The organism is Rhodococcus aetherivorans (assembly GCF_011058165.1).
Classification (GTDB): Bacteria; Actinomycetota; Actinomycetes; order Mycobacteriales; family Mycobacteriaceae; genus Rhodococcus; species Rhodococcus aetherivorans.
Map to the genome: position 1 here is coordinate 1 of NZ_JAALEG010000027.1, position 57166 is coordinate 57166.

The 57166-nt window shown below is 69.7% G+C and carries 50 protein-coding genes (1 of these 50 cut by a window edge); 27 read left to right on the forward strand and 23 right to left on the reverse strand.

Going from position 1 to position 57166, the window contains the following annotated elements; all coding sequences use genetic code 11:
• Positions 1 to 211 precede the first annotated feature (211 nt).
• The 8 genes from G6039_RS13025 to G6039_RS13060 all read left to right on the forward strand — a co-directional run bounded on the left by G6039_RS13025 (position 212) and on the right by G6039_RS13060 (position 7765).
• Positions 212 to 1255: a 2Fe-2S iron-sulfur cluster-binding protein gene (locus G6039_RS13025; RefSeq protein ID WP_043801009.1), complete on the forward strand. Its 1044-nt coding sequence runs from the start codon at positions 212 to 214 to the stop codon at positions 1253 to 1255.
• A gap of 50 nt (positions 1256 to 1305) precedes the next feature.
• The gene (locus G6039_RS13030; protein WP_029546746.1) at positions 1306 to 2412 is read left to right on the forward strand and encodes an aromatic/alkene monooxygenase hydroxylase subunit beta; all 1107 of its coding nucleotides are present in this window, start codon (positions 1306 to 1308) and stop codon (positions 2410 to 2412) included.
• Positions 2409 to 2750, forward strand: a complete 342-nt coding sequence (gene mimD / locus G6039_RS13035; RefSeq protein ID WP_029546745.1) for a propane 2-monooxygenase effector subunit MimD — start codon at positions 2409 to 2411, stop codon at positions 2748 to 2750. Before G6039_RS13030 ends, mimD begins: the two co-directional genes overlap by 4 nt.
• Positions 2751 to 2828: 78 nt before the next feature.
• Complete coding sequence (locus G6039_RS13040) at positions 2829 to 3872, forward strand: amidohydrolase family protein (RefSeq protein ID WP_029546744.1); 1044 nt, start codon at positions 2829 to 2831, stop codon at positions 3870 to 3872.
• A complete protein-coding gene (locus G6039_RS13045; RefSeq protein ID WP_006932129.1) occupies positions 3869 to 4627 on the forward strand; it encodes an iron-sulfur cluster assembly protein in 759 nt (252 codons plus the stop codon). The genes G6039_RS13040 and G6039_RS13045 overlap by 4 nt, the downstream gene beginning before the upstream one ends.
• Complete coding sequence (locus G6039_RS13050) at positions 4624 to 5649, forward strand: NAD(P)-dependent alcohol dehydrogenase (RefSeq protein ID WP_029546743.1); 1026 nt, start codon at positions 4624 to 4626, stop codon at positions 5647 to 5649. Before G6039_RS13045 ends, G6039_RS13050 begins: the two co-directional genes overlap by 4 nt.
• 39 nt (positions 5650 to 5688) lie before the next feature.
• On the forward strand, positions 5689 to 7338 hold the full coding sequence (gene groL, locus G6039_RS13055; RefSeq protein ID WP_006932131.1) for a chaperonin GroEL: 1650 nt from the start codon (positions 5689 to 5691) through the stop codon (positions 7336 to 7338).
• Positions 7339 to 7444: 106 nt separating this feature from the next.
• On the forward strand, positions 7445 to 7765 hold the full coding sequence (locus tag G6039_RS13060; RefSeq protein ID WP_029546742.1) for a putative quinol monooxygenase: 321 nt from the start codon (positions 7445 to 7447) through the stop codon (positions 7763 to 7765).
• A gap of 129 nt (positions 7766 to 7894) precedes the next feature.
• Here the strand turns inward: G6039_RS13060 and G6039_RS13065 are convergent, their stop codons facing one another.
• Entirely contained in the window at positions 7895 to 11041 is a 3147-nt protein-coding gene (locus G6039_RS13065; RefSeq protein ID WP_043801005.1) for an NAD-glutamate dehydrogenase domain-containing protein, read from the reverse strand.
• Between the two features lie 177 nt (positions 11042 to 11218).
• Here G6039_RS13065 and gabT point away from each other — a divergent pair, with 177 nt between their 5' ends.
• Genes gabT through G6039_RS13085 form a run of 4 tightly spaced genes read left to right on the forward strand, consistent with a single transcriptional unit; the run spans position 11219 to position 16416 of the window.
• A complete protein-coding gene (gene gabT / locus G6039_RS13070) occupies positions 11219 to 12577 on the forward strand; it encodes a 4-aminobutyrate--2-oxoglutarate transaminase (protein ID WP_029546739.1) in 1359 nt (452 codons plus the stop codon).
• A 34-nt stretch (positions 12578 to 12611) separates the two neighbouring features.
• Entirely contained in the window at positions 12612 to 13805 is a 1194-nt protein-coding gene (locus tag G6039_RS13075) for an acyl-CoA dehydrogenase family protein (protein ID WP_006932150.1), read from the forward strand.
• Positions 13806 to 13837: 32 nt separating this feature from the next.
• Positions 13838 to 15304 (forward strand): aldehyde dehydrogenase family protein, encoded by a 1467-nt coding sequence (locus tag G6039_RS13080; RefSeq protein ID WP_043801001.1) that lies wholly within the window; start codon positions 13838 to 13840, stop codon positions 15302 to 15304.
• On the forward strand, positions 15301 to 16416 hold the full coding sequence (locus G6039_RS13085; protein WP_006932154.1) for a CaiB/BaiF CoA transferase family protein: 1116 nt from the start codon (positions 15301 to 15303) through the stop codon (positions 16414 to 16416). The genes G6039_RS13080 and G6039_RS13085 overlap by 4 nt, the downstream gene beginning before the upstream one ends.
• Before the next feature lie 112 nt (positions 16417 to 16528).
• Here G6039_RS13085 and G6039_RS13090 read toward each other — a convergent pair whose 3' ends face one another.
• Complete coding sequence (locus G6039_RS13090; RefSeq protein ID WP_043800998.1) at positions 16529 to 17683, reverse strand: hypothetical protein; 1155 nt, start codon at positions 17681 to 17683, stop codon at positions 16529 to 16531.
• 403 nt (positions 17684 to 18086) lie between these two features.
• Between G6039_RS13090 and G6039_RS13095 the strand changes: the two genes are divergently transcribed.
• Positions 18087 to 18377: a type II toxin-antitoxin system Phd/YefM family antitoxin gene (locus G6039_RS13095; protein WP_006932157.1), complete on the forward strand. Its 291-nt coding sequence runs from the start codon at positions 18087 to 18089 to the stop codon at positions 18375 to 18377.
• Positions 18374 to 18655 carry a type II toxin-antitoxin system RelE family toxin gene (locus G6039_RS13100; RefSeq protein ID WP_006932158.1) on the forward strand — a complete coding sequence of 94 codons (282 nt, stop codon included), beginning with the start codon at positions 18374 to 18376 and terminating at the stop codon, positions 18653 to 18655. The genes G6039_RS13095 and G6039_RS13100 overlap by 4 nt, the downstream gene beginning before the upstream one ends.
• A 61-nt stretch (positions 18656 to 18716) precedes the next feature.
• Here the strand turns inward: G6039_RS13100 and G6039_RS13105 are convergent, their stop codons facing one another.
• Together G6039_RS13105 and G6039_RS13110 are read right to left on the reverse strand one after the other, a co-directional pair.
• A complete protein-coding gene (locus G6039_RS13105) occupies positions 18717 to 20267 on the reverse strand; it encodes a PucR family transcriptional regulator (protein WP_043800995.1) in 1551 nt (516 codons plus the stop codon).
• 28 nt (positions 20268 to 20295) lie between these two features.
• On the reverse strand, positions 20296 to 21855 hold the full coding sequence (locus tag G6039_RS13110) for a PucR family transcriptional regulator (protein ID WP_006932166.1): 1560 nt from the start codon (positions 21853 to 21855) through the stop codon (positions 20296 to 20298).
• 111 nt (positions 21856 to 21966) lie between these two features.
• Here G6039_RS13110 and G6039_RS13115 point away from each other — a divergent pair, with 111 nt between their 5' ends.
• The 9 genes from G6039_RS13115 (at position 21967) to G6039_RS13155 (ending at position 36144) form a co-directional block, all read left to right on the forward strand.
• Positions 21967 to 24030 carry a hydantoinase/oxoprolinase family protein gene (locus G6039_RS13115; protein WP_029546737.1) on the forward strand — a complete coding sequence of 688 codons (2064 nt, stop codon included), beginning with the start codon at positions 21967 to 21969 and terminating at the stop codon, positions 24028 to 24030.
• Positions 24027 to 25988, forward strand: coding sequence for a hydantoinase B/oxoprolinase family protein (locus G6039_RS13120; RefSeq protein WP_043800993.1), 1962 nt, complete (start codon positions 24027 to 24029; stop codon positions 25986 to 25988). Before G6039_RS13115 ends, G6039_RS13120 begins: the two co-directional genes overlap by 4 nt.
• 157 nt (positions 25989 to 26145) lie before the next feature.
• Complete coding sequence (locus G6039_RS13125) at positions 26146 to 27489, forward strand: purine-cytosine permease family protein (protein WP_043800990.1); 1344 nt, start codon at positions 26146 to 26148, stop codon at positions 27487 to 27489.
• Positions 27490 to 27660: 171 nt separating this feature from the next.
• Positions 27661 to 29145: an amino acid permease gene (locus G6039_RS13130; protein ID WP_043800986.1), complete on the forward strand. Its 1485-nt coding sequence runs from the start codon at positions 27661 to 27663 to the stop codon at positions 29143 to 29145.
• Between the two features lie 158 nt (positions 29146 to 29303).
• Positions 29304 to 30764, forward strand: a complete 1461-nt coding sequence (locus G6039_RS13135; protein ID WP_043800984.1) for a class I adenylate-forming enzyme family protein — start codon at positions 29304 to 29306, stop codon at positions 30762 to 30764.
• An 87-nt stretch (positions 30765 to 30851) separates the two neighbouring features.
• A complete protein-coding gene (locus G6039_RS13140; protein ID WP_043800981.1) occupies positions 30852 to 32651 on the forward strand; it encodes a DUF3556 domain-containing protein in 1800 nt (599 codons plus the stop codon).
• Positions 32648 to 34075 carry a phytoene desaturase family protein gene (locus tag G6039_RS13145; protein ID WP_043800979.1) on the forward strand — a complete coding sequence of 476 codons (1428 nt, stop codon included), beginning with the start codon at positions 32648 to 32650 and terminating at the stop codon, positions 34073 to 34075. The genes G6039_RS13140 and G6039_RS13145 overlap by 4 nt, the downstream gene beginning before the upstream one ends.
• Positions 34068 to 35363 carry a PucR family transcriptional regulator gene (locus G6039_RS13150; RefSeq protein ID WP_006932182.1) on the forward strand — a complete coding sequence of 432 codons (1296 nt, stop codon included), beginning with the start codon at positions 34068 to 34070 and terminating at the stop codon, positions 35361 to 35363. The genes G6039_RS13145 and G6039_RS13150 overlap by 8 nt, the downstream gene beginning before the upstream one ends.
• A 61-nt stretch (positions 35364 to 35424) precedes the next feature.
• Positions 35425 to 36144 (forward strand): haloacid dehalogenase type II, encoded by a 720-nt coding sequence (locus tag G6039_RS13155; RefSeq protein WP_006932183.1) that lies wholly within the window; start codon positions 35425 to 35427, stop codon positions 36142 to 36144.
• Between the two features lie 52 nt (positions 36145 to 36196).
• On the opposite strand, the gene G6039_RS13160 is transcribed toward G6039_RS13155, so the two are convergent.
• The 4 genes from G6039_RS13160 to G6039_RS13175 form a co-directional block, all read right to left on the reverse strand.
• Positions 36197 to 38272: a PhoX family protein gene (locus tag G6039_RS13160; RefSeq protein WP_043800976.1), complete on the reverse strand. Its 2076-nt coding sequence runs from the start codon at positions 38270 to 38272 to the stop codon at positions 36197 to 36199.
• A gap of 193 nt (positions 38273 to 38465) precedes the next feature.
• Positions 38466 to 39473 carry a VOC family protein gene (locus G6039_RS13165; protein ID WP_043800973.1) on the reverse strand — a complete coding sequence of 336 codons (1008 nt, stop codon included), beginning with the start codon at positions 39471 to 39473 and terminating at the stop codon, positions 38466 to 38468.
• Entirely contained in the window at positions 39470 to 40333 is an 864-nt protein-coding gene (locus tag G6039_RS13170; RefSeq protein WP_006932188.1) for an alpha/beta fold hydrolase, read from the reverse strand. Before G6039_RS13170 ends, G6039_RS13165 begins: the two co-directional genes overlap by 4 nt.
• The gene (locus tag G6039_RS13175; RefSeq protein ID WP_029546734.1) at positions 40330 to 41928 is read right to left on the reverse strand and encodes a bifunctional 3-(3-hydroxy-phenyl)propionate/3-hydroxycinnamic acid hydroxylase; all 1599 of its coding nucleotides are present in this window, start codon (positions 41926 to 41928) and stop codon (positions 40330 to 40332) included. Before G6039_RS13175 ends, G6039_RS13170 begins: the two co-directional genes overlap by 4 nt.
• A gap of 149 nt (positions 41929 to 42077) precedes the next feature.
• Between G6039_RS13175 and G6039_RS13180 the strand changes: the two genes are divergently transcribed.
• Positions 42078 to 42704 (forward strand): TetR/AcrR family transcriptional regulator, encoded by a 627-nt coding sequence (locus tag G6039_RS13180; RefSeq protein WP_029546733.1) that lies wholly within the window; start codon positions 42078 to 42080, stop codon positions 42702 to 42704.
• A gap of 72 nt (positions 42705 to 42776) precedes the next feature.
• On the opposite strand, the gene G6039_RS13185 is transcribed toward G6039_RS13180, so the two are convergent.
• From G6039_RS13185 to G6039_RS13210, 6 genes are all read right to left on the reverse strand, one after another.
• A complete protein-coding gene (locus G6039_RS13185; RefSeq protein WP_006932194.1) occupies positions 42777 to 43520 on the reverse strand; it encodes an amino acid ABC transporter ATP-binding protein in 744 nt (247 codons plus the stop codon).
• Between the two features lie 3 nt (positions 43521 to 43523).
• A complete protein-coding gene (locus G6039_RS13190) occupies positions 43524 to 45326 on the reverse strand; it encodes an ABC transporter substrate-binding protein/permease (protein WP_043800970.1) in 1803 nt (600 codons plus the stop codon).
• Positions 45327 to 45376: 50 nt separating this feature from the next.
• Entirely contained in the window at positions 45377 to 46318 is a 942-nt protein-coding gene (locus G6039_RS13195; protein WP_029546731.1) for a winged helix-turn-helix transcriptional regulator, read from the reverse strand.
• 10 nt (positions 46319 to 46328) lie between these two features.
• On the reverse strand, positions 46329 to 47846 hold the full coding sequence (locus G6039_RS13200; protein WP_029546730.1) for a carotenoid oxygenase family protein: 1518 nt from the start codon (positions 47844 to 47846) through the stop codon (positions 46329 to 46331).
• 10 nt (positions 47847 to 47856) lie between these two features.
• On the reverse strand, positions 47857 to 49083 hold the full coding sequence (locus G6039_RS13205) for an acetyl-CoA acetyltransferase (RefSeq protein WP_043800967.1): 1227 nt from the start codon (positions 49081 to 49083) through the stop codon (positions 47857 to 47859).
• Between the two features lie 136 nt (positions 49084 to 49219).
• Positions 49220 to 50014: an LLM class F420-dependent oxidoreductase gene (locus G6039_RS13210; protein ID WP_043800963.1), complete on the reverse strand. Its 795-nt coding sequence runs from the start codon at positions 50012 to 50014 to the stop codon at positions 49220 to 49222.
• A 92-nt stretch (positions 50015 to 50106) separates the two neighbouring features.
• Here G6039_RS13210 and G6039_RS13215 point away from each other — a divergent pair, with 92 nt between their 5' ends.
• Positions 50107 to 50610, forward strand: a complete 504-nt coding sequence (locus G6039_RS13215; RefSeq protein WP_043800961.1) for a nitroreductase family deazaflavin-dependent oxidoreductase — start codon at positions 50107 to 50109, stop codon at positions 50608 to 50610.
• On the opposite strand, the gene G6039_RS13220 is transcribed toward G6039_RS13215, so the two are convergent.
• The gene (locus tag G6039_RS13220) at positions 50591 to 51229 is read right to left on the reverse strand and encodes a TetR/AcrR family transcriptional regulator (RefSeq protein ID WP_006932215.1); all 639 of its coding nucleotides are present in this window, start codon (positions 51227 to 51229) and stop codon (positions 50591 to 50593) included. The two genes, G6039_RS13215 and G6039_RS13220, sit on opposite strands and share 20 nt — an antisense overlap.
• 203 nt (positions 51230 to 51432) lie before the next feature.
• Here G6039_RS13220 and G6039_RS13225 point away from each other — a divergent pair, with 203 nt between their 5' ends.
• Complete coding sequence (locus G6039_RS13225) at positions 51433 to 52605, forward strand: acyl-CoA dehydrogenase family protein (RefSeq protein WP_029546726.1); 1173 nt, start codon at positions 51433 to 51435, stop codon at positions 52603 to 52605.
• 9 nt (positions 52606 to 52614) lie between these two features.
• On the forward strand, positions 52615 to 53751 hold the full coding sequence (locus tag G6039_RS13230; RefSeq protein WP_043800958.1) for an acyl-CoA dehydrogenase family protein: 1137 nt from the start codon (positions 52615 to 52617) through the stop codon (positions 53749 to 53751).
• A gap of 11 nt (positions 53752 to 53762) precedes the next feature.
• Here G6039_RS13230 and G6039_RS13235 read toward each other — a convergent pair whose 3' ends face one another.
• The 8 genes in view from G6039_RS13235 to gvpJ (G6039_RS13270) are tightly spaced (at most 3 nt apart) and all read right to left on the reverse strand, a layout consistent with a single transcriptional unit that may run on beyond the window.
• Positions 53763 to 54056 (reverse strand): gas vesicle protein K, encoded by a 294-nt coding sequence (locus G6039_RS13235; protein ID WP_043800954.1) that lies wholly within the window; start codon positions 54054 to 54056, stop codon positions 53763 to 53765.
• The gene (locus G6039_RS13240; RefSeq protein ID WP_043800949.1) at positions 54049 to 54282 is read right to left on the reverse strand and encodes a gas vesicle protein; all 234 of its coding nucleotides are present in this window, start codon (positions 54280 to 54282) and stop codon (positions 54049 to 54051) included. The genes G6039_RS13235 and G6039_RS13240 overlap by 8 nt, the downstream gene beginning before the upstream one ends.
• Positions 54279 to 55067, reverse strand: a complete 789-nt coding sequence (locus tag G6039_RS13245; protein WP_043800946.1) for a GvpL/GvpF family gas vesicle protein — start codon at positions 55065 to 55067, stop codon at positions 54279 to 54281. Before G6039_RS13245 ends, G6039_RS13240 begins: the two co-directional genes overlap by 4 nt.
• A complete protein-coding gene (gvpJ, locus tag G6039_RS13250; protein ID WP_043800943.1) occupies positions 55060 to 55449 on the reverse strand; it encodes a gas vesicle protein GvpJ in 390 nt (129 codons plus the stop codon). Before gvpJ (G6039_RS13250) ends, G6039_RS13245 begins: the two co-directional genes overlap by 8 nt.
• Positions 55446 to 55781 carry a gas vesicle protein GvpO gene (locus G6039_RS13255; protein WP_006932231.1) on the reverse strand — a complete coding sequence of 112 codons (336 nt, stop codon included), beginning with the start codon at positions 55779 to 55781 and terminating at the stop codon, positions 55446 to 55448. Before G6039_RS13255 ends, gvpJ (G6039_RS13250) begins: the two co-directional genes overlap by 4 nt.
• Positions 55778 to 56041 (reverse strand): gas vesicle protein GvpG, encoded by a 264-nt coding sequence (locus G6039_RS13260; RefSeq protein ID WP_043800940.1) that lies wholly within the window; start codon positions 56039 to 56041, stop codon positions 55778 to 55780. The genes G6039_RS13255 and G6039_RS13260 overlap by 4 nt, the downstream gene beginning before the upstream one ends.
• 3 nt (positions 56042 to 56044) lie before the next feature.
• Positions 56045 to 56842, reverse strand: a complete 798-nt coding sequence (locus G6039_RS13265; RefSeq protein WP_043800938.1) for a GvpL/GvpF family gas vesicle protein — start codon at positions 56840 to 56842, stop codon at positions 56045 to 56047.
• Positions 56842 to 57166, reverse strand: the 3' portion of a protein-coding gene (gvpJ, locus tag G6039_RS13270; RefSeq protein WP_051446121.1) for a gas vesicle protein GvpJ. Its footprint extends 89 nt past the window's final position; the window shows 325 of its 414 coding nt (coding positions 90-414); the start codon falls outside the window, past its right edge — the gene reads right to left on this strand; it ends in the stop codon at positions 56842 to 56844. The genes G6039_RS13265 and gvpJ (G6039_RS13270) overlap by 1 nt, the downstream gene beginning before the upstream one ends.

A 57166-nucleotide genomic window follows, 5' to 3' on the forward strand; every position in this document is an offset into this window, starting at 1 on the left:
GAACGGGTCACGACCGAGGACACCAGTGGAAACGCCGGGCAGACCGGCGAGACACTCATGCCCGAAACCGGAACAACGTCCGAAAACGATCGGAGATCAGACACAGATCAACGACGGTGGATCAGGGTTCAGGCTCGGTGGGTGGCGCCGCGGCCACTCCGGCGCCACCCACCGCCTCACCATTCATTCCACGAGCCCAGGAGACACCCCCGTGGCCGACAAGCACCGCATCAATTTCGAGCCCGTCGACATCGAGATGGAAGTCGGCGAGGACGAGTACATCCTCGACGCCGCCTTCCGGCAGGGCATCCATCTGATGCACGGCTGCCGCGAGGGGCGTTGCTCGGCCTGCAAATCCTTTGTCCTCGACGGCGACATCCAAATGGAGGACTATTCGACGTTCGCCTGCAACGACGCCGAGACCGACGAGGGGCACGTACTGCTCTGCCGCTCGACTGCATACAGCGACTGCACCATCGAACTGCTCAATTTCGACGAGGACGAACTCCTGGGTGGTATCCCCATCCAAGAAGTGCGCACCCGGATCACCGCGATCGAGCCGATGACCAAGGACATTGTGTCGCTGCAACTGCAGCCCGTCGAACCCACGGAGTACGAGTTCAAACCTGGTCAGTACTCCGACCTGCAGATACCGGGAACCGAGGAACATCGGTCCTTCTCCATGGCGACGACCCGATCGACGCCGGGACATGTCGAGTTCCTCATCAAGAAGTACCCCGGTGGCAAGTTCGCCGGCTTGCTCGAGGACGGCATCTCGGTGGGCGACGAGATCACCCTGACCGGACCGTACGGATCCTTCACCCTCAAGGACGGTCACGTCCTGCCGGTGGTCTTCATCGGCGGCGGCGCCGGCATGGCCCCGATCCTCTCGCTCCTGCGGCACATGAGCGAGACCGGCAGCACCCGGCCCGTCCGGTTCTACTACGGTGCCCGCACGCCGGCGGATCTGTTCTACCTCGAAGAGATCCTCGAACTGGGAAAGACCCTGACGGACTTCGTGTTCGTGCCCTGCCTCTCGGAGTCGGCGGAGCCGGTGCCGTCCGGACTCCCGGAGGTCGAGGAAGGCAACGTCACCGACATCGTGGACCGTCGCGAGCCGGACATCCATCGGAGCGAGGTCTACCTGTGCGGGCCACCCCCCATGGTCGATGCAGCCCTGGAATTGCTCGAGGTGCACAACACCCCGAAAGACCAGATCTTCTACGACAAGTTCACCAGCCCCGCCTTCGAGTAGGCGCCGTAGGAAACCACCCTGCTCCTTCACCGACAGAAGTGAGAAACGAGATGACCGCATCTACCGACTCCAAGCACCGTAGCTTCCCGAAGATCGAGTTCACCGACTCCGAAGCCGGCGCGCTGGACTTTCCCAGCTCCCGCAGCCGCACCTTCACCTACTACACGCCGGCCAAGAAGCGGTCGACGATGTACGAGGACGTCACCGTCGACGTGCAGCCCGATCCCGAGCGGCACCTGTCGCAGGGCTGGATCTACGGCTTCGGCGACGGACCGGGCGGATACCCGAAGGAATGGACGGCCGCGAAGTCGTCGAACTGGCACGCCTTCCTCGACCCGAACGAGGAGTGGGACCAGACGATCTACCGCAACAACGCGGCGGTCGTGCGCCAGGTCGATCTGTGCCTGCAGAACGCCAAGCGCGCCCGCGCCTACGACGGCTGGAACACGCCGTGGCTGAAGTTCATCGAGCGCAACCTCGGCGCCTGGATGCACGCCGAGAACGGCCTGGCGCTGCACGTGTTCACCTCCATCCAGCGGTCCGGGCCCACGAACATGATCAACACCGCGGTGGCGGTCAACGCGGCACACAAGATGCGGTTCGCGCAGGACCTCGCGCTGTTCAACCTCGACTTGTCCGAGGCCGGGATACCGTTCGACGGGGCCGCCCACAAGGAGGTCTGGCAGTCGGCGCCCGAATGGCAGCCCACCCGCGAGGTCGTCGAACGGCTCACCGCGGTGCCGGACTGGTGCGAGCTGCTCTTCGCCACCAACATCGTCTTCGAGCAGCTTGTCGGCTCGCTGTTCCGCAGCGAACTGGTCATGCAGATCGCCGCCCGCAACGGCGACTACATCACGCCGACGATCGTCGGCACCGGTGAGCACGACTACGACCGGGATCTCGCGTACACGCGCAACCTCTTCCGGCTGCTCACCCGCGACGAGCAGTTCGGCGAATCGAACAGGGAGCTGTTCGGGACCTGGCTGGCGACCTGGGTGCCGCGCTGCCTCGACGCCGCGCGCGCCCTGCAGCCGATCTGGTCGCAGCCGGCCGACAAGGCGGTCACCTTCGCCTCCAGCCTCGAGGCGGCCGAGGCGAAGTTCCGTTCCCTGCTCGAGGACATCGGGCTCGACATCGCGAAGGAGCTGGACAAGTGAGCATGCAATTCGGATCGGCCACCGAGTTCTCCAACATGTGTGGCGTCACCCTGATGAACACCCCGATCGGCCGCGTGGTCGCCGAGGTCATGGGCGCCAAGGACGGCGTGCAGCTGACGGAGTACCCGTCGATGATCCGCGTCGACGGCGTCAACCGCCTCGAGTTCGACTACGAGGAACTCACCGACGCTCTCGGCTCCGACTTCGACGGCTCCGTCTTCGAGGAGATCAGCTCCACCCACTACGGGCGCATGGTGCACCTCGATGACAAGACCATGCTCTTCGCCAGTCCCGAGGACGCCGCCGAGTACATCGGATTCGATCTCACGGCGCACTGACCGCGGCCGTCCGGGCCCGCAGACCGGGCCCGGACGGCTCCCGATCCACCACCGGCACACGACAGAACGAGGGAAGCGATGTACGAGAAGGACGGGCAGCAGTACTTCATCGTGGACGGGCACGTGCACATCTGGGACGGCCGCGAGTCGAACCAGAAGAACGTGCACGGGCGGCAGTTCATCGACTGCTTCTACGACTACCACAAGAACCTCAGCCCCGAGGAGGAGGTGTGGGACTACGACACCTACACCTACTACGGCGGCGAACGCCTCATGAAGGACCTGTTCGTGGACGGTCACGTGGACCACGCGATCTTCCAGGCCACCCTGTTGAGCGACTTCTACCGCAACGGGTTCGGGCAGACCGAGGAGGCGTTCGGGCTCACCCGCAAGCACCCCGACAAGCTCACGTACAACCATGCCTACGATCCCCGTTACGGGGAGGCCGGCCTCGAACAGCTGCGCCGGGACGCCGAACGGATGAACCTCCAGGGCGTCAAGCTCTACACCGCCGAATGGCACGGCGACTCCCGCGGATACAAGCTCGACGACCCGTGGTCGAGGCGCTACCTCGAGGAGTGCATCGAGCTGGGGATCAAGAACATCCACGTGCACAAGGGCCCCACCATCCGGCCGCTGGACCGTGACGCCTTCGACGTCGCCGACGTGGACAAGGTCGCCACCGACTACCTCGATCTGCGCTTCGTCGTCGAACACGTGGGCCTGCCCCGGCTCGAGGACTTCTGCTGGATCGCCACCCAGGAGTCCAACGTGTACGGCGGTCTGGCCGTGGCGATGCCGTTCATCCACACCCGTCCCCGGTACTTCGCCCAGATCATCGGCGAATTGCTCTACTGGATCGGCGAGGACAAGATCCTGTTCGCCAGCGACTACGCGCTGTGGACCCCGAAGTGGCTGATCGAGAAGTTCGTGGACTTCCAGATCCCGGAGGACATGACCGAATACGCGCCGATCACCGTCGAACAGAAGAAGAAGATCCTCGGCCTCAACGCCGCGGCGCTCTACGACATCGACGTCCCGGAACACCTGCGGCTGCCCGAGCCGGCCGGACAGGAGGGGGTCGAGGTCGCCGCGGGAGCCCAGCAGGCGGTGTCGTCGTGACCGCGGCTCCGGTGTCGGGCAGCGACGTGCTCGCCGCGCTCGGCACCGTGGTCGATCCCGAACTGGACGAACCGATCACCGATCTCGGCTTCGTGCGGTCGGTGGTCCTCGACGACGACGGGGTGACCGTGCACCTGCGGCTGCCCACCGCGTTCTGTTCGCCGAACTTCGCCTACCTCATGGCATCCGACGCGCAGGACGCCCTGCGGGCGATCGAGGACATCGGGCACGTGCGGATCCTCCTCGACGACCACCACGACAGCGGCAAGATCAACCGCGGTCTCGCCGCCGACGCCGGCTACCGGGGCACCTTCGGCTCCGAGGCGGAGGAGAACCTCGACGAGTTGCGCCGCACGTTCCGGCGCAAGGCGCACCTCGCCGCCCTGGAACGCTGCCTCGAGAACCTGCTGAAGCACTCGGAGCTCACCGTCGACGACATCCCGTCGCTGACGCTGAGCGACATCCCGCCCGGCCGGCAGAAGGCGGCCCTGATACGCCGGCGGCTCGACATCGGCCTGAGCCTGTGCCCGGCCAGCCGGGTGTTCGTCGACGACGACGGGCGGCCGATCCCCCGTGAGGCGGTACCGATGCGGCTGCGGTTCGCCAAGTCCGTGCGGATCTCCATGGAGGGGAACGCACACTTCTGCCGCGGGCTGCTCGCGACCCGGTACGCCGACAGCGACGGCGGATCGGCAACACCCCGGGTCGCCGACGTCCGAACCAGTTGTTCCGCAATCGTCAGGAGAGTGTCATGAAGGCCGTGCAGGTGGTGGGGTACCACACCAAGCTCCAGCTCGAGGAGATCCCCGAGCCGAAGATCGAGGGCCCGCTCGACGTCGTCGTCCGCATCGGCGGAGCGGGCGTGTGCCGCACCGACATCCACATCCTCGAGGGGCAGTGGGCCGAGAAGAGCGGCGTCGTCCTGCCGTACACGATCGGCCACGAGAACGCCGGCTGGGTCCACGCCGTCGGCGACGCCGTCACCAACGTCGCCGTCGGCGACAAGGTCATCCTCCACCCCCTCATCACGTGCGGACTCTGCCGCGCGTGCCGGTTCGGCGACGACGTGCACTGCGAGAACAGCCGGTTCCCCGGCATCGACACCAACGGTGGCTACGCCGAGTACCTGCGCACCACCGCGCGCAGCGTGGTCCGGATCGACGATTCGCTCGAGCCGTCCGACGTCGCAGCCCTCGCCGACGCCGGGCTCACGGCCTACCACGCGGTCGCCAAGGCCGCGCGGGCGACGCGACCGGGCGACGTGTGCGTCATGATCGGGGCGGGCGGCCTCGGCCACATCGGCATCCAGGTCCTGAAGGCGGTCTCCGCGGCGACCCTGATCGTGGTGGACCGCAACCCGGCCGCCGTCGCGCTGGCCGTCGGGATCGGTGCCGACCACGGCATCGTCGCCGACGGAACCCACGTGCAGCAGGTGCTCGAGCTGACCGGCGGCCGCGGCGCCGAGGCCGTGGTGGACTTCGTCGGCGAGGGCGGCGCCACGAGGGACGGCGTCGCGATGCTGCGCCGCGCCGGCAACTACTACGTGGTCGGATACGGCGAGAACATCGACGTCCCCACGATCGACGTGATCTCCACCGAGATCAACTTCATCGGCAATCTCGTCGGTTCCTACAACGACCTGCAGGAGCTCATGGCCCTCGCCGCCCAGGGAAAAGTCACGCTGCACACCACGAAATATCCGCTCGAGCAGTTCCAGCAGGCGATCGACGACCTCGACGCGGGACGGGTCCGCGGCCGCGCGATCCTCGTCCCCTGAACCGCACCCCGCACAGTCAGCACGAAAGGAAACCCAGCCATGGCCAAGGATCTGCGGTTCAACCAGGAGGCACGCCTCCTTCTCGAGTACGGGGTCAACGCGCTCGCCGACGCGGTCAAGGTGACCCTCGGCCCCAAGGGCCGCAACGCGGTGCTCGAGAAGCTGACCGGCCCACCCACCATCACCAACGACGGTGTCACGATCGCCCGCGAGATCCAGCTGCGGGACCCGTTCGCCAACATGGGCGCGCAGCTGGTCAAGGAAGTGGCAATGAAGACCAACGGCGTCGTCGGTGACGGCACCACGACCGCGACCGTGCTGGCGCAGGCCATGGTCCGCGAGGGGATGCGGGCCGTCGACGCCGGTGCCAATCCCATGCGGGTGCGGCGCGGCATCGAACGCACCGTTCCCGTCGTCGTCGAGGCACTGCGGGACCGGTCGGTGCAGGTCGACGGACGCAAGGATCTCGAGCGCATCGCGACCCTCGCCGCGAGCGACGACGAGGCCATCGGCGAGGCCATCGCCGAGGCGGTCTCCCACGTGGGCAGGTCCGGCATCGTCACCACCGAGGAGAGCGAGACCCTCGGGATGTCGGTGAGCGTCGTCGACGGCATCGAATTCGACCACGGCTACATCTCCGGCTACATGGTGACCAACCCCGAACGCATGGAAGCGGTCCACGAGAATCCGCTGATCCTGTTGACCAACAAGAAGATCACCCAGGTGCAGGAGATCATGCCGAGCATCGAGGCGGCCAAGCGCGCCGATCGGCCCCTCGTCGTGCTGGCCGAGGACGTCGACGGCCCCGCCCTGCAGCTCCTCGTCGGCGGCAACATGCACAACACCATGCAGTCCGTCGTCGTGCGGGCGCCCGGCTTCGGGCACCGGCGCGTCGCCGAGCTGCAGGACCTCGCGGTCGCGCTGGGCGGGCACGTCGTCGCCAAGGACACCGGCGTCGAACTGTCCGAGGTGACGGCCGAGCACCTCGGTTCCTGCGACCGCATCACCGTCACCGAGAACGAGACGACGATCGTCGGCGGCCACGGCGATCAGAGTCTCCTCGATGCGCGGATCGCGCAGCTCGAGGCGCAGCTCGGACGGGCCCGGATCGACGCCGACCAGGACAGCCTCCAGCTGCGCATCGCCCGGCTCACCGGGCGGGTCGCCGTCATCCGCGTCGGCGGCGCCACCAGCGTCGAACTCAAGGAACGCATGCTGCGCGTCGAGGACGCCCTGGCCGCCACCCGGGCCGCCCTCGAGGACGGCATCGTCGCCGGGGGCGGCACCGCCCTGGGGCAGGCGCACCGGGCGCTGGCCGAGCTCGACCTGCCCGGCGACGAAGGCATCGGCCGCGACGTGGTGCGGCGTGCCCTGCCCGAGCCGCTCCGGTGGATCGCGGTCAACGCCGGCTTCGACGGCGACGAGGTCGTGGAGGTCGTCGCGGGGCTGCCGTCGGGACACGGGTTCAACGCGCTCTCCGGCAAGTACGGCGACATGTTCGACGAGGGCGTCGTCGACCCGTTCAAGGTCACCCGCGCCGCGCTCGAGAGCGCCGCGTCCATCGCGGCGCTGCTCATCACCACCGAGACCGCGATCGTGGAGGAGGTCTTCGGCAACCCCGGGGCGATCCACGCGCCCGGCTTCGGGGACCTGGCCGAGGGCATGGTCCGCCCGTCCAACATCTACTGATCGCCGGGGGATCGTCTCGGCGGCGGCCGGGCCTCGTCGGTCGCTTCCCTCCGAGGCAACCGGCCGCCGCCGTGCCCACCACGGCTCGACAGGAAGGGAGTGCGCAATGATCTTCATCGTGGTCAGGTTCCGGGTCCGTCGCGAATACCGGGACGACTGGGTCGCCCTCACAAAGGAATTCACCGAGTCGACGCGGGCCGAACCGGGCAATCTGTGGTTCGAGTGGTCGCGCAGCGTGGACGACCCGTCCGAGTACGTGCTCGTCGAGGCGTTCCGCGACGGTGAGGCCGGTGCCGCCCACGTCGGTGCCGACCACTTCCGCAAGGGGCTCGACGCCATGCGCCCGGCGCTGAGCGAGACCCCGCGGATCCTCCACACCGAGATCCCCGGCGTCGAGTGGTCCCGCATGGGCGAACTCGAAATATAGGCGGCTCGCCGCCGTGACACTGTGGCGGCTCGCCGCCGTGACACTGTGGCGGCTCGCCGCCGTGACACTCTGGTGGCTCGCCGCCGTGGCGCCCTTTCGGATCTCCCCCGATCCGAAAGGGCACCACAATCAATGACTCTCGCGCACGAGCAGGCGCAGTTCCGCGCCGAGCGTGCACGCCCGCGGCAGATCGACGAGCCCGTCCTCGCGCAGTTCGGTGGTCAGGCGCGTCACCCGGGCGATCGCGTCCGGGACCCGCCGCTGCCACCGCGCCAGGACCTCGTCGACGTCGGCCGGAGCGATCGGGGTGCCGTCCCGGCGCAGGATCGCGGCGACGAGGGCGTGGTGGCGTTCGGCGAGCTCGTCCCGCACCGTGGCGATCGCCGTGCTGTCCCACCAGGTGTGGGATCCGGCGGACAGGTCCGGCGACGTCCCGTCGAGCCCCAGCAGCGAACCCGTGCCGGCGTGCACCCGGGCGACGGTGCGCGCCGGGCAGTTCAGCGTGTACGCCGTGTCGACCAGGGCCGGGTACTCGCCGAGTAGCCGGAAGTCCGGCCCCCCGTCCGCCCCGGTGTCGCTCAGCAGGTCCTCCACTCCGGCACGCAGCCGGGTGATCTCGGCGCTCACGTCGAGCGGCGACGGCCGCAGCCGCAGGATCCACGAGGCCGCATGCTCGACGAAATTCTGCACGGTGCCGAGCCGCGCCCAGCGTTCGGCGCCGGAACCGGGGCGGTCCCGCGCCTCGGCCCACAACCGGTCGGTGTCGAACACCGCCCGGATCACCGCGTACGCCCGTGCGACCGCCGGCGTGCGCACCCCGAGTCGTTCCTCGAGCTGATAGATCATCCCCGGTCCGACGTGGTCGACGAGGTCGGAGGCGATCCGGGTCGCGACGATCTCGCGGCGCAGGGGATGATCCCGGATCTCGTCCTGCAGCAGTCCGCGCATGCGTTCGGGGAAGTACGCCTGGGCGACGTCGGCGAAGACGGGGTCGTCGGGCACATCCGACTCGAGCAGGTCCCGGCACACGACGTTCTTCGACCGCGCGAGCAGCACCGCGATCTCCGGCCTGGTCAGCCCGCGGCCGGCCCCGGCCCGCGCGGCCAGCTCCTGCACCGTGGGCAGTACCTCGGTGCTGCGGCGGATCCCGTCGCCGGTCTCGAGGTGGCTGATGAGCCGCTCGTGCCGGCCGAGGAGCCGGGCCGCGCGCGAGACGGCGAGCCCGAGCGCCACCGACTGGTCCCGGCTCGTGCGCAACACCGTGCGGGCCACCTCGTCACGGGCGTCGCCGAGCAGGCGGTTGCGTTCCTCGAGTGTCAGACGTCCGCTGCGCCGGGCGGATTCGAGGGCGATCTTCAGGTTCACCTCGGCGTCGGAGGTGGCGACGCCGGCCGCGTTGTCGATGAAGTCCGCGTTGATGCGGCCACCCGCCGCCGAGAACTCGATGCGTGCCCGCTGCGTGAAACCGAGGTTGCCGCCCTCGCCGACGACGCGGCAGCGGAGCTGGGAGGCATCGACGCGGACGTCGTCGTTACCCGGATCGGCTGCATCCGTGTGACTTTCGGAGGTGGCCTTGACGTAGGTGCCGACGCCGCCGTTCCAGAGCAGGTCCACCGGTGCGGTCAGCAGCGCCTTGATCAATTCGCTCGGGGTGGTGGTGGGGTGCGGCAGACCGAGCAGGCGCCGTGCGGGTTCCGGGACGGTGACGGACTTCGCGGAGCGAGGCCACACCCCTCCGCCGGGCGAGAGGACGTCGCGGTCGACATCGTCCCAGCTCGATCCGGGGCGCTCGAACAGCCGGCGGCGCTCCGCGTAGGCGCGGGCCGGGTCCGGGTCCGGGTCGAGGAAGATGTGCCGGTGGTCGAACGCGCCGACGAGGCGCAGGTGCGGGGAGAGCAGCATCCCGTTGCCGAAGACGTCGCCGGACATGTCTCCGATCCCCACCGCCGTCACCTCGGTGGTGTCCACGTCGACACCGAGGTCGGCGAAGTGCTCGCGAACCGCGACCCACGCGCCGCGCGCGGTGATGCCCATGGCCTTGTGGTCGTATCCGCTGGATCCGCCGGAGGCGAAGGCGTCGCCGAGCCAGTAGTCGTACTCCGCTGCGATGGAGTTCGCCAGGTCGGAGAACGCGGCGGTGCCCTTGTCCGCGGCCACCACCAGATATCCGTCGTCCCCACCGTGGACGACCGTACGGTCCGGGTGCACGATCTTCCCGTCGACGATATTGTCGACGAGATCGAGCATTCCCCGGATGAACGTCGAATAGGCCTGGGCCGGAGAGACATCCGGGTTTCGCCGCACGAACGCACCCTTGGCGCCGACGGGGACGATGGGAGCGTTCTTCACCACCTGGGTCTTCATCAGGCCGAGTACCTCGGTGCGGTAGTCCTCCGGGCGGTCCGAGAATCGCACACCGCCACGGGCGACGGTGCCGCTCCGCACGTGGATGCCCTCCATGTCGTCCGAGTGGACGAAGATCTCGCGGTGGGGGACGACGGGCCCGGGATCGGCGAGACGTCCGGAATCGAGCATGAATGCGCCGTACGATTTCGGTGCGCCGTGTTCGTCGCGCTGGTACCAGTTGGTGCGCACGGTGGCGGTGACGAACGACTCCAGGCTGCGCAGGATGCGGTCCTCGTCGAGGCTTTCCGCCGCGCCGCGCCGCGCGGCGAGCGCCCGCTCCGCCCGCTCGGCGGCGACGTCCCGGTCGCACCGGTCCGGGTCGAAGCGCGCGGCGAAGCAGGCGACGAGGGCCTCGACGAATCCTGGATGCCGGCAGAGGGTATCGACGATGTACCGCTCCGACATGATCAGACCGGCCTGGCGGGCGAAGCGGCCGGCGGCCCGGACCAGGGCGATGTCCCGCACGTCCACATCGGCGACGACGGCGAGGCGGGCGTACCGGTCGACGACGGTGCGGCCCTGCGCATGGGCGTCGACGACCGCCGCTACCCGGCAAGGCGAACCCGGCCCCCACTCCGGGGGCGTGACGAACGCGAACCGATGCACCCGGCGATCCTCGCCGTCCCCCGTCAGGTGTTCGTGATCGTCGATCCGCAGCCCGAAGTGTTCGAAGGTGTGGACGGAGTCGGACAGCGACGGATCGCGGCCCGGCCACCTCATGACGGCGTCGGCGACGCCGTCGCGGGCAGCGCGCTCGACGAACAGGAGGGCCGGATGCTCCCCGCGTGACCCGGCGAGGTGCCGCGCGGCCCCGGCGACGTCGGTGGGCAGCGGTTCGTGTCGATGCGTGGTGGCGGTATCGGTGGTCATCGGCGTGTCCTTTCGATCACCCGGTGTGGGCCGTGGTGTGCCGCCAGTCTGCGGGCGACCCCTGGAGACGGACATGTACTCGATGTCCATGTATGCGGCGGAACTTGTACTTCCGGTCCATGAGTGACCGGCGTTCTCGCCCCTACAGTTCGAGGAAACCGACGGAGGGAGAAGGACATGACCGCAGTGGAACTCGTACGGGGCGGGCCCGGACTCGAGCAGGCACGCCGCATCGTGACGGAAATCCCGGGCCCCCGGTCCCGCGAGCTGGCGCAGCGCCGTGCCGCCGCGCTGCCGGCAGGCCTGGCCAGTGGCGCCGAAATCTACGCGGCGGCGGGCGGCGGGGGTGTGCTCGTCGACGTGGACGGGAACTCCTTCATCGACCTCGGTTCCGGCATCGCCGTCACCACCGTCGGCAACTCCGCGCCGCGCGTCGTCGAACGCGCCACCGCGCAGCTGCAGCAGTTCACCCACACCTGCTTCCTCGCCACGCCGTACGAGCCGTACATCGAGGTTGCCGAGGTCCTCAACCGGCTGACCCCCGGAACCCACGCCAAGCGCACGGCACTGTTCAACACCGGCAGCGAGGCCGTCGAGAACGCCGTGAAGTACGCCCGCGCGGCGACCGGTCGTTCCGCCGTGGTCACGTTCGACCACGCCTTCCACGGCCGGACGCTGATGACGATGACCATGACGGCGAAGAACCAGCCCTACAAGCACTCCTTCGGTCCGTTCGCCCCGGAGGTCTACCGCGCGCCGATGGCCTACCCCTACCGGTGGCCGAGCGGGCCCGACCGCGCCGCGGACGAGGCGTTCGAGCAGTTCCGGCTGCTCGTCGACGCCCAGATCGGCGCGGACCAGGTGGCGTGCGTCGTCGTCGAACCCATCCAGGGCGAAGGCGGGTTCATCGTCCCCGCCGACGGATTCCTCCGCCGCGTCGCCGATTTCTGCCGGGACCGCGGCATCCTCGTCGTCGCCGACGAGGTGCAGACCGGCATCGCCCGCACCGGAGCATGGTTCGCCTGCGAGCACGAAGGCCTGGTGCCGGATCTGATCGTCACGGCGAAGGGACTCGCCGGCGGGCTTCCGCTCGCGGCCGTCACCGGCCGGGCCGAGATCATGGATCGCGCCCACCCGGGCGGCATCGGCGGCACCTACAGTGGCAACCCCGCGGCGTGCGCGGCGGCCCTCGGGGTGTTCGAGACGATCGAAGCGGAGCATCTGCTCGACCGGGCTCAGGAAATCGGCGCGCTGATGCTGCGGGAACTGCGCGACATCGGCACCCACCACCCCGTCGTCGGCGACGTCCGCGGACGCGGCGCCATGATCGCCGTCGAACTCGTCGAGCCCGGTACGACCACTCCCAACCGCGAGGCCGTCGCGGAGATCGTCCGGTACTGCCAGGCCCACGGGGTCCTCACCCTGACCGCCGGCACGTTCGGGAACGTGCTCCGTTTCCTGCCGCCGCTGTCGATCTCCGACGAGCTGCTCACCGAGGCGTTCTCGGTGCTGCGCGACGCGTTCGCCGCCCTCTGACCACCACCGCTCCCTACTCCGCGAGGACCAGCACATGACCACCACCGCACCCGCCCGCACGACCGGTCCGCTGCGACCGCTCGAACTCCTCGGCGCCGACACACTGCTCGACGCCGACGAACGCGACATCGCCGCCACCGTCCGCCGCTTCGTCGAGACCCGGCTCGTCCCCGAGGTCGGCGACTGGTTCGAATCCGCGACGCTGCCCAAGGAAGTGGCGAAGGAGTTCGGCGCCCTCGGCGTCCTCGGCATGCACCTGGACGGGTACGGCTGCGCCGGCACCAACGCCGTCAGCTACGGCCTGGCCTGCCTGGAACTCGAGGCCGGCGACAGCGGATTCCGCAGCTTCGTCTCGGTGCAGGGTTCGCTGTCGATGTTCTCCATCCACCGCTACGGATCCGACGAACAGAAGCAGGAATGGCTGCCCCGCCTGGCCTCCGGAGACGCCATCGGATGCTTCGGCCTGACGGAACCCGACTTCGGGTCCAACCCTTCGGGAATGCGCACCCGCGCCCGCCGGGACGGTTCGGACTGGATCCTCACCGGCACCAAGATGTGGATCACCAACGGCAATCTCGCGGACGTCGCCACGGTGTGGGCCCAGACCGACGAGGGTGTCCGCGGGTTCCTGGTTCCCACCGACACACCCGGCTTCACCGCCAACAGGATTCACCGCAAGCTGTCGCTGCGGGCTTCGGTGACCTCCGAGCTGGTCCTCGACAACGTGCGCCTGCCGGGCTCGGCCGAGCTTCCCCTCGCCCGCGGCCTCGGGGCTCCCCTGTCGTGCCTCAACGAGGCCCGGTTCGGCATCGTGTTCGGCGCGCTCGGCGCGGCCCGGAACAGCCTCGAGACCGCGTTGGACTACGCCGCCTCCCGGGAGGTCTTCGACCGCCCGCTCGCCGCCTACCAGCTCACCCAGGAGAAGCTGGCCGACATGACGCTCGAGCTCGGCAAGGGCTTCCTGCTCGCACTGCACCTCGGCCGCCTCAAGGACGAGTCCGGTGTCACCCCCGAGCAGATCAGCCTCGGCAAGCTCAACAACGTGCGCGAGGCATTGGCCATTGCCCGCGAATGCCGGACCATTCTCGGCGCCAGCGGCATCACCCTCGAGTACTCGCCGCTGCGGCACGCCAACAACCTCGAGTCGGTGCTGACCTACGAGGGCACCAGCGAGATGCACCTGCTCTCGATCGGCCGCGCCCTGACCGGTCACGCCGCATTCCGCTGACCCGCACCGTCGAAGCGTCGAAGGGACACACGATGACGACACCCGTTCTGCTGCAGCACTACATCGACGGCGAGTGGTTCGACGGCGGGGCCGAGGCCCTGGCGAGCATCAGCCCCGCCGAGCCGGACGTCACCGTGGCCCGCGGTCGTGCGGCCACGGGCGACGACGTCGACCGGGCCGTGGCCGCCGCGCGCGCCGCGGCCCGGCCATGGGCGAGAACCCCGGCGCACGAGCGCGGTGCCGTCCTCGCCCGGGCGGCTGCCGTCGTCGAATCGTCCGCGTCGCAGTGGGGCGCGGAACTTGCCCGGGAGGAGGGCAAGACGCGGGGCGAAGGCGTCGCCGAGGTGCTCCGCGCGGCCCAGATCCTGCGCTTCTACGGCGGCGAGGGCGACCGGGAGGCCGGCGAGATGTTCGCCTCCCCCCGCCGCGGTGAGCAGATCCTGGTCGCGCGCAAGCCCGTCGGCGTCGTCGGGGTCATCACCCCCTTCAACTTCCCCATCGCCATCCCCGCCTGGAAGATCGCCCCGGCACTGACCTACGGCAACACCGTGGTGTGGAAGCCGGCGGGCACCGTGCCGCTGCTGGCCATGCGGCTGATGCAGGCCCTCGCCGACGCCGGCCTGCCGCCGGGGGTGCTCAACCTCGTCATCGGTGGCCGGGCGGTCGGCGCCGGCATCGCCGACCATCCGGGTGTCGACGCGCTGACCTTCACCGGTTCCACGGCGGTGGGCCGGAGCCTCGCGGCGGCGGGAGCCGCCCGGGGGGTGCCGGTGCAGGCGGAGATGGGCGGCAAGAACGCGGCGGTGGTGCTCGGCGACGCGGACCTCGATCTCGCCGCCGAACAGGTGCTGCTCGGCGCGTTCCGGTCGTCGGGGCAGAAGTGCACGGCGACCTCCCGGCTCATCGTCACCGACGACGTCGCCGACGAGTTCGTCGGTGAACTCGTCGCCCGGATCGGGAAGTGGACCGTCGGCAATCCCCTGGACGAGGACGTCCACATGGGTCCGGTGGTCGACGCCGCGGCGCGGGCGTCGATCCGGGCGGGGGTCGACGAGGCGGTACGCCAGGGTGCCCGAGTGTTGTGCGGGGGCCGGCCCTACGAGGACGGTGAACTGGCGGCCGGGTTCTACGTGCCGCCCACCGTGCTCGAGCTGCCCGGCACCCGGCTCGACGTGTGGCGCGAGGAACTGTTCGGGCCCGTGCTGGCCGTGTGCCGGGCGGCCGACGCCGAGACGGCGTTCGCGCTCGCCGACGACAGCGAGTACGGCTTGTCGGCGGCGGTGTTCACCCAGGACCTCACCCGCGCCCTCGGGGCGCTCGACGACCTGGACGTGGGCATCCTGCACATCAACTCCGAATCCGCCGGCGCCGACCCGCACGTCCCGTTCGGCGGCGCGAAGAAGAGCGGGTACGGCCCGAAGGAACAGGGCCGCGCCGCACGGGAGTTCTTCACCCACACCACGACCGTCTACCTTCGCGGCGGGAGGCCGATCGCATGAGCAGGGGCGCACTCGACGGCATCGTCGTCGCCGACTTCACCCGGGTCCTCGCCGGCCCCTACGCCACGATGATGCTCGCGGACATGGGTGCCGAGGTCGTCAAGATCGAACGTCCCGGCACCGGCGACGACACCCGCGCGTGGGGACCGCCCTACGACGACGAGGGCTCGGCCACGTACTTCAACTCGGTGAACCGCAACAAGACCTCCGTGGTCCTGGACCTCGCGTCGGAGGACGGCCGCGCCGAGGCCCGCCGGCTCGTGGCGCGCGCGGACATCGTGGTCGAGAACTTCCGGGCGGGCACCATGGAGCGGCTCGGCCTGGGCTACGACGAGCTGCTCGACGTGAACCCGGGGCTGATCTACTGCTCCGTCACCGGGTTCGGGAGCGGGGACGGAGCGGCACTGCCGGGCTACGACCTGCTCGTGCAGGCCGTCGGTGGGCTCATGAGCATCACCGGACCCGAGGCCGGTACGCCGACGAAGGTGGGTGTCGCGGTCGTCGACGTGCTCACCGGCCTGCACGCCCTCGCCGGCATCCTCGCCGCTCTGCATCATCGGGAGCGCACCGGCGAGGGGCAGCGCGTCGAGACCAACCTTCTTTCCGCGCTCCTGTCGTCGCTCGTCAATCAGGCGTCGGCGTACCTCGGTGCCGGGGTGGTGCCCGGCATCCTCGGGAACCGGCACCCCAGCATCGCCCCGTACGAGGTGTTCACGACCAAGGACCGGCCGCTGGCGCTGGCGGTGGGCAACGACAAGCAGTTCACCCGGCTCGCCGAGACGATCGGCGCGCCGGAGCTGGCCACCGATCCGCGCTTCCGCAGCAACCCGCTGCGCGTCGCACACCGCGAGGAACTGTGCGCCGAGATCACCTCGATCCTCGTCACGGCCGGGGCCGACCACTGGTACGACGAACTCTCCCGCGTGGGTGTTCCGGCCGGACCCATCAACGACGTCGCCGAGGCATTCGAGTTCGCCCGGCGTCTCGGCCTCGACGCCGTGGTGTCCGTGCCGGGAAGCGCCACGCCACAGGTCGGAAATCCGTTGAGCTTCTCCAGGACTCCGGTCCGGTACCGTTCGGCCCCGCCACCCCTGGGTGGAGCCGCGGACTGACCGGCAGGAACCGGAGGAGTGCCCGTCCCGTCGCGTCCGGCCGCGGCGGGACGGGCGTCGTGCCGCACCGAACCGAACGGCGGGCGCCTCCGTCGTCCGTCCCCTCCCTCGATCAGGGATGCGCGATGGCGCGATCCTCGGGGGCGGGAACGGTGGCTGCGGGCCGTCGCAGACCGAAGGACTCGAAGCCGACGACGTACAGGAGCGTCACCAACGCGAACAGGTCCATGAATCCGAGGGCGTTGCCGTGCAGGCCGCCGGCGACGGCCGGCTCGTGGAGCACGATCTCGGCGATCACGTAGTAGTACAGGACGAACGTGGTCACGGCGAGGGCGAACGTGATCGCTGCACGGGACAGCAGGTTCACCACGGCCCCGCCGCCCGTCGGCCTGTTGCCGAAGGCGTTGGCCCACAGAATCATCCATGCGACCCAGCACACGCCCAGCTGGGCCGGGAACTGATCGAGCGGGAAGCCCGGTTCGGCTGCCGTGCCGGGACCGACGAGCACCGCACACACCGCACGCAGTGCCGCGAACAGCACGGTGCCGAGCACGATGTTGCCGACCGTCGAGACCAGTGCGACCCGCATGCGGCTGCCGGCGAGCCGCCACGGCCAGTTCTCCCAGGTCTGTCCGGTGAGCACGATCGCGACGATGATCGAGTAGTACCAGCCGAGCAGTGTGTCGATGCCGAGCAGTGCTGTGCCTTCCCGAACCGTCTCCGAGACCGCGGGTACACCCAACACGAGATAGAGCAGTGCGGTGGGGACGAGGAGGGAGACGATCTCGCAGGCGCCGACCCACGGCTGTTTCAGGCCCAGATCTGTCCACGGCCAGTGTCCCCAGTTGAGCACCACCAGGACCCACGTGGAGAAGCCGAACAGGACGAACAACGCGCCCGTGAAGTAGCCCAGGCCGTCGGGACGCGCGGCCGCGTAGTCGGGATACAGGTGGCCGATTCCGCTCGCCAGGGCATACGTGACAACGACGGCGAAAGCCGTAGCGGCGCCGAGGAACGCAATGCCGCGCCAGGGTTGCCGTAGCCGGTCGAATCCCCAGAGTTCGAGGTTGAATCCGGCCCACACGACGAACAGCAGGGCCCAGAACAGGGCGGCGTTGAACGGCAACGGATACAGGTCGAACGGGCTGAGCCGCGGGTCGGCGAGCAGATACCACGCCGCGACGGAGGCGGTGGTGATCACGGCGGTGTTGGCGACACCGAATCCGAGCCACCCCGGGGACGTGTCGGCGTGCGAGCGTTCGGGCATGGGGTACCGAAACCTTCTGTGATGCCCTCGAAACGAGGGGCGAGGGGAACGTCGGCCGAGGAGATCGGTGAGTGGTGTGGTGGCCGGAGTCGGCTGCCGGATCGCGGACCGTGTCCTCGAGGGTTCTTCGTCAGCACCGCCGGCGCAGTTCGGGACCGGCCGTGGGAGCGTGGAGCATCGGAGTGTCCTTCCCGTGAGAATGCGACTCGTGAGAATGTGACTCGGAGCACACTCGAAACGATCGCGCGTCACAACTGTTGCGCCGCGTTGCATCCCCCGCTCGGGTCCGGATCGTCCGCCACGGCCGCCCGGCATCTCCCGGACCTCGACGGCCGCTCACCACTCCGGCCGGGTGTGGATCGAGTCGAGGTCGCAGCGGTCAGCCGAAATGTTGGCTACAATTATGTACATGACGACTCTTCCGGTGGCCGAGGCGCGGGCGCAGTTCTCCCGTCTGGTCGACGAGGCCGAGCGCACCCACGAGCGGTTCGAGATCACCCGAAATGGGCACCGGGCCGCGGTGCTGCTCGGTGCCGACGACTACGACGCGCTGCGCGAGACCATTGCCGTGCTGGCCGAGAAGTCCCTGCTTGCCGACCACCTCACGGGAATGGCCGAGATCGAGGCCGGGGACAGCCTCGATGCCGCATCCCTCGCCGAGATCATGTCCGCGGGCAAGCCCGGCGACGAGTGAGCGTTCCCGGCGAGCCCTACACCCTGATCGTGGCCCGTACCGCTGCCCGTGCGCTCGAGCGGACCCTGCCCGAGAAGGTCGCCGCCGCGGTGTACGAGTTCCTCACCGGACCCCTCCTCGAAAACCCGCACCGGGTCGGCAACGAACTCGCCCCACCGTTGGCACCGGCCTGCTCCGCCCGCCGCGGCTCCTACCGGGTGCTGTACCTGATCGACGAGAACACCCGCCAGGTCCGAGTCACCGCGATCTCCCACCGCGCCGACGCGTACCGCACCTGAATCGTCCGGGGCGCGGCCGGGGTGAGGATCTCGTCGAGGCGCTGCGACCGGACGTCGGCACCTATCCGCCACGGCCGTCCAGCATCTCCCGGGCCTTGACGGCCAGCCACCACTCCACCCGGGTGTGGATCGAGTCGAGGTCGCGGCCGGTGAGTTCGGTGATGCGGGCGAGCCGGTTCCGCAGGGTGTGCCGGTGGATGCCCAGCGCGGCGGCGGTGCTCTCGGCCTGGCCGTTGTGCTCGAGGTACGCGGCGAGGGTCTCGACCAGTCTTCCGCTCGATCCGTGCTTCGCGTCGTAGGCATCGAGTGCTTCGAGTCCGGTGCGGGCGATGGCCTGCAGCGCGTCCGGGTCCTGCATGCCCAGCAACACCGAGAAGGTACCGAGCTCGGCGAACTCCACCGGTGTCCGGCCCCCGTTCCGCGCTGCCCTGACCGCCGAGAGAGCCTGCTGCACACTGGTGTTCGCGTCCTTCACGCCGCACGGACCGCCCAGCCCGCACCGGACCGGCCGGCCGAGCTGCGCGCGGACCCGGTCCTGGACCCGGGTCGCGATCTCGCGTGCCCGGTCGGCCGGCAGAACCACGGCGACATCCGTGCCGACCGAGGCCGCCAGATGGGGTACGCCCTCCGCGGCGAGGACTGCGCCGACCTGCCGTTCCGCCGGCAGCAGCGGGCCGACCTCCGTCAGCACGGCGACGGCGACGGTGTCGGTCGGTTCGAACCCGAAATAGCGGAGCAGGCCGGCGTCCATGCGTTCGGGTGCGTCGAAGAGTGTCCGGGTGACGACGGCCCGCAGCCGCTGTTCTGCGCTCTGCACCTTCGCGGGCTTGCCGAGCTCGATGGAGATCAGCGACACGGCGTGGGCGAGGAGCAGACGGTCGGCCGGCGGGAGCGGCTCCGCGGTGCCGACGGCGAGGTATCCGTAGAGGTCCTGGGCCGCCGCGATGCTCTGAACGGTGTAGTGCCCCGCGGCGTCGGCCAGCACCTTGCTCATCTGCCGCCGCCGCGGAGATCGGGACGCCGACTCCGCCACCCCGCGCGCATGCCGGACCGCCCGCGTCGTGTCGGACCCGTATTCGGCGAGTACGCGATCGTCGGCGTCGACGACGGCGACGGCTCCGGCGAGGGCCTGACCGAGCGCGGTCACGACCGCGGGCACACCCCCGCGCAGTGTGGCCCGGGCCAGCCGCTCCTGCTGATCGACGACCCGCTGCACCGCGCGGACCTGGTCGGCGGTCAGTTCGTCGATGACCGCCCGGGTGATGGCGATGAACGGCGTCGAGGCGGGCACGGCGAGCACCGGGAACCCCAGCGCGTCACCCGCGGCGCGCAGACCGTCGGGCACGCGGTCGAACCGGGTGCCGGTGTCGAACGCCAAGGCCACGCAGCCGGCCCCCACCAGACCCTGGAGGTACGCGAACTGCTCGTCGGCGCCGGCGCCGATCTCCAGTCCGGTGGTCATCACGAGCTCTCCACCCGAGAGCCACGGGGTGGGGTCGGGAAGCTCGATCGGATGCGCCCACTCGATGACACGGTCGGCTCCGTCGCGACCCGCCACGAGAGTGAGCCCGAGCTCCGGCAGCGTCGTGAGCCGACGCACGGTGATGGCCATGATGACGATCCTTCCCCGCACCGGGCGGCTAGGAGGTGGGGTGTTCGGCGAGGACCTCGAGGGCCAGATGCACGTCGGTGACGTCCCGGGGGGAACGCAGGGACCGGCCCAGCAGGTCCTCGACTCGTTTCACCCGGTGCCGCACGGTATTCGGATGCAGGTTCAGCTCCCGCGCCGTCCGCCCCACGTCCAGGTCCCGGGCCAGGTGGAGCACGAGGAAATCGACCAGGTCGTCGTGGCCGTCGAGCAGTGGGGCCAGGACCGCGGTGGCGCGCGCGAGGGCGGGCCCCGGGTCGCGGCCCGCCAGCAACCAGTCCGCGAGGCTTACGTCCTCGAAGCGCTGGGTGCTGCGGCCGAGCCGTTCCGCGGCCCGTCGCGCCCAGCGCGCCTCGCGCAGTTTGTCGGGCCCGCGCGCGGGATCGGTGAACGGCTCGCTCGAGCCGCACGTCAACCCCTGCGGAAGGTTGTTCGACCAGGAGTCGAGAGCCTCCGCCCGGGCGGGGACCACTCCGACGAGGCCCCCCTCGCCCCGGGCGAGCAGCAGGGTCAGCCCGATGTCGCGGGCCAGCCCGGACACGTCCGTTTCGACGGCATCGAGCAGCGAGTTCGCCCGGAACACCCATCGGCGGTTGTCGTAGTCGGGTGCGGCGGACAAGGCCAGCATCCGCATATCGGGCTCGGGGCCGAACCGCAGCATCTCGAGCTGGTCCAGGACGGTGTCGGAATCGGCCGGATCGCCCGACGCCAGCGCCCGCACCAGTGCGGCGTGCCGCGCGCGGTTCTCGATGGTGGCGCGCTGGCGGGTGCGTTCGATCGTGTTGAGCAGCCTCAGCGACACCTCGACGGCGGGCGCGGTGAGCGGATCGGTGAGTTCGTTGCTCTTGGACGCGAGGGCGAACCAGTAGTGCTGGCCGCCCGGCGAGATCGAGTGCGCGCTCACCGACCATCGGCCCACCCGGAACAGCAGCCGGCCGTCCCGGCCGCGCAGCTGATTGCGGATCAGGTGCACCGGTGCGCCACCCGCCGAGGCCACGACGTCGCCGACCTCGTTGTAGAGGACCACGCTGCTGCGGAGCAGCCCGGCGAGCCGGGCCACGAGGTCGGCCTCCGGGGACTCGGCCGTCATCGCCTCGAGCAGGTGGTTCTGCATCTGCAGCGTGCGGCGCAGCAGCATCGAGTCCTGCGCCTGCGCCGCGGCATTGACACGTCCGACCACCTCCATGAACGGCAGTTCCGGCGGGATCGCCACCACGGCGAACCGATGGCGCTCGGCCTCGTCGAGCAGGGGCCGGGGGACGTCGTCGGTGATCACCCCGACGCCGTACCCGAGCGCGGCGATGCCGGACCCCACGAGCTCGCGGATCAGTTCGCGATAGGCCTGCTGCGGGTGCTCGTGGCCGGGGAAGCGCGAGCCGGTGGTGAGCATCATCGACCCCGGCCGCAGCCATCGGGTCGGGTTCTCGATCTCGATCGGGTGCGCGCCGGTGATTCCCACGTTGGGGTCGGCATCGGTCGCCAGCCGGAGCCCGAGGTCGGGTTCGAGCAGCAGGTCGACGAGCCGGAAACGGTCCGGAAGCATGCCCGACATCTTTCTCCCATGGGTGTGAAGATCTCCAACGATTCGGGGAACTCGATTCACTTTCTCCAATTGATGGCCCCGCGACCAGGCCGAATACTGAGTTCCACCCGACCCAGGAGTATGACGATGATCACATCCCGCAATCCCCACCTGCGCGTCGCCGTGGACGTCGGAGGCACCTTCACGGACGTGTGCATCTTCGACGAGAGCGCATCGACCACCCGCATCGCGAAGGTTCCCTCGACCCCGGACGATCCCATGCGCGCCGTGATCGACGGTGTGCGCACCGCGGGCATCGACCTGACCGAGGTGACCCTGTTCTCCCACGGCACCACCGTCGCGACCAACGCGCTCATCACCCGCAACTTCCCGCCCGCGGCCCTCGTCACCACCCGCGGGTTCCGCGACGTGCTCGAGATCCGCGACGGCACCAAGGACGAGTTGTGGGACACGTACGTCGACGTCGGCACCCCCTACATCCGCCGCCGTGATCGGTACGAGGTCACCGAACGCATCGACTACGCCGGCGAGGTCGTCACCCCGCTCGACGAGTCGGAGGTCCGGGAGATCGCCCGCATCCTGCGCCGCAAGAACATCAAGACCGTCGCGGTGTGCCTGATCAACAGCTACGTCAACAGCGCACACGAGCAGCGCGTGCGGGCACTGCTCGAGGCCGAGCTGCCCGACGTCACCGTCTCCACCTCCAGCGAGATCCTCCCCGAGATCTTCGAGTACGACCGCGCCTCCACCACCGTCGCCAACGCCGTGCTCGCACCCCTGGTCAGCGGGTACGTCAACCGGCTCGAAGCGCAGCTGCGCACCGACGGATACGACGGCGACCTGCTCCTGCTCCATTCCGGCGGGGGCTCGATGACCCCCGCGATGGTGGAGAAGTATCCCGTCCGGCTCGCCGCCTCCGGCATCGCCGCCGGCGCGATCGCCGTGGCCGACATCGCCACCCGCTGCGGATACCCCAACGCGATCGGCCTGGACATGGGCGGTACCAGCACCGACATCTCGCTCGTCTACGACGGCGAGGTCCGCACCACCAAGCAGTGGCAGGTCGAGTACGGCTTCCCCATCTCCTTCCCCAGCATCGAGGTGCTCACCATCGGCGCCGGCGGCGGATCGCTGGCCTGGCTCGACGAGGCAGGCTCGCTGCGCAACGGGCCGCAGTCGGCCGGCGCCTCCCCCGGACCCGCCTGCTACCTGCGCGGCGGCACCGAGCCGACGAACACCGACGCCAACGTGCTGCTCGGCCGCCTGGGCACCACCCTCATCGGCGGCGGCCTCACCCTGGACGTGGCGGCCGCGGAGAACGCGATCAAGCAGAGCGTGGCCGGACCGCTCGGTCTCGACGCCGACACCGCGGCCGGCAACATCATCCAGGTGGCCAACGCCAACATGGCGGATGCGGTGCGGCTGTTGTCCATTCGGCGCGGCTACGATCCGCGCGACTTCGTCCTCGTCGTCTGCGGCGGCGCGGGCGCCCTGCACGGCGCGGCCCTCGCGAAGGAACTGTCCATTCCGACCGTCGTGGTGCCGCCCCATCCGGGCATCACCTCGGCGCAGGGGTGCCTGCTCGTCGACATCCGGCACGACCTGTCGGCCATGTTCCAGGGCCGCGTCGACGAGGTCGACACCACCGCGCTCGAGCGCGAATTCCTGCGGCTCGAGCAGGAGGGCACGCAGCGTCTCCGCCACGAGGGGGTCGAACCCGAACGGATGGTCCTCGATCGTCATATCAGCATGCGCTACGCGGGGCAGTGGCGTTCGCTCACCGTCGCGGCCGGCAGCGGCCCCGGCTTCCTCGCGGAGGCCGTCGAGCGGTTCCACGAGGAGCACGAACGGGACTACTCGTTCCGGCGCGACGACACACCCGTGGAGATCTACCAGATCGGGCTGCGCGCGGTGGGCACCACGCCGAAGCCGAACTTCCCGCGCACCTCCGAACCCACCACCGCGGAGCCGGCGCCCGTCGAGCGGCGCAACGTCTACTTCGACGAGGCGCGCGGCCGGCTCGACACCCCCGTCTTCGACCGCGACACACTGGAATTCGGTACGCGCATCCCCGGCCCGGCCGTGATCACCCAGCTCGACTCCACCACCGTCGTCCCCCCGGGGACCACCGCCACGATCGACGAGTGGGCGAACATCCGCATCGACATCCAGGAGACCCGATGACCACCACGTCCCCCACCCTCGATCCGGTCACCTTCGAGGTCCTCAAGAACGCGTTCGCCACCTCGGTCGACCTGATGTCCGAGCAGATCCTGCGCACCTGCTACTCGTTCGTCATCTACTCGCGGGACTTCTCCTCCGCGCTCTGCGACGCCGAGGGCAACACCGTGATGCAGGGCAGCCAGGACATCGCGGTCCACGTGGGCACCCTCCACTTCCAGTGCAAGGCCGTGCTCGAGGAATTCGGCTCCGACATCAACCCCGGCGACATCTTCATGGTCAACGACCCCTACCGGGGCGGCACCCACCTCAACGACGTCAGCTTCGTCCGGCCCATCTTCGCCGACGGCGTCCTCATCGCCTTCGCGCAGAACAAGGGCCACTGGGCCGACATCGGCGGCAGCGTCCCCGGGTCGTTCGACGTGACCGCCACCGAGCATTTCGGTGAGGGCCTGCGGATCACCCCGGTCCGGGTGTGGCACGAGGGCCGATTCCTGGCGGACGTCGCGAAACTGCTCGTCGCGAACACCCGGTCCCCGGAGATCAGCATGGGCGACCTGCACGCCCAGGCGGAGGCCACGGGCGTGTGTGAACGTGAAATCCACCGACTCGTCGACAAATACGGGCGCGGTACCGTCACCGACGCGATGCGCGAGGTCCAGGACTACGTCGAGCGCATCGTGCGCAGCCGGGTCGCCGACCTGCCGGACGGCACGTGGACCACCGAGGACTACCTCGACTCCGATCCCGCCCGGCCCGAGGGGCTCGTCCCGATCCGCGTCACCATGACGATCGAGGGCGACCAGCTCAGCTACGACCTGACCGGCAGCGCACCGGCGGTCGCCAGCTTCCTCAACAGCGGCTACGGCACCGCGTTCTCCGGGATCGTGGCGGGCACCAAGTCGTTCTTCCCCGACGTGCCGCTGAACTCGGGCCTGTACAACGCGATCCGCACCGACCTCGGACCGGAGGGCACCGTCGTCAACGCGGGCTGGCCGCACGCGGTGACCGGGTTCTGCTCCGGTCCCTACGAGAAGATCATGAACGCGATCTTCGAACTGTGGTCGAAGGTCGTGCCCTCCCGCGCCATCGCGTGCTCGTTCAACCTCGAGTACCTGCTCGTCGGCGGCCGCGACGCCCGCACCGACGACCGGCCGTTCTTCATGTGGTACGACTGGATGGCCGGCGGCTGGGGCGGACGCAGCTCGAAGGACGGATCGAGCGCCACCGCACCGGTGTTCGGAATCGGCCTGGCCGTGCAGCCGTGCGAGGGGCAGGAACGCCTCACCCCCGTGCTGACCAGCGAGCACGCCATCATCACCGATTCCGGTGGACCCGGGGAATACCGCGGCGGGTGCGGCCTGTCCAAGGGCGGCATCCTCACCGACAGCGACAGCAGCGTGATGTCGTACTGCTGTGACCGTTCCCGCTCGGTCACCTGGGGCATCGAGGGCGGCCTGCCGTCCATCCCGCACGGTGTGTGGCTCAACCGCGGCACCCCCGAGGAGCGCTTCCTCGGGTCCGTGTTCTCGAATGTGCCCGTCCAGTCCGGAGATTCGTTCGAGCGGCCGTCGGCGGGCGGTGGTGGCTACGGGGATCCGCTGCAGCGGGACCCGGACGCCGTGCTCGAGGACGTGATCGACGGGTACGTCTCCGTCGAGCGCGCCGCCCTGGACTACGGCGTCGTCGTCGTGCCGGTGGACCCCGAGATCGACCGCTACGAGCTCGACCACGACGCCACCGAGCGCGTCCGCGAGGAGATCCGCGTGTCGCGCAAGGGCTGGCTCGACGAGGACCCCGAAGCCGTCGCCGGCCGCTACCGCAGCGGTGAGCTGTCCATGCTCGATCTCGTGCGCCGCTACGGCGTGATCGTCGACTGGGGCACCGGCGAGCTGCTGCCCACGACCACCGCCCAGTTCCGCGATCTGCTGCGGACCCGCTCCGTCGCACACTGGTCCTGAATCCCCGTTGCGGGGCAGTGACACCGCTGCCCCGCAACGGTTTTCGCGCTCTCCACCCTCCCTCGAAGCTCCCCTGCCGAACCTCCCGCCCCCGGTGCTGCGGGCGGTCGTGCGCCCCTGCGCCGGTTCGGATTCCCTCCCCCCGAGAGGCGACCCCATGTCCGATCACCTCACCGAATCTGCTCCCGGATCCCCCGCGGAGCGGGAAATCGTGCCCGAATCCGGGCGTCTGTCCCGCTGGTCGCTGACGATGGCCTGGTGGGCCATGTTCAGCGCCATGTTCTGGCTCTACATCGCGGTTGCCTCGGCCGGCGCGGTCGGGGTACCGGCCACCCTCGCCGGGATGGCTGCCTCGATCGCCACCTTCGGCGTCGTCAATCTGGTGCTCTCCCGCTATGCGATCCACACCGGCCTGTCGGTCGAGCTGCTGTCCCGGCGCATGTTCGGCGCCGTCGGCTCACTGCTCGCCCCGGCGCTGTTCGCGGCCACCGCGCTCTACTACGGGGTCTTCGAGGGTTCCATCGTCGCCGTGGCTCTGCAGGAGTACTTCGGCGGCGACATCAGGCTGTGGTACCTGCTCTGCACGGTGTACATGATTCCCGTGGTGATCGGGGGTGTCGCCGCGTGGCTCGACAAGCTCAACGGGATCCTGCTGCCGTTCTATCTCGTCGGCATGGTCGCCGTCGTGGTGGCCGCGACCGTGCGCCAGGGCTACCCCACCGGATGGCTCACCGCCACGGTGGCATCGGGTCCGCTTCCGGGCTGGCTCACCGCCTACCTCGTCTACATGGGCGTCTGGGTGCTGATGATGTACACCTTCGACTACGCGAGGCTCGGTCGCCGCACCGACGCCGCCTTCCACGGCACCGTCACCTTCGGCTGGGTGTTCTATGCGCTGACCTTCGGTGTGAACGGGCTCGTCGGCCTCTATCTCCTCGGCGCCTGGGACATCGCCGGAACCGAGACCGGCGTGGTCGAGGCGGTCGTCGGCTCCCTCGGCTTCGCGGGGGTGCTGCTGATCATCGTGTCCCAGACCCGCATCAACTCGGCCAACTTCTATCTCGCCTCCACCAACCTCCAGGTGTTCGTCCACCGGGCACTGCGCATCGACGTGCCCCGAGCGGTGTGGGTGGTGGTCACCGCCGTGCTCGCATACCTGCTCATGCTCACCGACGTGCTGGGGTACCTGCTGCAGGCCCTCGCCTGGCAGGGCGTGCTGATCACCGCCTGGGTGGCGATCGCGGTGGTCTACGTGCTGCGGGATCGGGGCCACGCCATGCCCCGCACCGCGTCCGGTGGGGCGCTGGCGTGGCTGATCTCCTCGGTCGCCGGCATCGCGCTCACCGTGCAGGAGGTCAGCGCGACATGGGCGCAGCTCGCCCCGGTGGTGACGGTGCTCCTGGCCGCGGGCAGCTACGTGCTGCTCACCCCGCGCGCGGGCGCGACGGTTCCCGCGCCGTCGGGCGACGAAGCGTCGCCGGACGCGCCGCAACCGGTCTGAATCCGGCGGACAATCGCCGCCACGGCGAGTGTGACACCGGCCCCTGTACGCGGCGGCCATGTCGTGGGTCACATCACGGCCATAGTGTTCTCCCATCCGAGCGACAGCGCCGCCGTAACGCCGGAACCGGCACACGACGGCGGCCGCACATCAGGTCTCGAAGGGAGTGCCGTGCATACCGATCCACCGGCCGAAAGGTCCGACACCCTGGGCCACGCGCTGAAGAAGCGCCATCTCACCATGCTGTCCATGGGAGGGGTGATCGGGGCCGGGTTCTTCGTGGGGATCAGCGCGATCATCGGTCAGGCCGGCCCCGGCGCCATCCTCACCTGCCTGATCTGTGGGCTGATCGTCTTCCTGGTCATGCGCATGCTCGGGGAGATGGCCGTCGCCAAGCCCTGCACCGGCTCGTTCACCGAATACGCCCGCGACGCCATGGGCAACTGGGCAGGCTTCGCCACCGGCTGGCTGTTCTGGTACTTCTGGGTGGTCGTCGTCGGGATCGAGGCCGTGGTCGGGGCCACCCTGCTCGGCCGCTGGCTCCCCGGCGTGCCGCTGTGGCTGATGGCCGCCGGCCTGCTGCTGATCATGACCGTCGTGAACCTGTTGTCGGTCGGCAACTTCGGCGAGGCCGAGTACTGGTTCGCCGGGATCAAGGTCGCGGTGATCATCGCGTTCCTCGTCCTGGCCGGTCTCTACGTGCTGGGCGTCTGGCCCGGGGCCGAGCTGTCCTTCGGCAACCTGACCGCACACGGCGGCTTCCTGCCCCACGGCTTTACCCCCGTCATGGTCGGGGTGGTCGCCGTCATCTTCTCGATGACGGGGGCCGAGCTCGTCACGATCGCCGCGGCCGAGTCGAAGGAGCCGGCCGCGGCGATCCGCCGCGCCACCAGCACCGTCGTGTTCCGGATCCTGGCGTTCTTCGTCGGCGCGACGTTCCTGCTCGTGACCATGCTGCCGTGGGACAGCTATGTCGTCGGCGAATCCCCGTTCGTGGCCGCCCTCGACGTCCTGGGCATCCCCGGGGCCGCCGAGATCCTCAACTTCGTGGTGCTGGTCGCCGTGCTCTCGTGCCTGAACTCCGGGCTCTACACCGCCTCGCGCATGCTGTTCGTGCTCGGTGCCCACCGCGACGCACCCGCGTGGATGACGGCCGTCAACTCCCGCGGTGTCCCGCTGAAGGGCGTGCTGTCGTGCACGTTCGTCGGATACGTGTGCATCGTTGCGGCCTACGTCTGGCCCGACACGATCTTCCTGTACCTGGTCACGTCGTCCGGTGCGATCTGCCTGTTCGTGTACATCATGATCTGCCTGTCGGAGCTGGTGCTGCGCCGCCGCTGGGAACGCACGTCGCCGGAGATCCTGCAGTTCCGGGTGTGGCTCTACCCGGTCCTGCCGGTCGTCGTCACGGCGGTCATCGTCGCGATCCTCGTCGGCATGTGGTTCACCGGCGCCCGCGCCGAACTGGTGCAGTCGCTGATCGCGCTCGCGGTCATCGTCGCCGCGTACCACCTCAAGACCCGGTACCTGCGCCGGCGCGGGGGCGAACGGGCCACCCCGCCGGGGGAGAGGGCGCTGGCCCGGGCGATGCACGTCGACGCGGAGCCGCGACCCGGCGGGCCGCAGCCCGCCCCCTCGGGCAATCCGGCCCACTGACGATCCGCTCCGCGCCGCCGGCTGCAACGACAGCCGGCGGCGCGGTGTTGTGCTCGGAGGACAACACCCCGTCGGAACTCGAGCCCGCGAGGCCGTAGTCGCGACGTGATCCCCGTCACTACCGTTGTGGTCAGCCGAAGAGAAAAGGACCGACGGTAGTGACGATCGAATATCTGGTGTGGCACCGCGAATCGGACCGGCCCTGCGTGCGGGACGACGACCGGGAACTCACCTACGCCGAATTTGCCCGCAGAGTCGACGGTTTCGCGGCGCAACTCCAGCAGCACGGGATCGCTGCGGGTGACGTCGTCGCGGTGATGCTGCCGAACCGGGCCGAACTCCTCGTCGCCCTCATGGCGGCGTGGCGGCTGGGTGCGACGGCCACCCCCGTCAATCCCGCGTTCACCGCGACCGAGGCCGAGTACCAGATCGACGATGCGGGAGCCGTACTCGTCCTGGGCGCCGGTCCCGACGCCCCGTCGGGCGGCCGCCCGCTGATCCACGTGGACGACATGGCTACCGCCCCGCCGGCCGGATGGTCGGCCGGCGCCGATCCCCGTCCCGACGACACCGCCCTGCTGATCTACACCTCCGGCTCGACCGGCCGCCCGAAGGGCGTGCAGCTCGCCCACGCGAACCTGCAGTTCATGGCCGACTCGTTCCGCACGCACCTGCAGCTGACCGAGGCCGACCACTGCCTGCTGATCCTGCCGCTGTTCCACGTCAACGCGATCGCGGTCAGCTTCCTGGCGCCGATCCTGGCCGGGGCGCAGCTCAGCATCACCGGCAGGTTCTCCCCGGCCCGGTTCTTCGACGACGTGGCACGGCTGCGGCCGACCTACTTCTCGGCCGTGCCCACCATCTACGCCCTGCTCGTCTCCCAGCCGCTGGACACCCCGGTGGACACCTCGTCGCTGCGCTTCGCGATCTGCGGCGCGGCCCCGATCTCGAAGGAACTTCTCGATCGGGTCGAGCAGCGCTTCGGCCTGGTCGTGGTCGAGGGCTACGGGCTCACCGAGGGCACCTGCGCGTCGGCGTGCAACCCGATCGACGGCCCCCGCAAGCTCGGCACCGTCGGCCCCGCGCTGCCCGGCCAGCAGATCGCCATCGCCGGACCCGACGGGCGGCACCTGCCGGCCGGTGCCACCGGCGAGGTGCTCATCAAGGGGCCCAACGTGATGCGCGGTTATCTCGGCCGACCCGAGGAGACCGCCCGCACCGTCGTCGACGGCTGGTTGCACACCGGCGACGTCGGCCGGCTCGACGAGGACGGATACCTCACCCTCGTCGACCGCATCAAGGACATGATCATCCGCGGCGGGGAGAACCTGTATCCCAAGGAGATCGAGAACGCCCTGGCCACGCACCCCGCGGTCCTCGAGTCCGCCGTGATCGGCGCGCCGCACGAGGTGTACGGCGAGGTTCCCGTCGCGTACGTCGTGACCTATCCCGAGCGGACCGTCACCGACTCCGAACTGCTCGCCCACCTCGCCGAGCGGTTGACGAGGGTCAAGGTGCCCGCCGAGGTGCACGTCGTCGCCGCCCTGCCGCGCAACCCCGTCGGCAAGATCGACAAACCCGGCCTGCGGCGCAGCCACGGTGCTCCCGTGCACGCCTGACCGCTCCCGAGGACACCACACGCTCCACCCCGACTCGCCGGCCCCGGGCCGGTGGGGCGGCAACCCCTACCCGAAAGGCGAATTCCCATGGGTTTCAAGACCGGCCACTTCCCGGAAGTGGACCCCGCCACGTTCCGCGACCTCCCGTTCCGGGATCGGTTGCGGGCCATGTCGACCCACTGGGTCGACTACGGATTCGGCACGCCGAAAATGGTGCACACCGTCTACATCCTCAAGCTGCTGTTCCTCTACATCGGCGCCGGCACCGCCCTGGCGACGCTGACCTCGGGCCTGTCGTGGCTCGACGTCTCGTCGTGGTGGAACCAGCCGATCGTCTACCAGAAGCTGATCCTGTGGACCGTGCTGCTCGAGGCGCTCGGTCTCGCCGGGTCGTGGGGGCCGCTCGCCGGGCACTTCAAGCCGATGACCGGTGGCTTCCGGTACTGGCTCAAGCCCGAGACGATCCGGCTCCCACCGTGGCCGGGCAAGGTGCCCGGCACGTCCGGTGACCGCCGCACCGTCGGCGACGTGGCGCTCTACGCCCTTCTGCTCGCCAATCTGATTGTCGCCGTCGTTCTTCCGGGTGTGCATTCCGCCTCCGTCGACGCGCTCGTCGCCGACAACGCCGGCCTCGTCCGCCCCGCGGTCGTGGCGCCGCTGATCGTGCTGCTGATCGTGATCGGCCTGCGGGACAAGGTCATCTTCATCGCCGCCCGCAGCGAGCAGTACCTGCCGGCGATGGTGTTCTTCACCTTCCTGCCCTTCGTCGACATGATCGTGGCTTTCAAGCTGCTCATCGTCACCGTCTGGGTCGGCGCCGGCGTCTCCAAGTTCGGCCGCCACTTCGCCATGGTGGTCCCCCCGATGATCAGCAACACCCCGTGGATGCTGTCCAAGCGGGTCAAGCGCATGCACTACCGCAGCTTCCCGAACGACCTGCGGCCCTCGCACCTCGGCAGCGGCGTCGCCCACGTCCTCGGCACGTTCGTCGAGATCGTCACCCCGCTGGTGCTGCTGTTCTCCACCAACCGCACGCTCACGCTGCTCGCGGTGCTGCTGATGGTGGCGTTCCACTTCTTCATCGCCTCGACGTTCCCGCTCGCGGTGCCGCTGGAATGGAACCTGCTGTTCGCCTACGCCACGGTCTTCCTGTTCTGGGGCTTCCCCGCCTGGGACGGCTACGCCGTGACCGACATGTCGTCGCTGTGGCTGGCGGGTGCGATCACCGCCGCGCTGTGCTTCTTCCCGGTCCTCGGCAACCTGCGCCCCGACCTGGTCTCGTTCCTGCCGTCGATGCGGCAGTACGCCGGCAACTGGGCCTCGGCCACCTGGGCGTTCGCCCCGGGTGCGGAGGAGAAGCTGAACCGGCACATCGTGCGGGCCGCCGAGAACACCCGCACCCAGCTGCTCGCGACCTACCCCGCCGACGTCGCGGACGTCGTGATGCACCAGCTCCTGGGCTGGCGGTCCATGCACAGCCAGGGCCGGGCGCTGATCTCCCTGATGATGCGCCACCTCGGGGACGACATCGACACCTACGACCTGCGCGAGGCCGAGTTCTCCTGCAACTCGATCGTCGCCTTCAACTTCGGTGACGGGCACCTGCACAACGAGCACCTGATCGCCGCGATCCAGCGGCGCTGCAACTTCGCGCCCGGCGAGTTCGTCGTCGCCTGGATCGAATCCCAGCCGATCCACAAGGGCACCCAGGAATACAAGGTGATCGACGCGGCCCTCGGCGTGATCGAACGCGGCACCTACAGGGTCGCCGACGCCGTCGCCGAGCAGCCCTGGTTGCCCAACGGGCCCATCCCGTTCGACGTGCAGTGGACAATGGACCGTGAGGGCGCCCACCGGGCAGCCGCACAGCGGGAGGTCACAGCGTGAGTACGGCGGTCGTGGTCGGTAGCGGACCCAACGGGCTCGCTGCCGCCGTCCACCTCGCCCGCAGCGGCGTGGACGTCCAGGTTCTCGAGGCAGCCGACGAGATCGGTGGCGGCACCCGCTCCGGCGAGCTCACCGTGCCCGGCCTGGTCCACGACCACTGCTCCGCCTTCCACCCCATGGGTGCCGGCTCCCCCTACCTGCAGACCCTCGGCCTCGATCGCTACGGGCTGCGGTGGCGGTGGCCGGAGATCGACTGCGCCCATCCCCTCGACGGGGGCGAGGCAGCCCTGCTGCACCGATCCCTCGACGTCACCGCGGCCGGCCTCGGCGAGGACGGCCCGCGGTGGCGGCGGATGTTCGCCGACCTCGCAACCGGGTTCGACGGGCTCGCCGCGGACCTGATGCGGCCGGTGCTCAACGTCCCGCGGCACCCGCTGCGGCTGGCGGCGTTCGGGCCCCGGGCCCTGCTGCCCGCCACGGCCTCGGCCCGCTGGTTCCGCACCCCCAAGGGACGTGCCCTGTTCGGCGGGGTCGCCGCTCACGCCTACCACCGGCTGGACCGGCCCGCCACGTCCGCCGTGGGTCTGATGATCACCGCCGCCGGCCATCGCTACGGGTGGCCGGTGGCGGAGGGCGGCTCCGCCGCGATCGCGCGGGCACTGACCGCGCAGCTCGCGGAGCACGGCGGCAAGGTGCACACCGGGGTCCGGGTCCGCCGTGCCGCGGATCTGCCGCCCGCGGACGTCGTGCTCCTCGACGTCGCCCCCGAGGCCGCCCTCGGCATCCTGGGCGACGCGGTACCCGCGCGGATCGCCAAGGCCTACCGCAGGTTCCGCCATGCTCCCGGCGCCTTCAAGGTCGACTTCGCGATCGACGGTCCCGTTCCGTGGGCCGACCCGGAATGCGGGAAGGCCGGCACCGTCCACCTCGGCGGCGAGTTCGCCGAGATCGCCCGGGCCGAACGGGACGTCGCGACGGGACGCATGCCGGAGCGGCCGTTCGTGCTGCTCGGCCAGCAGTACGTCGCCGACCCGACCCGCTCCCGCGGCTCCGTGCATCCGCTCTACGCGTACGCCCACGTCCCAGCCGGCTACACCGGCGACGCGACGGACGCGATCGTCGCCCAGATCGAGCGGTTCGCCCCGGGGTTCCGGGACCGCATCGTCGCCACCGCGGTCACCGCGCCCGCCGACCTCGCGCGACAGAACCCCAACCAGGTCGGCGGTGACATCATCGGGGGCGCCAACGCCGACCTGCAGGTGGTGTTCCGGCCGCGAATTGCTCTGGACCCCTACAGCACCGGGGTTCCCGGGGTCTACCTGTGCTCGGCCTCGACCCCGCCCGGGGCGGGCGCGCACGGGATGTGCGGCTACAACGCCGCGGAGTCGGCGCTGCGGCACCTGCGGAGCGCCGGCCGTGGCTGAGCCGGTGGTCTCGGGGCGGTCGACGGGCGCACCGTCGGCCGCCGACGAGGTTCGGCGCGTCGTCGCCGAGGTCGCGCGCCGGTTCGACGCCCGCCAGCGGGAGATCACCCGTTCCATGACCGCGATGATGGCGCGGGAGATCGCTCACCTCGACGAGGATCCGCATCTCGTCGAGCTGCTCGAGGCGAGCGTGCACGGCAACATCGCGACGATCATCCACGTGCTCACCAACGAGATCCCCGCCGAACACCTCCAACCCACCACGGCGGCAGTGGAATATGCGTTGCGGCTGGCGCAGCGCGACGTGCCGTCGCACTCGCTCGTCCGTGCGTACCACATGGGACAGAACGACCTCATGCGGCTGTGCTTCGACGAGGTGCGGTCGATGAACCTCCCGCCGCAGGTGACACTCGACGTCATCGAGCACATCTCCGCGGTGGTCTACCGGTACATCGACTGGATCACCCTGTACGTGTTCGACGCGTACGAGAAGGAACGGCGCCGGTGGTCGGCCGTGCGCGGCAACGTGCACTCCGCCCTCATCCACGGCCTCGTCGACGGATCCGAAACCGACGTCGCGGCGTTCGAGGCGGAGACCCGGTACCGGCTCGACCGCTGTCATGTCGGGGTGATCGTCTGGACGACAACCGAATCCGCGGACGGCGCGATCAATCCCCTGGACCGGCTGGTGCGCGCGGTGGCGGTGCACCTCGGGTCGGATGCCCCGCCGATCCTCACCGCCATCGACCGGCGCACGGTGTGGGCCTGGCTGCCGTTCGATCGGCACCGGCCGACGATCGACACGGCAGCACTCGATTCCGTCGTCCGATCCCATCCCGCCGGCCGCCTCGCGCTGGGCCTGCCCGGCTCCGGCCTCGCCGGTTTCCGGCGCTCGCACGAACAGGCCGAGGCCGCGTATTCGATCGCGGTGGCCCAGGCCACGTGCACCCGGCGGGTCATCGGGTTCGGGGATCGCGGCGTCGCCGTGGTGTCGCTGCTCGCCCGCAACCTCGACGCCGCTCGGGCGTGGGTGGGCGAGATTCTGGGCCCGCTCGCCGACGACACCGAGCAGGCCGCGATGCTGCGGGTCACGCTCGGCACCTACTTCGCCACCGGTGAGAGCCACCTGCACACCGCCGAACGGCTGAACCTGCACCGCAACACCGTCAAGTACCGGATCAACAAGGCCCTCGGCGACCCGACCCGCGCGCCCGCGGTGCACGACAAGCTGGACATCGCGCTGGCGTTGCAGGCGTGCGAATTCCTCGGGGAGGCGGTGTTGCGCTGACGCGCCGGGTATCCCGACTGTGACAACATCGGCACGGTCGGTCGATTCCAGGAGGCACCGTATGAGCATGCCCGGCGTGAAGGCACTCGTCTTCGACGTGTTCGGCAGTGTGGTGGATTGGCGCACCAGCATCGCGCGCGCGGCGGCACCGTTCCTGGCTCGTCACGGGAGCAGTGTCGAACCCGCGGAGTTCGCGGATGCCTGGCGCGCGCGCTACCAACCGGCCATGCAGGCGGTACGCGAGGGCAGGCGGCCCTTCGTGCGTCTCGACGTGCTGCACCGGGAGAACCTGGACGACGCCCTGCGCCGCTTCGGCATCGACCCGGCGGGCATACCGGGGCACGAACTCGATCAGCTCAACCGTGCCTGGCACGAACTGGATCCGTGGCCGGACGCCGTCGAGGGGCTCACGCGGCTGAAGCAGCGCTTCGTCGTCGCGCCGCTGTCGAACGGCAACGTCAGCATGATGGTCGATATCGCCAAGCGCGCGGGTCTGCCCTGGGATGCCATCCTCGGTGCGGAGGTCGCCCGGGCCTACAAACCCATGCCCGAGGCCTATCTGCGCACGGCAGACATCCTGGGCCTGGAGCCGGGCGAGGTGTGCATGTGCGCCGCCCACAACGAGGACCTGGCGGCCGCGCGCGCCTGCGGCCTGAAGACCGCGTTCTTCGCGCGACCCACCGAACACGGCCCGGCCCAGGCCACGGACCTGCACGCCGAACACGACTGGGACGTGATCGCCGACGACCTCGTCGACCTCGCGCGCCGCCTCGACGCCTGACGGCGCCCGTGCGCGCTTCTGGTAGCGGCTACTACCAGAAGCGCGCACGGGGTCAGGCGCCGATCAGGCCGTCGGACTTCCAGGCCGCGACGACGGCCGGGCGCGGTTGGGCGGTGCCCCCGTCGGGCCAGTGCGACGACGGGTTGTCCCACGTGGCGTCGTCGGTCTCGCCCGGGTGCTGCACGCACACCACGACGCGGTTCTCCTGCACGATCGGCCCGCACGTCTCCGCGCCGACGGGGACGGTGAGGAACTGCCGGGTCTCGCCGCGGCGCGGACCGTCGAGCACGACGCTGAACAGCCCGTCGTTGGACTTCAGCGCGTTGCCGTCGGTGGAGATCCACAGGTTGCCGTGCGGGTCGAACGCCAGGTTGTCCGGGCACGAGATCGGGCTGACCTGAGCCTTGTCGAAGCCGCCGAAGTAGGTGTCGGCGGCCTCCGGGTCGCCGCAGACCAGCAGCAGGTTCCATGTGAACGACGTGCCCGCGCGGTCGTCGTCGAGCTCGAGCACCTGCCCGTTCTTGTTGTTGTTGCGGGGGTTCGCCACGTCGGCCGCGGCCTTGCCCTCCTCGCCGCGCTTGGAGTTGTTGGTCAGCGCCACGTAGATCTTGCCGGTGACCGGGTTCGGTTCGAAGTCCTCGGGCCGGTCCATCTTGGTGGCCCCGACCTTGTCCGCGGCCAGACGGGTGAACACGGCGACCTCCTCGGCGGTCATGCCGTCGACCAGGGACTCGCCGCGGCCGTCCTCGGCGGTGCGCAGCAGCGGGATCCACTCCCCCGTGCCGGTGAACGTGCCGGAGGCGGGAAGCGTACCGCTGCCGTCGATCTCGTCCGGCGCATCACCGGTCAGCTTGGCCACGTACAGGGTTCCGGCGTCGAGCAGAGTCATGTTGTGCCGCATCGCGGCCTGCGACGTGCCGCTCTGCATCGTCCGGGAGGAGACGAACTTGTACATGTAGTCGAAGCGTTCGTCGTCGCCGCTGTAGGAGACGACGGTGCCGTCGCCGGTGACGTGGATCGTCGCGGCCTCGTGCTTGAACCGGCCGAGCGCGGTGTGCTTGACCGGCACGGACGTCGCGTCCCACGGGTTCACCTCGACGACCCAGCCGAACCGGTTGACCTCGTTGGGGGTAGCGACGATGTCGAAGCGCGGGTCGAAGCGCTCCCACAGCCGTTCCGAGGCGCCGCCCTCGAGGCCGTACCGGGCCAGTCGCTCGGCAGCCACGGGATCGGTGACGTTCTCGGCGTTCGCGAAGTACTGGTTGAAGTTCTCCTCGCCGGAGAGCACCGTGCCCCACGGGGTGAGCCCGCCGGCGCAGTTGTTCAGGGTGCCGAGCACGCGGGTTCCGGTCGGGTCGGCGGCGGTCTTGACCAGGTCGCTTCCGGCGGCGGGGCCGGTGAGGGCGAACTCGGTCAGGCCGGTGATCCGGCGGTTGTACGGGCCGAATTCGGTTGTGAGGCGCCCGGATCCGGCCTCGCCCTTGACCTGCACGACGGACAGCCCGTGGTTGGCCCAGCCGATGCGCACCTGCTCCTCGGTGGGGTTCTCGGCGTCGTAGCCGGCGAACATGAACGGCTCGGACGTGTACTCGTGGTTGACCACCAGCAGGTAGGTGTTCGGCACGCCGTCGACGGGCAGCAGCCCGGCGAAGTCGTTGTTGTAACCGAACTGCTTCTCCTGCGCGGCCGCGGTCTGGTTGCCGATGTCGAAGGCCGGCGCGTCGGGCAGCACCGGGTCACCCCAGCGGATCACGACGGCCTGGTCGTAGCCCTCGGGGACGGTCACGGCGTCGTCGGTGTTCGGCGCGACGGCGGTGAAGTCGGTGCCGGTGGGCACGGGGCCGAGGTCCGCCGGGCCCGCCGTCGTGGCGCCGCCGGTGCTGCCCGCGTCGTCGGAACACGCGGCGAGCACGCCGCCCGCACCGACCGCGAGAACCGCCATCGCTCCGCCGCGCAGCACGCCGCGCCGGGTCAGGGCGGTGCGCACGATGTCGCCGAAGTACTCGCCCCCGGAGGTGTTGGGCACCGCGTGGGAACACGCGTTGCCGCACTTGTAGCGGCAGGTGACGGCGGCGCGCGACGATGTGCCGTCGTGCGTGACGATCAGCGGCAGGGGCTTCGGACTCACAGGTACTCCCTCGTCGAATCGGTTCAACGCGGGCACCGTAGGAGACCGAAACCAGGTAAAGGGAACGAGAAGGTGAACGGGCGGTGAGCCCGCCCCTCGGCACATCCGCGCCCCGCCCGGTCAGCCGCGACATCGGACTGCTGTCGCGACCGACCGGGAATCGTGCGGATGCGGAACCCCCACCGAGGAGCGATCAGTCGTCGGCGATTCCGGTTCCGCTGAGCGCGGGGACGGTCTGCTCGGGGCGGCGCAGCGACAGTGCGGCCGTCTTGAACTGGACCAGCTTGTCGACGACGGTCTGCCCCTCGGGGGTGTGGCCCCAGATGCTGATGCCGCGGTGCGTGGTCGGCTCCCAGGTGGATTCGTCGACCACGATGGGGTTCCAGCCGACCTCCCACTCGAACCCGGACGGTGTGCGAGCGTAGTAGGACAGCTCGCGATCGTTTGTATGCTGGCCGACGCCGAGGGCCATCTCGAAGCCGAGTTCCTTGACACGCTGGTAGGACCGGGTCATGTCGTCGAGCTCGGTGACCTGGATGTTCAGGTGCTGGATCCGGGTGCGGACCGGGTCGACGGGAAGACCGCGGACCGCGGCGATCGCCACCGAGTGGTGGCGTTCGTTGACGCGCAGGAAGCGGATCTTGAGTTTGGCACCGCTGATGGTTTCGTCGATGTAGTCGGACAGCCGGGCGTCGAAGACGGTGCCGTAGTAGCCGTGCAGCGTGTGCGGCCGGGTCGAGGTGATCGCGACGTGTCCCATTCCCGATGCGCCGGTGACGAATCCGGCGTTGCTCATCGCCAGCGGCGTGGTGGTGGTGCGGGCACGGGTGAAGATCTCCTGGTCGATGTCCTTCGGCCCGGGGAAGCGCAGCAGGCGTTCGACGCCGCGCAGGGCCGCCTCCTCGTCGGTGCCTTCGGTGACCGGGACGCCGCGGTCGCGCACCCGGGCGACGATTCGGTCGAACGATCCGTGATCGTCGATCTCCCAGCCCAGGGCGGTGACGTCCTCCGCGTCGCCGCGTTGCAGCAGGAACCGGCATTCGTGGTCGTCGAGCCGAAATCGCATGGCCTGGGCGGAAAGCCGGTCGGCGTGCAGGCCGATCGCGTCGCGGCCGAAGCGGTGCCAGTCGGCGAACTTGTTCGTCTCGATGACGACGTAACCGAGGTGGACGGAGCCGAACAGCGAGTCCGCGGTGGTCATCGGGTGCTCCCGGTGAGGAAGGCCGTGGTGACGGCGTTGAAGAAGTCGGCGCGTTCCCACTGCACCCAGTGGCCGGTGTTCGCGGCGAGCAGCAGGTCGCAGTTGGGCATGGTGTGTGCCAGCATGCGGCCACCACTCGGACGATTGACCTTGTCGTCGGCGCCCCAGATCACCAGCGTGGGGGTGGCGAGCCGGCGCAGTCGCCGGTCGCGGGTGAAGTCCATGCCCCACAGCGTGCGCAGGGCGCCGGGCCCGGAGGGACGGCGCAGCGGCGGATCGGCCACCACGGCCGGATCGATGCTCGACCGGTAGCGTTCGTCGATCACCTCGTCGGGTACGGTGGCCCCGTCGAAGACCAGGTACTTGCGAATGAAGCCTTCGAGCTTGTCGCGTGAGGGACCGTCGCCGGTGTAGTACGACAGCAGCGATTGCAGGCCGGGAGTGGGCAGCCCGCGCGTGGTGCCGATGCCACCGGGGCCCATGAGCACCATCTTCTCGACCCGTTCCGGGGTGTCGAGAGCCAGGCGGAGGGCGCAGGCACCGCCGTAGGAGTTGCCGACCAGGTGGGCACGGCCGAGGTTCAGGGCGTCGAGCAGTCCGCGGATGTTGTCGGCGAGGTAGCCGAACGGATCGGACCGGTCGACGCCCTTGCTCGAGCGTCCGTAACCGGGCAGGTCCGGCACGATCACCCGGAAATTCCGGGCGAGCTCGTCGATGTTGCGGGAATAGTTGGACACCCCGGAGGCGCCGGGCCCGCCGCCGTGTAGCAGTAGTACCGCCGGCCCTTCTCCGGTTTCGGCGAAGAAGATGTCCTTGCCGGCGACGGTCACGGTGCGTTCGGTCAGCGCTGTGCGGGTCATGCGAGGGTCTCCGTTTCCTCGGAAAGGCGAATGGATGAGGCGGCTTTCATTCCCGGCGGGGGCGGCGCCAGGTTGGTGTCGGGTCCGGCGGCGGCGTAGACGACCCCGTCCGGCCGCAGGGCCAGGACGGTGGCACCCTTGGCGCGCATCCACCGGATCAGGGTGCCGTTCGTGTCGACGACGGTGTCGGCGGCCGGGGCGGCGCCGGGACCGGCCAGGCGGACGGTCGGTACGCCGGCGGTGCGCCAGCCGGGCCACGAGTCCGGCGAGCCGACATGCAGGATCGTCCATCGCCCACCGAGCACGTCGTCGAGGCGTTCGAGGCTGCCCTTCTCGTCCAGCACCCACGGCTGCGGTACGAGCCATCCCACCGCCGCCGACGCGACCGCCTTCGGGCCGGCCAGCAGGCCTCGGGGGTAGAAGGCGTCCGGGATCCACCGATTGTCGCGTAGCCATTCGGGAATCCCCGGTACCCGCATGGCAATCCGGAAGAACCGATCACGCACGGCCGCGAGTACAGGGTGCCGCTGGGTGATGAGCCGGCCCACCTTGACCGCGCGGTCGGTCACCTCCCGCACATGGGGCAGGCGTTCCAGTTGATAGCTGTCGAGGATCGATTCGGGCAGGGTGCCGTCGAGCACTGCGGCGAGCTTCCAGCACAGGTTTGCCACGTCGCGCACCCCGGCGGACATGCCCTGGCCGATCCACGGCGGCATCGCGTGGGCGGCGTCGCCGGCGAGGAAGACCCGGCCGACGCGCCAGCGGTCGGCGAAGCGCACGTGGTGGCTGTAGACGACTGCGCGGAGAATCTTCACCTGCGTGTCGGTGATGCCCTGGTTGTTGAGTACGCGCCAGATCGCTGCGTCGGTGACCAGTTCGTCCTCGTCCTCGTCGTCGCGGACCGGGAATTCCCACCGGTGGTGTCCGAGCGGTGTCGGGCAGTCCACGGTCGGACGGTCGGGGTTGCAGTGGAACCGGAGCCGATCGTGGCCCGGCCACTCCTGCAGCACCTTCGTATCGATGACCACCCACCGTTCGGCGTAGGTCCGGCCCTCGTAGCCGATCCCGAGCTGAGCACGGGTGGGGCTCGCGCCACCGTCGGCGGCGATCACGTAGGACGCACGCACGCGTTCGAAGGCGTCGTTCCGTAGGTCGGCCAGCATCAGCTCGACCCCGGTCGCGTCCTGGAGGACCCGCAGGCACTCGTGCTCGAGCAGGACATCCACGTTGGGGAATCGTTCGACGCCGCCGCGCAGCACTTTCTCGAGTGCGGGCTGGTAGATGAACTGCTGAGGCGGGTGACCGGATCCGTGGGACACCGGTGCGATCTCCGTGAACGGTGCGCCGTTCGCGTCGACGAAGGTAGCGGCGTTGCCGGGGAGCATGTCCTCCTGCAGGCGGTCCGCCAGGCCGACCTGCTGCCAGATTCGCAGCACCTCCTCGTCGGTGGAGATTGCCCTCGCCCTGCCGTAGATATCCGGATTGCGCTCGATCACAAGCACTTTCAATCCGATCTGGCCGAGGATGTTCGCGGCGGTCACGCCGGTGGGGCCGTAGCCGATGACGGCGACGTCGTAGTGCGGGATGTCGGTCACATCGAGACCTCTCGTCGAGCGGGGAAGGGTGTCGATCGGCGGGGTGGAATCCGGCCGCCGAAGATCAGGGATTGTTCCTGTAGTGGTCACTACAGTAAGCTGGCGTGCAGTGTGAGTCAATACACACCGTCGCAACCTGAGGAGCGCTCGTGGACGAGCAGAAGAGGACCCGGCAGCGCCGCGCGAACGGCGAGGAGTCCCGTCGCCGGATTCTGGACGCCGCCGTGGAGGTCGCCGCCGAGCGCGGCTACGAGGGCACCAGCATTGCGCTGGTGAGCAAGAAGTGCGGTCTGCCCGCGAGCTCGATCTACTGGCATTTCAAGGACAAGGACGAGCTGATCGCCGCGGTGATCGAGCGCAGTTTCGACACCTGGCTGTCCGGGTGGACCGTACCGGACGGCGACAACCCCCGCGAACGCATCGTGGCCCTGGCGATGCAGGTCGCGAAGACGCTGTTGGATTCACCGGACTTCCTGCGGCTGGGGCTGATGCTCACCCTCGAGCGGCGCCCGGTCGAACCGAGCGCCCGCACAATGTTCTTGCAGGTGCGTGAGCAAGCACGCCTCCGCCTCGTCGACGCAATCCGCGACCTCGCGCCCGGCCTGTCGGACGGCTCGGTCGCCCTGCTGACCACGTACGCGATGGCCGGCGCCGACGGGCTGTTCATCGCCAAGGAGATCGGCGGCGACAGCGTCGATCTCGTCGCCCTGTTCGAACTACACGCCCATTCGCTCTACGACGCGGCGCAGCGGTTGAGCACTTCCGAAGGAGGCTGACCTCGCGCACCGCGCCGGTGCGTCCTTTGGGCGGCTGGGGCAACCCGAAGGACGCACCGGCCGCGGAGCGGCCTACAGCACCTGCGACAGGAACTGCTGCAGTCGTTCGGTCTTCGGGGCGTCGAACAGTTCGTCGGGGGGACCGGTTTCCACGACCGCGCCGTGGTCCATGAACACCACCGTGTCCGACACCGAGCGGGCGAAGCCCATCTCGTGGGTGACGACCACCATCGTCATGCCGCCGGACGCGAGATCGGCCATCAGGGCGAGGACCCCCTTGACCAGTTCCGGGTCGAGCGCCGAGGTGGCCTCGTCGAAGAACATCACCTGCGGGGCCATCGCGAGCGCGCGGGCGATCGCGACGCGCTGCTGCTGCCCGCCGGACAGGTTGCCGGGGCGGGAGTCGGCCTTGTGCTTCAGGCCGACGAGATCGAGTTGTTCGAGGGCGAGCGCGCGGGCCTGCTCCTTCGACAGCCCCTTGAGCTTGCGGGGGCCGAGCGCGATGTTCTCGGCCACCGTCTTGTGCGGGAAGAGGTTGAAGTGCTGGAACACCATCCCGATCCGCTGCCGCAGCTCGTCGGGGTTGTCCTTCAGCACCGAGCGGTCGTCGAGGAGGATATCGCCGGCGTCGGGTTCGTGCAGCCGGTTGAGCACGCGCAGCAGGGTCGACTTGCCCGAGCCGGACGGGCCGATGACGGTGACGGTCTTGCCGGCGTCGACGTGGATGTCGACGCCGCGCAGCACCTTGTTGGTGCCGAAGGCCAGGTGCAGTCCGGTCCCGGTGAGGGACACGCTGTCCCGGATGGTGGTCGGCATCGGTCAGCCCCTCTCCACGACGAGTTCCTGCTCGAGCGGGTCGAGGGTGGCCTCGGGCCGGCCGGTGCGCAGGCGGTGGTCGATGTAGTTCACGAGATGAGTCAACGGCACGGTGAGGATGAGGTAGAACAGGCCCGCCGCGACGAGCGGCGAGAGGTTGCCGGTCTGCGCGTTCAGGTCGCGGCCGACGGCGAACAGTTCGCGCTGGGTGGCCAGCAGACCGAGGAAGTAGATGAGCGACGAGTCCTTGATGAGCGAGATGAACTGGTTCATCAGCGCGGGCAGCACGCGCCGCACGCCCTGCGGGATCACCACCAGTGTCAGCGCCCGGCGGTAGCTGAAGCCCAGGGCCCGGGCCGCCTCCATCTGCCCCGGTTCGACCGACTGGATGCCGGAGCGGAAGATCTCCCCGATGTATGCGGCCGCGAGCAGCGCCAGCGCCGCCGCGCCCAGCCAGTACGGGTTGTTGCCCGTGGCGCCCTGCACCACCGGGCCGAGGCCGAGGCCGACGAGCAGGATGATCACCACCGCGGGCAGGCCGCGGAAGATGTCGGTGTAGACGCGGGCGGGCCAGCGCAGCCAGCGGGTGCGCGATATCCCCGCCATGGCGAGCAGCATGCCGAGGACCGTGCCGGCGAGCCCGGAGGTCAGCGCCAGGATCAGGGTGTTCGGCAGACCGGTCTTCAGCAGATCCGGGAAGGCGTGCCGGTACAGCTCCCACGAGAAGAACGTCTCGCGCAGCTGTTCGAGCGTGGACTTCGGGGCCGTGGCCGCCGGCTCCTCGCCGCTGCCGGTGTTTTCGGCGGCCAGCGCCGCGAAGTCCGGCAGGTCGGGTTCCGGCGCGGCCTTGCTGCCGGGCTTCCAGCCCTCGGGCAGTTCCCGGGGGACCCATTCGGTGTAGAGCTCGGCCCAGGTGCCGTCGGCGATCACGGCGTCGAGCCCGGAGTTGAGCGCGTCGATCAGCTCCTGGTTCTCCCGGGACACGGCCCAGCCGACGTAGTTGTTGAGGCTGAACGTGTTCTGCACGATCGACGTCGGATCACCCGGCGCGATCGCGCCCTCGGCCTGCTGCGACGGCGCCACCCACGCGTCGATCTGGCCGGTCTTCAGGTTCGCGTACGCGGTGTTGTAGTCCGGGAACTTCACCGGATCGAGACCGAGGGTGTTGACGACGTAGTCGTCCTGGACGGTTCCCTGCACGACCCCGATGCGGGTGGACGCGTTCAGGTCCCCGAAGCCGCGGATGGGACTGCCGTTCTGCACGACCAGCGAGAAGTAGCCGAAGTCGTAGCCGTTGGTGAAGCCGACCAGCCGGCGACGTTCGTCCGTGGTGGTGATCGACGACGAGCCGACGTCGAAGCGCCGGCCGGCCACCTGGGCGAGCAGGCCCGCGAACTCGGTGCCGACGAACTCCACGCGGAGACCGAGTTTCTCGGCGATGGCCTTCAGCAGTTCGTTGTCGTAGCCGGTGAACTCGCCCTGGGAGTTCACGCAGATGCTCGGTGGCGCGTCGGAGAGCGTGCCTACGGTGAGCACACCGGGGGTGATGAGGTTCAGCCCGGAAACGTCGATCGACTCGAGCGGCACCACGCCCGGGGTGGTGTAGCGGTCCTCCGCGGCGGCGGCCGACGTGTCGAGATTGGTCGGTGCGGCGGAGGCCCCGCCGACCCCGGGCGGGGAACACAGGTCCTGGGGAGCCGACGGTCGACCACCGCCCGAGGAACAGGCCGTCGCAGTCAGCGCCAGGAGCACCGCCAGGAGCAGCGCCGCCACGGTGCTCCGTTTCGCCATCACGGATTCGGGCATGGTGGGAGCCTAATCCGAATCGCGCCGTCCGACGGATGTGCCGGGGCGGGTCAGCCGCCGGTGGGTTCGATCGAGACGGTGGAGGCCCGCAGCCGCTCCCTGCAGTGACTGCACGTCAGTGCGGGTGCGAAGGTGTGGCCGCAGAGGCGGTGACGCAGGACGATCGCCGGTCCCTCCGGTGCGCGGAACCAGCGCAGCCCCCAGTCGATCATGCAGGCGACGACGGGGAAGAACGCCCGCCCCTTGTCGGTGAGGTGGTAGGTCACCCACGCCGGGCGGTCGGGATTGGGCAATTCCTGCAGGACGCCCAGCTCGGTGAAGCGCCGGAGCCGGTCGGCCACCACCGTCGGAGGTGCCCCCATGCGCTCGGCGAACTGCCCGTAGCGGGTGGCGCCGAGGAACGCCGCCCCGAGCAGCGCCGCCGACCACCGGTCGCCGAGCAGTTCCATCGTGTGCGGCAGGATCTCCGGCGCGCGAGCACGGCCGGACCGTCGGCGACCGGTCGCGGCCGGCACGCTGCGCGGCCACTGTCCGCTGGGGCCGAGCTGCGCGTCCACGTCGGGTGCGCCGGCGGGCCGGTCGCAGTGGCCGCAGACGAGCACCGGTGTGAACCGGGCGCCGCAGACCGCGTGCCGCCTGGCCGGGAGCTGTCCCCGGTGATCGGGCGCCCACTGCTGCTCCCACGCCCACATGGTGAGCAGAACCGGCCACACGCCGTGGCCGCGGGCCGTCAACCGGTACTCGTGTCGAGCCGGCCGCTCCTGGTACTGCACCCGCTCGAGGAGTTCCGCGTCGGTGAGGCGGGCCAGGCGCGCGGTCAGCACCGCGTTGGAGATCTCCCCCCGCTCGATCCAGTCCCGGTAGCGGCGGTCGCCCTGCAACGCATACCGCAGAATCCACAGGTTCCACTCGTCGCCGAGGATGCCGAGGGTGACCGCGATCGCGTTGTCACCGCCCGGCTCGAGTTCGGTGACCGTGCCGGAACCTGCCATCGACAGCTGATCATAGGTTCAGGACGTCGCCTGCCCGGTCCGCGTCCCGCCACCCCGGGAGGTCCGAACCCGCCGCCCAGGTCGAGTGGGTGCCGCTCGAGACCCGTTCGGGGAGTCCGATCCGCGCGAGCGGTCCGTCCCCCGGTTGCCGCGCGTCGAAGACCAGGCATTCGGACCGGTCCCGGTTCATGTCGGTGGTGATCGTGATCAGGTAGCCGTCGTCCTCGGCGGCCGACCCGGTGCGGGGCGCCATCACGGTCTCGCTGCCGAAGACGCCCTCGCCGAACGAGTAGTGCTCCTCCGCCCCCGTCTGCACGTCGTGTTTGACGAGGCCGTCGAAGAGGAACCAGCCCGGCACCCCCGTCGCGGCGTAGGTGTAGCGGTGGCGGACGCCGCCGTGATGCGGATTGATCATCCCGAATTCGGTGACGGACTCGGACAGCCGTTCCTCGGTGAGCGAGCCGGTGCGCAGGTTCAGCCGCCAGCGGTGCAGGTGGGTGCCCATGCGGTCGAGCGCCAGCGAACGGAACAGCCGCCGGTAGATCGGTCCGGTGCCGTCGTCCGGCGGTTCCGGTGTCTCCTGATGGAATCCCTCGAGCACGATCTCGTCGCCGTCTTCGTAGGCGTTGGTCCAGTGCAGCACGTAGGTCGGGTCGGCGTCGAACCAGGTGATCTGGTCGGGACGGCCGCGCCGGGGAATCACGCCGAGCCGCATCGGCAGGTCGGGGTGGTAGCGCGGCACGTACCTGCCGCGCGCGAGGGCCTCCGGGATCCAGAACAGGGGGCAGTCGTTGAGAATCGCGTAGTTCTCGGTGAACGCCATGTCGTGGGGCAGGCGGGGGCCGGGCAGGGGGATGTCGACGTAGTGCACCAGCCGATCGTCGGCGTCGACCACGCCGTAGTGCAGGTACGGGGCGTCGGTGCCGTAGTTGAAGAACAGCAGTTCGCCGGTGCGGACGTCGACCTTGGGATGCGCGGAAACGCCCCAGTCGGAGGGGAATCGGCCGTCCCACGTCGCCTTGCCGAGGGTCTCGAGCGTGGTCGGGTCGAGGCGGTAGAGGTCCCCGCACTGCCAGAAGCTGGTCAGGGCGACGCCGCGATGCACGGTGACGTCCGTACTGGAGGCATCCTTCATGCGGCCGCGGGCGCCCCAGCCGTCCTGGCGGATCGAGTTCTGCGGCCGTTCGGCGATGCCCGCCCACAACGGGCCACCGGCCTCCTGCTCGGCCAGGAAGCCGTCGGTCTTCACGAATCTGTTACGGTAGAAGGCTTTTCCGTCGCGAAATCCGACGACGTGAATCATGCCGTCACCGTCGAAGGGATGATAGAGACCTTCGAGTGCCGGGTGCGCCGGGTTCTCGGTGTTGCGCAGGTACACGCCGTCGAGGTCGGCCGGCAGGTCGCCGATCACCTCGAGGTCGTCGGCACGCCGCTCCGTGTGCTGCGGGCGCCACGGACCGGTGCGGTACGGGTGGTCGTCGTCCGCGGGCAGGGTGGACAGTGCCCGTCCCAGAATCTCGAGTTCCATGGATGTCCTTTCAGCCGACGACGAAACTGACCGTGGTGGTCGTACTTCCGCCGATGTTCAGGGTCGCGGCTCGCGTGGCGCCGGGGACCTGGTAGTCGCCGGCGCGGCCGGTGATCTGGCGGTGGCAGTCCAGCAGCATCCGGACTCCGGTGGCGCCGACCGGATGCCCGCCGCCGAGAAGGCCCCCGCTGGGGTTCATGGGGATGCGGCCGCCGATCTCGAGGTCGCCGTTCTCGATCGCCTGCCAGCTCCGGCCGGGGGCGGTGATCCCGAAGTGGTCGACGGCCAGGTATTCGCTGACGGTGAAGCAGTCGTGTGTTTCGATCAGGTCGAGGTCCCGGACGCCGCCGATGCCGCTCCGCTCGAACGCGTCGACGATCGTGGCGCGCACGTGCGGCATGACGAGGGGATCGTCGCCGTCGCGGGCGAGCTTGCCGGACAAGGACAGTCCGACCGTGCGGTGGCCCCAGCCGAGGATGCGGGACATGTCGTCGACGGTGCGTGGGTGCCGGCTCAGGTAGCGGTTGCTCAGCAGCACCACGCCCGCGGCGCCGTCCGTCAGCGGACTGCAGTCGGTCCTGCGGAGGCGTCCCTCGACCACCGGATTGGCGGCCTCGTCCGGGCCGAAACTGCCGGGTCCGTAGGTCCGGTTGCGGGTCTGCGCATTCGGATTGGCGCGGGCGTTGCGGATGTTCAGTTCCGCGATCGCCCTCAGGTGCTCGTCGTCGAGGCCGTAGCGGCGGTCGTACTCGTCGGCGATCTTGTCGAACATGTACGGCCACATGTACTTCGCGTCGGCGCCTTCCTGTCCCACCCAGGCCGCGGCGTTCATGACCCGGGTGCCGGCGTCGCCGGGGACGCACCGTTCGAGTTCGACGCCGAGCACGAGGGCGCAGTCGTAGCGCCCGGCCTCGAGATCGGCCATCGCGGCGAGCACGGCAAGGGAGCCGGACGCGCAGGCCCCCTCGTGCCGGGTGGCCGGGATCCCCCACAGCTCGGGCAGCACGGAGGCCGGCATGCCGCCGAGGTGTCCCTGGCCGGTGTAGAGCTGTCCGAAGGCATTGCCGACGTGGATCACCCCGACGTCGGCGACGTCGATGCGGGCGTCGCGCAGCGTTTCCGTCACCGTCTCCGCGACGAGGTCCGCGATGTTCCGGTCCTCCCGGGTCAGGTTCCGCGCGAAGTCGGACTGGTATCCACCGGCGATCCACACGCCTTCGGGGTTCACGCCGCTCACCGCCTTCCGCGGGGGTCGACCATACTGGGCTTCAACTACAGTAAACAGAGTGACCAGGCGAACGCAACGACGATGTGCGCGCGGGCAGCCGAGAACCGGACCCCGGTTGCCGCGTCCCGGCCCTGGGGTGGCCCGGTCAGGCCAGCCCGGACAGCGGCGGTGCGGAGTTCTCGTCCCGCCACCCGATCGCCTCGCGGAGGCCGCTCAGGTCGTAGTCGGGACCGCCGACACCGACGGTGAACAGGGTGACGCCCGCGTCGACGAAGGCGGCCGCGTGCGCGGTTCCGGGCCACGGCACGGACCGCTCGACCTCGTTCGGCGAGCGGCCGGCGTCGGCGCAGCGCGCCGCGAGGATCTCCGCCTTCTCCTGGTGGGTGTCGAGGTCCCCGAAGCTGTGCCAGATGTCGGCGTACTGCGCCACCAGCGGGATGGTCTTGCGGGGTCCGCCGCCGCCGATGAGCAGCGGGATGTGCCGGGTCGGCTGGGGGTTGAGCTTCGCGAGCCGCGCGGTGATCCGGGGCAGGTATTCGCCGAGCAGTTTCAGCCGGGAACCCTTGGTGCCGAAGTCGTAGCCGTACTCGACGTAGTCCTTCTCGAACCAGCCCGCGCCGATGCCGAGGATGAGCCGGCCGCCGCTGATGTGGTCGACGGTGCGGGCCATGTCGGCGAGCAGATCGGGATTGCGGTAGCCGCCGCCGGTGACGAGCGCTCCGATCTCGACGCGCTCGGTCTGTTCCGCCCACGCGCCGAGCATCGTCCAGCATTCGAAGTGGGCGCCGTCCGGGTCCCCGGAGAGGGGATAGAAGTGGTCCCAGTTGAAGACGATGTCGGCGCCGGCGTCCTCGGCGCGGAGCACGGTGTCGCGGATCTTCCCGTAGTCGGGCTGATGCTGGGGCTGGAGTTGAAGACCGATGCGAATGGGACGGTGCATGAGTCAACGGTAGGGCCCTCACGCCGGTCCCGCAGCCGATCCGTGTGGGCGTCCCGGTGGTGCAGCGGACGGATCGGGCGCACAGTGAAGGAATGCGCATCACCGAGCCTGCCGCACCACCGACCGGACTGCGCCGCCGATTCCTGCGCGCTCCGATCCACCTCTACCGGATCGGGCTGGGGCGGGTGCTGGGCCGCCGGTTCCTGCTGCTGCACCACGTCGGCCGGCGCAGCGGACTGCCGCGGCAGACGGTGCTCGAGGTGGTGAACCACGAGGACACGTCCGGCGGATTCGTCGTGGCCGTCGGCTTCGGGAAGCAGACCGACTGGTACCGCAACCTGCGGGCGCATCCCGCGGCGCGGATCGAGTCGGGCCGCGAACGGGTCGCGGTGGCCGCGGAGTTCCTCGATCCGGAGGAGGCGGCGGAGTTCATGGCGCGGTACGGGCGCCGGCACCCGAAGGTCGCGCCGCGGTTGTGCGCGGCCATGGGCTTCGACGTCGACGGCAGCGAGGCCGACTACCGGGCGGCGGGCCGGCATCTGCGGTTCGTGCGGTTGCGCCGTACCTACAGACCGGTCAGCGGTCCGCGCCGGTGAGGCTCGCGAACCGCTGCGCCAGGCCCTGCAGGAACGACTCGAGCGCCAGCTCGAAGCCGTCGCGGTCGATCTCGTCCGCGTGCTCGCGCAGCCGGTGTGCCTGGGACAGATGGGGATAGCGCTCCCGGTAGATGGTGAGGTCGTCGAGGAAGCCGCCCGAGAACGAGGCGATGGCCGAGCCGACGACGATGTACTTGATCGACGCGCCGATCAGGGTCGCGGTCCGTGGCGGCCACCCGGCCCGGGTCAGGCCGCCGTGCACGGCGTTGGCCTGATCGAGCGCGACCTCGCGCCGGCCCGGGCTGCGCGCGAGGAACGGTACGAGGTTCGGGTGCTCGGCGAGAGCGGCGCGGTAGGACCTCGCCCAGACGCGCAGCGCCTCCTGCCAGTCGTCGGTGTCGAATCCGCTGATGTCGACGGACTCGCCGACCTGGTCGGCGATGTCGTCGAGCAGCTCGTCCTTGTTCGAGTAGTGGCTGTACAGCGACGGCGCGCTGACATGGAGCTCGGCGGCGATCTTGCGCATGGACAGTTCGTCGAGTCCGTGCGCGTCGACGAGGCGCAGGGCGGTCTCGCGGATGAGCGGGCGGCTGAGCAGCGGGGTACGGGGTCGTGCCATCGGCGCTCCTTCCTCGGCGTCGGTCCGGGGGTCGGTCCCGGGGTCGGCCTGGACAACCTAACAGTGTCAAGTTACAGTACGGGTGTACGCAGCACCAGGGCGAACGAGCCCCCATCCCTCCGCGAATCATGCAGCGTGAAAACGGGATCGGGCCGTGGTCCCATGCTGCGCTCGCACAGGCACAACCGTGACGGAAGGCCCCCATGAACCTGAAGCTCACCGACGAAGAGCTCGCGTTCCGCGACGAACTGCGCACGTTCTTCACCACCGAGTTCCCCGCCGAGATCCGAGAGAAAGTGGCTGCCGGCCGGCACCTGGACCGCGACGAGGTCGTCCGGAGCCAGCAGATCCTCAACGCCAAGGGTCTGGCGGTGCCGAACTGGCCCGTCGAGTGGGGCGGCAAGGACTGGACCCCCGTGCAGCGAAACATCTGGCTCAACGAGATGCAGCTCGCCTCGGTGCCCGATCCGCTGCCGTTCAACGCATCCATGATCGGTCCCGTGATCGCGCAGTTCGGCTCGCAGGAGATGAAGGAGCGCTTCCTGCCCGCCACCGCGAACCTCGACATCTGGTGGTGCCAGGGATTCTCGGAGCCCGAGGCCGGCTCCGACCTGGCCTCACTCAAGACCCGCGCGGTGCGCGACGGCGACGACTACATCGTCAACGGCCAGAAGACGTGGACCACCCTCGCCCAGCACGCCGACTGGATCTTCTGCCTGGTGCGCACCGACCCGGATGCGCCGAAGAAGCAGGCCGGCATCTCGATGCTGCTCATCGACATGACCACGCCCGGCGTGACCGTCCGCCCGATCAAGCTCGTCGACGGCAGCTACGAGGTCAACGAGGTCTTCTTCGAGAACGTGCGGGTCCCCGCCGAGAACCTGGTCGGCGAGGAGAACGCGGGCTGGAGCTACGCGAAGTTCCTGCTCGGCAACGAACGCACCGGCATCGCCCGCGTCGGCGCCACCAAGGTACGGCTCGCCCGCGCCAAGCAGCTCGCCGCGCAGACCCGGACCGGATCCGGCACCCTGATCGACGACCCGCTGTTCGCCGCGCGCCTCGCCGAGCTCGAGAACGAACTGCTCACGCTCGAGCTCACGCAGCTGCGGGTGGTCGCCGGGTCCGCCGACGGCAAGCCCAATCCGGCGTCGTCGCTGCTGAAGCTGCGCGGCTCGGAGCTGCAGCAGGCGGTCACCGAACTGCTCACCGACATCGCCGGACCCGACTCGCTGCCCGTCGGCGCCGCGGGCATCGACTCGCCGGAGTGGGCGCAGCACACCGCCCCGACCTACCTGAACTACCGCAAGGTGTCCATCTACGGCGGGTCGAGCGAGGTGCAGCGCTCGATCATTGCCTCCTCCATCCTCGGATTGTGAGCCACTGTCATGAACTTCGAACTCGATACCGAACAGGACCTGCTCCGCAAGACCGTCCGCGACGTGCTCTCGGGCACCTACGACACCGAGACCCGTAACAAGGTCGCCGACACCGACCGCGGCTGGAGCGACGACGTGTGGCGCCAGCTCGCCGAACTCGGCGTGCTCGGCCTGCCGTTCGCCGAGGAGCACGGCGGAATGGGCGCCGGACCGGTGGAGATCATGGCCGTCATGGGCGAGATCGGCCGAGCCCTGGCCCCCGAACCGCTGCTGAATGCGGTGTTCCTGCCGGGCGGCCTCGTCGCCGAGGTCGGCACCGACGAGCAGCGCGCGGACCTCCTGCCGCGGCTGTCCGAGGGCGCGCTGCTGCTCGCGTTCGCCCACGACGAGCCCGGCAGCCGGTGGCCCGCCACCGAGGTCGCCACGACCGCCGCCCGCACCGGCGACACCTGGGCCCTCACCGGCCGCAAGAATCCTGTGCTGCACGGGGATTGCGCCGAGACGTTCGTCGTGTCCGCCCGTCTTCCCGAGGGCGGTGTCGGGCTGTTCCTCGTCGACGCCGACGCGGCCGGCGTCACCCGCACCGCGTACCGCACCCACGACGAGCGCCGCGCCGCGCAACTCGTCCTCGACTCGGCCGTCGCCGTGCCGCTCGGTGCGGCCGTGGACGCGACGGCGGCGATCACCGCCGCCCAGGTACGGGCCCAGGCCGCCCTGTGCGCGGAGGCGGTCGGTGCGCTGGCCGAGACGCTGCGCCTGACGACCGATTACCTCAAGCAGCGCAAGCAGTTCGGCGCTCCCCTCGCCCGCTTCCAGGCCCTGACCCACCGCGCGGCCGACATGTACGTGCTGCTCGAGCTGGCGTCGAGCATGAGCCTGTACGCCACCATGGCCCTCGCCGACGGCATCGTCGACCCGACCATCGCGTCGCGGGCCAAGCTGCAGGTGGGCCGGTCGGCACGGAAGGTCGGGCAGGAGGCGATCCAGATGCACGGCGGTATCGGCATCACCGCCGAATACCCGGTCGGCCACTACGTGAGCCGGCTGACCGCGATCGAGCACACGCTCGGCACCGTGGAGGATCACGTGCGGATCCTCGCCGGGGCCGTCGCGGACCACGACCGCATCGAGGTCGCCGGCATGTGAGCGGCGCGGGCTCACTCCCGGGGCAGCAGCGTCCCCAGCGGTCCGAGGTCGATGTTGAGATCCTCGGGGGTGAGCCCGAAGTGGTCACGCAACTCCCCCATGCGTTCCTCGAGCAGCATGAGGGTGGTGCCGATGCGCTCGATCTGCTCGTCGCTCAGGTTCCCCTCGTCCACGCGCCGCAGCGCCTGCCGCTCCATCAGCTGCCGCAGCAGCTCCACGAGGGTGAGGACGAGCGTGACCAGCCCACGCTCGACCGACTCGGGATCCGAGTCGATACGCGGTGAAATGCCGTCGAATTCACTCATCCGGCGCCTCCAGGGCGTCGCGAGGGACGGGCGGTTCGATCCCGGTTGCCGACAGCGTGCTGATGGACGAGATCAGGGCACGCAGCGAGATCTGCACCATGTCGACGTCCGCGATGGAGAGCTTGATGTCGCCGGTGATGACGACCCCGCCGGCGAGCACCCGGTCCAGCAGGTCGATGAGGGCGATGCGGCGCTCGCCGTCGGCGCTCTCGCTGACGTGATTCATGGGGATGTCCGCTCCACACCGGCGAACGAATACGGCGGCCACGGCCCGGTCAGCTCGAGCCGGATCCCGGGAAACTCCTTGCCGAGTTCCTCGACCGTCGCCGCGAACTCGTTCGCGCGGTCGTCGTCCACCAGATAGGTTCCGTTGAGCACCATCCAGTCCCGCCGGCCGCTCAGCGCCGGATCCGTCGCGGCCTGACGCCGGCCCGCGGCGGCCTGCCGCACCAACCGGGAGTGGATCTCGTCGGCGCGGGCCGCGGCGTCGCGCTCGACGGACTCCTGCGCCGACAGCTGGGCGCGGCGGCGGAGAAGGTAGGCGGTGCCGGCGCCCTTGGCGCTGCCCGCGATCTGCGCCTCCGCCACCGCGTCGGCGAGGACCCGCCGGTCGCCGTACGCCTTGACCCCCCACTCCGTGCGGCCGCTCACCAGGGCCAGCGCCGACTCGAAGTCCGCACGCCGCTCGTCCAGCAGATCGCGCACGCGGGCGTCGTCGAGATAGACGGTGGCCAGGCGCAGCGGGATCACCGCACCCCGCCGCACGAGGGCGGACACCACGGCGTCGTGCGCCCGGGCCGTCGCCTCGAGCCACTGCAGGTCCTCGAGGTTGCGCCGCAACGGCTCCTCCCCGAACACCTCGAGCGGCACCGAACCCACGACGGCGGCGTGGCCCCCGGCGGTCACGGCGCGCACCGCCTCTCCCGCGACGCCGGTGAGCCCGCCGAGGTCCTCCTCGGCGAGCCCGTCGTCCGTCACGGCGTACACCCACACTCCGGTTCCGTCAGTCACGATCCTCCTCTTCCACCCGGGCGCTCTCGACGGCCTCGCGGCGGCCGTGCCCGGACTCGAGTTCGGCGATCCGCTCGCGCAGCCGCCGGTTCTCGAGTTCGAGCTTGTCGTCCTCCCGATCGATCTCGCGGTTGCGGGCCTTGCTGCTGAGCCACGGATCCGACTCCCACCAGTCGATGCCCACGGCCTTCGCCGTCTCGAGGGAGGCGATCACCAACCGCAGTTTGATGGTGAGCAACTCGATGTCGAGCAGATTGACCTGGATGTCGCCGGCGATCACCAGGCCCTTGTCGAGGACCCGCTCGAGGATGTCGCCGAGGTTCGTCGACTGGTGACCGCCCCCGGACGGCTGCGGCGACGAGCTGCCCCCCATCACGGTCATCGCCGGGCCCTTTCGCCGATGTCGCTGCTGCCGCGGCCGTAGCGCTTGGTTCGGCGGTATGCCAGCAGGTTTCCGTCCAGGTCGATCTCCACCTCGTAGAGGGCCAGCATGTCCGCCGACGACGGGATGCGCCGATCCTCGAGCACCTCGATCTCCACGGTCCAGCCGTGATCGGCCGGCTCCACCGAGGTGGCCCCCTGGGGCTCCTTCGAGGTCAGCTCCACGAGGTGCTCGAGGGCGGCCGCGGCGGCCTCCCCTGCCGTCAGGGGCGGCGGCTGCTCGTCGTCGTCGTAGACGTCGTCGGAATCCTCGGGCGTCGCCCTGCCGCTCACAGGTTCTCACTCCCCCCGGCGGGTGTCGTACCGCCGCCAGGCCGGATCATGCGGTCGAGGACCGCCTGCTGTGCCTTCTCCTTCTCGTCCTCCGACAGTCGACCGGCCGCCGCCGCCTCGTCGATCTCCTCGAGTTCCCTCCGAATGGTCGCCGGGTCGTGGAGTGTCTGCTCGACCTGGTCCTGGATGACTTCGCCGAGCCAGAGCACGCCTTTGACCGGGGCGAGCGGCAACAAGAGGATGGACGAGATCAGTCCCATGTGTCAGCCCTCCGGTTCCCGCTTCATCACGAAGTCGTACGCCGCCATCGGGCCCAGCAGTGTCATCTCGACCCGGCCGTCCCACTCGTGCGCGAGCGAACCCACCGCCTCCTCGAGCTCGCCCTGACGGTCGAGTTCGACGAGGACGGCGACGTGGGCCGCGTCCTCCTCGTGGGTGGGCTGCCGCTCGTTGACCATCGGTTCGAGGGCCTCGAGGGCGTCGATCACCCGGCGGGTGTCCTCGGCGCGTTTGGTCTCGATCGCCTGGCTGATGATCTCCCCGAGAGCCATGCGGGCGTCGCGGGTGGCGTCCTCCGACTTGTCGCGGATCTCGTCGCGCAGCCGGGCGGCCTCGGAGTTCTCGTCGAGCACCTCGCGCAGGACCGCGTTCTCGACGTAGCGGCCCTTGATCACGAACTGCGCACGCCCCTCGAGCTCGTCCAGTGCTGCCTTCAGCTCGTCGTGGTTCTCCTCGAGCAGCTCCCTCTCCACCGCCTCCGCATCCGTCATCACCGCCCCGAACCGCAGCGGCAGCACGGGTGCGACGGCCGCGGAACCGTCCAGCAGTTCCGCGTGCGCCTTCAGATCGTCGGGCGTGCCGAGCGGCCGGTCGACCGAGATCTCGCTGACCAGTGCGGCGATGTCGCCGTGGCGCACCACCGCAACGTCGCTCTGGGGCTTCCCCACGCCCTTCGCGTGCTCCTCGGGCTCCACGTCGGCCGGCACGATGCCGTAGACGTACATCGCGGTGCTCTGCCCGCCCTCGCTCTCGGGTGCCTCTGCGGCCTGATCGGTGGACATCAATCCCCCCTTCTCTTCGGTCGGCTGGCCGTCTGCCGTTTGTCTTCCACGTCGCCGAGGAAGTCCATGACCTTCTCGCCCGCGGCCTCGAGCGCGCCCTTGGTCTTGTGCTTCGCCCCGCCCTGGGTGATGTCACCGACGAGGTCGGGCAGGCCCTTCGGTTCGTTCTGCGAGATCTCGAGCCGGTTCACCGCCTCGGCGAACCGCAGATAGGTATCGACACTGGCCACCACGATGCGTGCGTCGATGGTCAGCAGTTCGATGCCCACCAGCGACACCCGCACGAACGCGTCGATGACGAGTCCCTTGTCCAGGATGGTGTCG

What these genes read in the sequence shown, in the direction of transcription:
- G6039_RS13050 (WP_029546743.1), top strand. Translation starts at nt 4,624, where the DNA reads ATGAAGGCCGTGCAGGTGGTGGGGTACCACACCAAGCTCCAGCTCGAG.
- G6039_RS13060 (WP_029546742.1), top strand. Translation starts at nt 7,445, where the DNA reads ATGATCTTCATCGTGGTCAGGTTCCGGGTCCGTCGCGAATACCGGGAC.
- G6039_RS13040 (WP_029546744.1), top strand. Translation starts at nt 2,829, where the DNA reads ATGTACGAGAAGGACGGGCAGCAGTACTTCATCGTGGACGGGCACGTG.
- G6039_RS13190 (WP_043800970.1), bottom strand. Translation starts at nt 45,326, where the DNA reads ATGCCCGAATCCGTGATGGCGAAACGGAGCACCGTGGCGGCGCTGCTC.
- G6039_RS13115 (WP_029546737.1), top strand. Translation starts at nt 21,967, where the DNA reads ATGACGATGATCACATCCCGCAATCCCCACCTGCGCGTCGCCGTGGAC.
- G6039_RS13170 (WP_006932188.1), bottom strand. Translation starts at nt 40,333, where the DNA reads ATGACCCGCACAGCGCTGACCGAACGCACCGTGACCGTCGCCGGCAAG.
- G6039_RS13030 (WP_029546746.1), top strand. Translation starts at nt 1,306, where the DNA reads ATGACCGCATCTACCGACTCCAAGCACCGTAGCTTCCCGAAGATCGAG.
- G6039_RS13110 (WP_006932166.1), bottom strand. Translation starts at nt 21,855, where the DNA reads ATGTCGGGCATGCTTCCGGACCGTTTCCGGCTCGTCGACCTGCTGCTC.
- gabT (WP_029546739.1), top strand. Translation starts at nt 11,219, where the DNA reads ATGACCGCAGTGGAACTCGTACGGGGCGGGCCCGGACTCGAGCAGGCA.
- G6039_RS13085 (WP_006932154.1), top strand. Translation starts at nt 15,301, where the DNA reads ATGAGCAGGGGCGCACTCGACGGCATCGTCGTCGCCGACTTCACCCGG.
- G6039_RS13075 (WP_006932150.1), top strand. Translation starts at nt 12,612, where the DNA reads ATGACCACCACCGCACCCGCCCGCACGACCGGTCCGCTGCGACCGCTC.
- G6039_RS13230 (WP_043800958.1), top strand. Translation starts at nt 52,615, where the DNA reads ATGAACTTCGAACTCGATACCGAACAGGACCTGCTCCGCAAGACCGTC.
- G6039_RS13235 (WP_043800954.1), bottom strand. Translation starts at nt 54,056, where the DNA reads ATGAGTGAATTCGACGGCATTTCACCGCGTATCGACTCGGATCCCGAG.
- G6039_RS13095 (WP_006932157.1), top strand. Translation starts at nt 18,087, where the DNA reads ATGTACATGACGACTCTTCCGGTGGCCGAGGCGCGGGCGCAGTTCTCC.
- G6039_RS13265 (WP_043800938.1), bottom strand. Translation starts at nt 56,842, where the DNA reads ATGTCCACCGATCAGGCCGCAGAGGCACCCGAGAGCGAGGGCGGGCAG.
- G6039_RS13080 (WP_043801001.1), top strand. Translation starts at nt 13,838, where the DNA reads ATGACGACACCCGTTCTGCTGCAGCACTACATCGACGGCGAGTGGTTC.
- G6039_RS13260 (WP_043800940.1), bottom strand. Translation starts at nt 56,041, where the DNA reads ATGGGACTGATCTCGTCCATCCTCTTGTTGCCGCTCGCCCCGGTCAAA.
- G6039_RS13125 (WP_043800990.1), top strand. Translation starts at nt 26,146, where the DNA reads ATGTCCGATCACCTCACCGAATCTGCTCCCGGATCCCCCGCGGAGCGG.
- G6039_RS13215 (WP_043800961.1), top strand. Translation starts at nt 50,107, where the DNA reads ATGCGCATCACCGAGCCTGCCGCACCACCGACCGGACTGCGCCGCCGA.
- gvpJ (WP_043800943.1), bottom strand. Translation starts at nt 55,449, where the DNA reads ATGACCGTGATGGGGGGCAGCTCGTCGCCGCAGCCGTCCGGGGGCGGT.
- G6039_RS13220 (WP_006932215.1), bottom strand. Translation starts at nt 51,229, where the DNA reads ATGGCACGACCCCGTACCCCGCTGCTCAGCCGCCCGCTCATCCGCGAG.
- G6039_RS13225 (WP_029546726.1), top strand. Translation starts at nt 51,433, where the DNA reads ATGAACCTGAAGCTCACCGACGAAGAGCTCGCGTTCCGCGACGAACTG.
- G6039_RS13185 (WP_006932194.1), bottom strand. Translation starts at nt 43,520, where the DNA reads ATGCCGACCACCATCCGGGACAGCGTGTCCCTCACCGGGACCGGACTG.
- G6039_RS13195 (WP_029546731.1), bottom strand. Translation starts at nt 46,318, where the DNA reads ATGGCAGGTTCCGGCACGGTCACCGAACTCGAGCCGGGCGGTGACAAC.
- groL (WP_006932131.1), top strand. Translation starts at nt 5,689, where the DNA reads ATGGCCAAGGATCTGCGGTTCAACCAGGAGGCACGCCTCCTTCTCGAG.
- G6039_RS13140 (WP_043800981.1), top strand. Translation starts at nt 30,852, where the DNA reads ATGGGTTTCAAGACCGGCCACTTCCCGGAAGTGGACCCCGCCACGTTC.
- G6039_RS13240 (WP_043800949.1), bottom strand. Translation starts at nt 54,282, where the DNA reads ATGAATCACGTCAGCGAGAGCGCCGACGGCGAGCGCCGCATCGCCCTC.
- G6039_RS13120 (WP_043800993.1), top strand. Translation starts at nt 24,027, where the DNA reads ATGACCACCACGTCCCCCACCCTCGATCCGGTCACCTTCGAGGTCCTC.
- G6039_RS13155 (WP_006932183.1), top strand. Translation starts at nt 35,425, where the DNA reads ATGAGCATGCCCGGCGTGAAGGCACTCGTCTTCGACGTGTTCGGCAGT.
- G6039_RS13105 (WP_043800995.1), bottom strand. Translation starts at nt 20,267, where the DNA reads ATGGCCATCACCGTGCGTCGGCTCACGACGCTGCCGGAGCTCGGGCTC.
- G6039_RS13065 (WP_043801005.1), bottom strand. Translation starts at nt 11,041, where the DNA reads ATGACCACCGATACCGCCACCACGCATCGACACGAACCGCTGCCCACC.
- G6039_RS13210 (WP_043800963.1), bottom strand. Translation starts at nt 50,014, where the DNA reads ATGCACCGTCCCATTCGCATCGGTCTTCAACTCCAGCCCCAGCATCAG.
- G6039_RS13090 (WP_043800998.1), bottom strand. Translation starts at nt 17,683, where the DNA reads ATGCCCGAACGCTCGCACGCCGACACGTCCCCGGGGTGGCTCGGATTC.
- G6039_RS13165 (WP_043800973.1), bottom strand. Translation starts at nt 39,473, where the DNA reads ATGACCACCGCGGACTCGCTGTTCGGCTCCGTCCACCTCGGTTACGTC.
- G6039_RS13200 (WP_029546730.1), bottom strand. Translation starts at nt 47,846, where the DNA reads ATGGAACTCGAGATTCTGGGACGGGCACTGTCCACCCTGCCCGCGGAC.